Origin of the sequence: Caballeronia humi (genome assembly GCF_001544475.1) — a bacterium.
Lineage (GTDB): Bacteria > Pseudomonadota > Gammaproteobacteria > Burkholderiales > Burkholderiaceae > Caballeronia > Caballeronia humi.
In genome coordinates, this window is record NZ_FCNW02000036.1 from 1 (window position 1) to 57671 (window position 57671).

Genomic DNA, 57671 nt, shown 5'->3' on the forward strand with positions numbered 1-57671 from the left:
ACGTCGGAGCGAAGCGAGGACGGAGCCAAACGGAGTGCATACCACTCCGAGGAAGTGCGCGTTGTCACAGTGGGTCCGCGAGCCAAGCCCGGTTCCATCGTGAGGGCGACACTTACTCTCCAGCGCCAATCCCAATCAAATGCTAGTGGTGGATTGTTAGTTTTGGCGGTGGGAAGCTGCTTTCTTTGCTTACTTTCTTTGCAGCAGCAAAGAAAGTGAGTCCCGCCCCGGACAGGGGCAGAGCCAATAGACCGAAAAGAAAGCAAGTTCCACAGAAGCCCAGGCGCATCAAACGGTTGAAACAAGCACCCACCCCGAGCGCCAGCGAAACACCAACGTCGCTGCGAGTCAACTCGCGGTCGCAACCGGTCGCCTGCGCGCCTTTATGCGGCGGTACTTTTATGCACGGGCGGTTGGAACGCCCGCCCCACGGAAACCGGAACAGGACGCCATGAGACCACTTTTGAAAAACCTGCTTGCCTGCGTGTGCGCAGCGTCTGCGCTGGCATCGGCAAGCGTCGCGAACGCGCAAGCGAAGGAAGACGATTCGTGCCGCACCGTGCGCTTCGTCGATATCGGCTGGACCGACATCACGTCGACGACCGCGCTCGCCTCCGTGGTCTTCGAAGGCCTCGGCTATGCACCGAAGACAACCGTCGCCTCGGTGCCGATCTCGCTCGCGGGCCTGAAGAGCAAGCAGATCGATGTCTCGCTCGGCTACTGGTGGCCGGTGCAGCAGAAGGCCGTCGAGCCGTTTCTCGAAGCGAAGTCGATCCAGAAGCTCGAACCGCCAAATCTCTCGGGCGCAAAGGCGACGCTTGCCGTGCCGAGCTACGAATACGAGGCGGGTCTCAAGACCTTCACCGATATCGCGAAGCATCGCGACCAACTCGACGGCAAGATCTACGGCATCGAACCGGGCAGCAGCGCGAACGCGAAGATCCAGAAGATGATCGACACGAACCAGTTCGGACTCGGCGGATTCAAGCTCGTGCAGTCGAGCGAGGCGGGCATGCTCGTGACGGTCGAACGCGCGATCCGCGACAAGAAATGGGTCGTCTTTTTAGGCTGGGAGCCGCATCCGATGAACATCCAGATGAAGATCGACTATCTCTCGGGCGGCGACGAGGTGTTCGGTCCGAACTACGGCGAAGCGCGCGTCTACACGCTGACCAATACCGACTTCCTCACGCGCTGCCCGAACGCGGGCAAGTTCGTCACGAACCTGCGCTTCACGACGCAGCTCGAAAACCAGCTGATGCAGCCGGTGATGAACAAGGAGCGCCCCGCCGATGCCGCGAAGGCGTATCTCAAGAAGAATCCGCAACTGCTCGACGGCTGGCTCGCGGGCGTGAAGACGGTCGATGGCAAGGACGGCTTGCCGGCAGTGAAGCAGTACCTCGGTCTGTGAACATCAAGCAAAGGACAGCGCGAACATGAACTACGAAGTGATCGTGACCTGTGCCGTAACGGGCGCAGGCGATACGACGAACAAGCACCCGGCCATCCCCGTGACGCCGAAACAGATCGCCGATGCCGCGATCGAAGCCGCGCGCGCGGGCGCGACCGTCGCGCATTGCCACGTGCGCGATCCGCGAACGGGGCGAGGCAGCCGCGACCCCGCGCTTTATCGCGAAGTGGTGGATCGCATCCGCTCATCGGACACGGACGTCATCATCAATCTCACTGCGGGCATGGGCGGCGACCTCGAAATTGGCGCAGGCGAATCGCCGATGCAGTTCGGCGCGGGGACGGACCTCGTCGGCGGCTTGACGCGGCTCGCGCACATCGAGGAACTGCTGCCGGAAATCTGCACGCTCGATTGCGGCACGCTCAACTTCGGCGACGGCGACACCATCTACGTATCGACGCCCGCGCAACTGCGCACTGGTGCGAAGCGCATCCAGGAACTCGGTGTGAAGCCCGAACTGGAAATCTTCGACACGGGGCATCTGTGGTTCGCGAAGCAGTTGCTGAAGGAAGGCCTGCTCGACGATCCGCCCCTGTTCCAGCTCTGCATGGGCATTCCGTGGGGTGCGCCGCCCGACACCGGCACGATGAAGTCGATGGTCGACAACATGCCGCCGGGCGCGCACTGGGCCGGCTTCGGCATCGGCCGCATGCAGATGCCGATAGTCGCGCAGGCGATGCTGCTCGGCGGCCATGTGCGTGTCGGATTGGAGGACAACCTCTACCTCGATCGCGGCGTGCATGCGACCAACGGCTCGCTCGTGCAGCGCGCGGTCGAGATCATCGAGCGGCTCGGTGGGCGCGCGCTGACGCCTGCGGAAGGGCGCAGGAAGCTCGGTTTGCCCGCACGCGGCGAGCGTCTGCTCGATCGTCGCGCGCTGAAGGAATTCGCCTGACTCTCCACTGGAACAAAGCACATGCAAGTGAAAACATTCGCCGCGCTGGGCGCGGGCGTCATCGGTAGCGGCTGGGTGGCGCGCGCGCTCGCGCATGGACTCGACGTGATCGCGTGGGACCCGGCGCCGGGCGCCGAGCAGCAACTGAGAGCGAACGTGGCGAACGCGTGGCCCGCGCTCGAACGCGTCGGGCTCGCGAAGGACGCGTCGCAGGCGCGCCTGCGATTCGTTGCGACCGTCGAGGAATGCGTCGCCGAAGCCGACTTCATTCAGGAGAGTGCGCCGGAGCGCGAGGACCTCAAGCTCGCGCTGCACGAACGCGTGAGCCGCGCGGCGAAGCGCGAGGCGATCATCGCATCGTCGACGTCGGGTTTGCTGCCCACTGATTTTTATGCGAGCGCGATTCATCCCGAGCGCTGCATCGTCGGGCATCCCTTCAACCCGGTGTATCTGCTGCCCCTCGTCGAAGTGCTCGGCGGCGAGCGCACGTCGGCCGAGACGATCGATGCCGCGATGAGTTTCTACGCGTCCATCGGCATGCGGCCGCTGAAGGTGCGCAAGGAAGTGCCGGGCTTTGTCGCGGACCGGTTGCTCGAAGCGCTTTGGCGCGAGGCGCTGCATCTGGTGAACGAAGGCGTCGCGACGACCGGTGAAATCGACGATGCCATTCGCTTCGGCGCGGGCATCCGCTGGTCGTTCATGGGCACGTTCCTGACCTACACGCTGGCGGGCGGCGAGTCCGGCATGCGACACTTCATGCAGCAGTTCGGTCCCGCGCTCGAATTGCCGTGGACGAAACTCGTCGCCCCGAAGCTGACCGGCGAACTGATCGATCGCGTGGTGGAAGGCACGTCGCGGCAGACGGGCGGCCGCAGCATCAAGGAGCTGGAGCGCTACCGCGATGACTGCATCACGAGCGTGATCGATGCGATTGCCGCCGCCAAGGCGCGGCATGGAATCGAAGACTAGGAGACAAGGGATGGCCGCTGCATTCACGATTTACCGCGACACGGTGAAGCCCGAATGGGTCGATTACAACGGCCATCTGCGCGATGCGTTCTACATGCTGATCTACAGCCTCGCGACCGATGGGTTCATGGACCGCATCGGTCTCGACGATGCAACGCGCCGCGCGCGCCATCGCACGATCTACACGCTCGAAGCGCACGTGAACTTTCTGCGCGAAATCAAGGAAGGCGCGCAGGTTCGCATCGAGGCGCTTGTGCTGGCGCACGATACAAAGCGCGTGCATCTGTATATGGAAATGTTCGAAGGCGAGTCGCGGGAACCCGTGTCGGCGAGCGAGCAGATGCTGCTGCATATCGATACGAGTAGCGAACCGAAAGCCGCCGCGTTCGATGAAGATATCGCCGGACGCATCGCCGCATGTTGCACGAGCGACGTGACCGCAGCACGTTACGCAGGCCGCGTGATCGGCTTGCCCAAACGCTCATCCGTCGCGACCGATCCCGCCTGAGCACGCCACGTCCTGAGCAGCAGCGCATTCGTCACGACGCTCACGCTGGAGAACGCCATCGCGGCGCCCGCGAACATCGGATCGAGCAGGCCGAACGCGGCGAGCGGAATCCCGATCAGGTTGTAGACGAACGCCCAGAAGAGGTTTTGCTGGATCTTGCGATACGTGCGCCGCGAAATATCGATTGCATCTGCAACTAACACCGGATCGCCGCGCATCAGCGTGATGCCGGCCGCTTCGATCGCGACGTCGGTGCCGCTCGCCATCGCGATGCCGATATCGGCGGCGGCGAGGGCCGGGGCGTCGTTGATGCCGTCGCCGGCCATTGCGACCACGCCATCCGTCGATGCCTTCAGTTGCGTGATGACGCGCGCCTTGTCGTCGGGAAGGACTTGCGCGTGCACGTCCTGCGGCGCGATGCCGAGCGCCTTCGCGACGCTCGCCGCGCTCCCCGCGTTGTCGCCGGTGACGAGCACGCTCTGCACGCCCATCGACGCCAGCCGCTCGATCGCGGCGCGGGCCGTCGGCTTGACGGTATCGCCGAATGCGATCAGCGCGAGTACGCGCGCGTGATCCATGTCGATCAGCCACGAAACCGTGTTGCCTTGCGCTTCGAGTTCGAGCGCTCGCGCGGCGAGATCATGCGGCGCCTGCGCGTTCAATTCGTCGAGCCAGCGGCCGCTGCCGATTGCGAGGCGCTGCGATGCGACGTGTGCTTCCACGCCCCGTCCCGCGACCGCGCTTGCCGCGCTCGCCTCGAAGCGTGGCGCGTCCGCTTCATCGGCCGCTGCGACCACTGCGCGTGCGAGCGGATGGTCGCTCATGCGCTGCACGGCTGCAGCGAGCCCCAACGCCTCATGCCGATGGACCTCCGGCGCAACCTCGAGCGCTGTTACCGCGGGCCGCCCGACGGTCAGCGTTCCGGTCTTGTCGAAAGCGACAACCTTGATCCGATGCGCGAGTTCGAGCGCTTCTGCGTCCTTGATCAGCACGCCGTGGCGCGCCGCGACGCCCGTCCCCGCCATGATCGCGGCGGGCGTCGCCAGGCCGAGGGCGCACGGGCACGCGATCACGAGCACCGCGACCGCATTGAGCAGCGCCGTTTCAACACTCGCGCCATGCACGAGCCAGCCAGCCAGCGTGACGAGCGCGATCGCGAGGATCGCCGGCACGAACACCGCCGACACGCGATCGACGAGCCGCTGGATCGGCGCTTTCTCCGCCTGCGCCGATTCCACGAGCCGGATGATCCGTGCGAGCGTGGTTTCGGCGCCGATTGCCGTCGTTTCGATCGCGATCACGCCTTCGCCGTTGATCGAACCGGCCGTCGCGCGCGCGCCCGGCTCCTTCGCGACGGGCAGGCTCTCGCCGGTGATGAGCGACTCGTCGATGTGCGTACGGCCTTCGCGCACGATGCCATCAACCGGCACGCGCTCGCCCGGCCGCACGATCGCCGTATCGCCGACGCGCACGTCAGCGAGCGCGATCTCGCGCTCGCCCGACGCGTCGCGGATGCGCGCCTTGTCCGGACGCAGCGCGTTCAGCGCGCGGATCGCGTCGGTGGTCTGGCGCTTGGCGCGTGCTTCGAGCCACTTCCCGAAGCGCACGAGCGTGATGACGACCGCCGACGCCTCGAAGTACAGATGCATCGAATCGCCGGGATGCGCGGCCATCTGATAGACGCTCAGCCCCCATGCCGCCGACGTTCCAAGCGCGACGAGCAGGTCCATGTTGCCGGCTTTCGCCCGCACCGCGTGCCACGCGCCGACGTAAAACCGCGCGCCGAGCACGAACTGCACGACGCTCGCGAGCCAGAGTTGCACCCACATATCGGGCATGAACGCGGGGCCGAACATCGGCAGGACGAGCGGCAGCGTGAAAAGCGCCGAAACGATCACGGCGATGAGTTCGCCCTGACGCGAGCTGGATGAAGTGGCGGCGAGCGGCGCTTCCGGCACGATCGGCGTGGCTTCGTAGCCCGCCTTGGTGATCGCGGCGACGAGCTGGTCGTCGGTGACCGAGGGCGCGGCGTGGACTGTCGCCTTTTCTGTCGCAAGGTTGACGGACACGCGTTCGACGCCCGGCACGCGCGTCAGCACCTTCTCGACGCGCGCGACGCACGACGCGCACGTCATTCCCCCGACGGCGAATTCGGCAGTTTTGGAAACATCTGACATGAAGAGCACTCCGGTCTGGCTGGGGCGAGTACAGCATGAAAACGTCAAACTCGTCCCGATAGACCCAGTATTGACCTTCCAATGCTTGGAAGGTCAAGCATGCCCTTATTTGATCAGCGGCGGCGCGGCGAGCATCGCGTCGGCAAGCGCGCTTTCGCGGCCGTCGCGGCGGAGGCCCTCGACGGCGCCGAACCGGTCCGCGTCGGCTTTGTTCTGCGAGAGTTTCGCCTTGCCGACGAACCGCGTCACCTCGATCTCGATCCCGACGATTGCCGAGAGCATCTGGTCGATGAAATCGCGTGGCGCATCGCCCATCTTCCACGGCACGGGCTCCCCGGCCTCCATCTTGCGCGTGAGCCGCGCGACGAGGCCGCGCACGAAGGCTTCGTCGTCGCGCACGGTGATCCGGCCGTGCGCATGCACCACCAGATAGTTATAAGTCGGCACCTGCTTGTGCGCCTCGTGCTTGCTCGGGTACCAGTTCGGCGAGATGTAGCCGGTCGCGCCCTGGAAAATCACGAGCACCTCCTGCTGCGGCTGAACCTCGCGCCACACCGGATTCGCCCGCGCGACGTGGGCGCGCAGGATGCCGTGCTCGCCTTGGGTGGCATCGAGTTCGAAAGGGACGTGATTAGCGTCGAGACCGGCCGGTCCGTGGGTCACGAGCGCACCAAGCGGGTGCGCGGCGATCAGCGCGTGAAGCGCTTCGGGACGGGTTTCTTCGAAATGGGTGGGGAGATACATCGACGTCATTCTTTTTGGGATATACACATAGCAATGGTAAGCGATGCGGCGGGGCGCCGGAAGGGCGCATGCGAGTGCGGTCGAGGGCCCGTCCCGCCGGCTTTTCACGCGATTCAACGCACTCCTTGCCTATCCGTGATAGATAAGATAAAACCCCGATTCCAAGATGGAAAAATTGTGCGGCGCAAGGGGTGCGGGCGAATGGCAGGAGCCGCGGGAAAGCCACGGTGCGTCGCGGGATGGTCACAAAGTAGAAGAACCGGATTCGAACTCGAATGAAAACCAATCGACGCTGGGCGTTCACGTTTCAGCCGGTCCGTTCGGCCGTCTGTATGGCCGCTTTTGCCGGCGCGGCGGCGCTGCTCGCGGGCTGCGCCTCACATGCGCCGCAGCCGAAGACGAGCGGCGGCTGGCTGAAAGACCAGGTCGCCGACGCCTATACGTTCGGCTTTCCGCTCGTGGCGTCGGATGTGGCGCGCGAGCGTGCGGCAGGTGGCGACGGCACGCGCCCCGGTCAGGCGCCGCTCAACACGCTGCGTCACGCGAGCGCGCTGCCGCCCGTCGGCGTGACGGGTGCGCCGAGCGTCGATACGCTCGAATCTACCGCGTGGCTCGATGTCGCGAAGGAGCCGGTGCTCGTGTCGCTGCCGGCAGCGCCGCGCGGCCGTTACTACGACGCCCGCGCGTTCGACGCGTGGACCAACGTTCTCTATTCGAGCGCTGAACGCGCGCCCTACCCGAAGGCGCAGACGATCGCGTTCGTCCCGGCCGGGTGGAAGGGCACGCTGCCGTCGGGCGTACTGCGCATCGAGGCGCCGACACGTTACGTCTGGCTTTCGATCCGCGTGCGCGTGAACGGCCCGCGCGACGTGCGCGAGGCGCGCAAGCTCCAGACGGCGATGCAAGTCGATACGCTGTCCGGCGCGCCGCGTGCCGCGCCCGATCCTGCAGCCGCCACGAGCGGCGCGTGGTCGAACGCCGCCGCGGACCATCTGGCGACGCCCGCGACCGCGTCGTCGCCGGCGGAACAGGCGGAGACGTTCGACGCCAACACGTTCTTCGCGCGCCTGGCTCACGCGCTCGACGACAACCCGCCCTCTGCCGAAGACGCCCACGAGATGAGCCAGCTCGCCGAACTGGGCGTCGTGCCGGGCGAGCAGGTGCAGTTCCGCAAGCGCGACGCGGCGCTCCTCGCCACAGGTCTCGCCGACGGCCGCGAGCGTCTCGCGACCGTGCCGTCGAACGCGATCTCGAAGAACGGCTGGACGTGGTTCGGCGACAGCGTCGGCAAGTACGGCGCCGATTACACACTGCGCGCGTACCTTGCCCGGCGCGACCCGGGAACCGCGACTAAAGAAAGCGAAGTGAAGCCTGTCGCGCGCGTCGACAGCGACGATCATCCGCTTAACGGCGCAAACACCTACGTGCTGCATTTCGCGCCGAACCAGTTGCCGCCAGTGCGCGGCTTCTGGACGCTCACCGCGTACACGAAGGACGGCGCGCTCGTCGAGGGCAAGGTGCCGCGCCTGTCGCTTTCCGATCGCGACAAACTAAAGAAGAACCGCGACGGTTCGATCGACGTGGTCGTGTCCGAGGCAACGCCGGCCAAGGGGCTGGCGTCGAACTGGCTGCCGGTGCCCGGCGGCGACTTCCAGCTCGTGATGCGTCTTTACGCGCCCAAACCGCAGGCCGCCGACGGTACCTGGGCGCCGCCGGTCGTCCAGAGGCAATAAACGCAGTGGGCGCTTTTTCATGCGTTTTTGTGCAACGTTTGCGTGAAACCTCGTCGTATACTTGGGAATCACAATAACGGATCAGCGTGGCGGCCGGCGTTCATCCGGCTGCGCTGAACGAGAAACGCATGGCAAGCGTCACCAAGTCTTCGCTGGCATCGGCCGGACAAACCCTGCGCGGCGTGGCGAACGCGCGCCGCACGCGGCGGATCATCATCGGCCTGTTGATCGCGCTGGCGGTCATCGGTCTCCTCGGGTTCTTCGCCGCGCCGCCGCTCATCCGGCACGTCGCCGAGCAGCAACTCGGCGCGCAACTCGACCGCCCGGTCACCATCGGGCGTATTGCGCTCAATCCCTACACGCTTGCCTTCGAAGCCGATCGCGTGCATATCGGCGAGGCGGCGGCCAATCTGGCGAATGCGCCGGACAAGGCCGCGAGCTTCATCGATATCGAGCGGCTGGTCGTGCAGCCGTCGTGGTCGTCGCTGTTTCGCGCGGCGCCGATCATCGACGAAGTCAAAATCGACTCGCCGCGTTTCCACCTCGTGCGCTATGACGCCGAGCGTTTCAATTTCTCCGATCTCATCGCGAAGTTCTCGAAGCCGTCGCCGACGCCTTCGAGCAGCCCCGCGCGGTTCTCGGTGTCGAATATCCGGCTGGAGAACGGCCGCATCGAATTCGACGACCGGTTGCTCAAGTCCCAACATGTGATCGACCGCTGGGCGATCGGCATTCCTTTCATCGCGACGCTGCCTTCGGCCACCGACATCTACGTCACGCCTTCGCTGCAGGCGCGCATCGACGGCTCGCCGCTCTCGATCACCGGGCGCACCAAGCCCTTCTCGCAGTCGCGCGACTCTGAAATCGCGGTGACGCTCGACGGGCTGGACGTGCCGCGGATCGCGTCGTATGCGCCGGCGTCGGTGCCGGTGATCGTGAAGGGCGGGCGGCTTTCGACCGACCTCAACGTGCGCTTTTCGATCGAAGCCGAAGCGCCGGCGATCCACATCAACGGCACCGCTGATCTCGCCGATCTCTCCATCACCGACAAGCAGAACGCGCCGCTCGTGGCGTCGCGCGCGCTGCACGTGGCGATCCGTAACGCCGAGCCGCTGCGCAACATCTATCAACTCGACGACCTGCGCCTCTCCCAGCCGGACGTCAAGCTCGCGCGCGACGCCTCGGGCGTGCTGAACGTCGCGAAACTGGCGCCGGCACCATCCGCGCCGGCTCCGGAGTCAGCAGAAAAAGCGCCCCCGCTCGACTTGTCGATCAAGCATCTCGCCATCGACGGCGCCACGATCGCCTTCGACGACAGCCTGATGGCACAGCGAACGCACTTCGCGCTGTCGAACCTCGGCGTGACGGTCGACGATTTCTCGACGCTCGCCAAAACGCCCGCGCGCTACACGCTGAAGACGGCGCTCGACAAGAGCGGTTCGTTAAGCGCGTCAGGCGGCTTCACGCTTGCCGCCAAGACCGCCGACGTGAAGCTGGCGCTCGATGCGCTCGCGCTGCCGCCGTTGCAGCCGTACATCGCGAAATCGGTGGCCGCGCGCGTCGCCGACGGCACGCTCGGCGCGAATCTCCCGCTGACGCTCGACTGGTCGAAGCCCGAGCCCGTGATCCTGGTCGGCGCGGGCGACGTGACGCTCAAGTCGCTCAAACTCGTGCCGCAGGCGAACACGGCGCCGGTCGCGCTGGCGTCGGCGGTCGCGAAGATTCAGAAAATCGATGTCGGCGCGCGCACGGCCGCGCTCGACAGCGTTCGCCTGAGCGGCCTTTCCCTCGATGCCACGCGCAAGAAGGACGGCTCTATCGACCTCGCCGCCCTCGCCGGGCCGCACGAAGCGGCGCCCGAGCCGAGCGCCGCGCACAAGATTCAGAAGGCGCAGGCGGCGGGTCCGGCGTGGCGCTATCAGATCGGCGAGATCGCACTGGCCGATTCGGCCGCCAATTTCACCGACGAAACGACGCCCACGCCCGTCACGCTGCGCGTCGCTTCGCTGAACGCGAACGTGCGCCAGTTCAGCGACGACCTGACGAAGCCGCTCGCCGTCGACGGCAAACTCGCGCTGAACGGGAAAGGCGCGCTCGGCGTCGGCGGGACGGTGACGGTGAGTCCGCTGAAAGTGGCGCTGCACGTCGACGGCAGCCAGATCGATGCCGCCGCCTTCGAGCCGTATTTCGGCAGCAAGCTCAACGTCGCGATCGCGAGCGCGCTCCTGAACGCGAACGGCGACGTCGCGATGGCGGGCAGCGGGCCGGCGCTCAAGGCGTCGTACAAGGGCGACGTGTCGCTCACTGACGTGCGCATGATGGACAAGGCAAGCGCCGACCCGTTCGCCGGCTGGAAGCTGCTCGGCCTGACGAACGTCAAGGTGAATTACAGCGAGCGCGGCACGGATGTCGATGCCGCGCGCGTCGTGTTCGCCAATTTCTACGGGCGCGTGCTGCTCAACGCGCAGGGCAAGCTGAACCTGCGTGACGTGGTTGCGAGTCAGAGTGGGCCGGCGCAGTCGGTCACGCGGGAGAACAGCGCGGCGGCCTCGGCGCCGCTCGTGGCGAGCGCGCCGCAAAACGTCACGGCGGCGACGGGGCCGAGCAGCCCGGTCAACCTGCACTTCGGCCAGCTCGTGCTGCAGGGCGGCCGCGTCACGTACAGCGACAACTTCATCAAGCCGAATTTCACGGCGAATCTGGTCGCGATCACGGGCACGATCGGCGCGTTCGGCACGCATTCGACGACACCCGCGCCCGTCGATGTCGCCGCCAAGCTGGCCGCAAACGGACCGGTATCGATCAAGGGGCAGGTGAATCCGCTGATCAAGAAGCCGTCGCTCGATCTGACCGCGAGCGCGCACGACGTCGAGCTGACGAATCTCACACCGTATTCGTCGAAATATGCGGGCTATCCCATCACGAAGGGCAAGCTCAACGTCGATCTGCATTACATGCTCGCGAACGATCAGCTCACGGCGAACAATCACCTGTTCATCGACCAGCTCACGTTCGGCGATCACGTCGACAACCCGAGCGCGACGAAGCTGCCGGTGCGGCTCGCGGTGTCGCTGTTGAAGAACTCGCGCGGCGAGATTGACGTGAACATTCCGATTTCGGGGTCGCTGTCGAATCCTGAGTTTTCGATTGGCGGGCTCGTCTGGCAGGCGATCGTCAATCTCGTGCAGAAGGCCGTCACCGCGCCGTTCACGCTGCTCGCGCGGGCGTTTGGCGGGAATGGCGAGGAACTGGGTTACGTGGAGTTCGATCCGGGTTCGTCGGATTTGAACGATGCAGCGCAGAAGAAGCTCGATACGATTGCGAAAGCGCTGACCGACAAGCCTTCGATCAAGCTCGATTTGTCGGCGCGCGTCGATCCGGCGGTTGATATTCCTGGGTTGCGCGCGGCTTATGTGGATCGGCAGGTGCGGATCGCCAAGCTGCGCGACGCGAGGAAGGGCGGCGAGAGCATCGATCCTTCAGCGATCAAGGTTTCCCCCGATGAGTACAGCGGGTATCTGGAAAAGGCTTACAAGGCGGCGGATTTCAAGAAGCCGCGCAATATGATCGGCCTGACGAAGACGCTGCCGGACGAGGAGATGAAGAAGGCGCTCGCCGAAAACGCCCCGGTCGATGATGCGGCGCTGCGCTCACTGGCGCAGGCCAGGGCGGCGAGCGTGCAGGAGTTCTTCGACGGGAAAATCGACAGCAGCCGGATTTTCGTCGTCGCCGCGAAGATGAACGCGGAAGGGATCAAGGATAAGGGAGCGGGGACGCGGGTCGATTTCGGGTTGAAGTAGGCGGCACTTTATCCCGATGACCTTGGCGAGCATCAAGTACAAGCTAAAACATCCGGGCATCCGCGGCTAGTATGGCGGTGCTCGGCTTTTCCTGCGGTCGAGCTTCACGATATGTGAAGGACCTCAGTGGAAGGAGCATCGCGTGTACCTTTCTGCCGCCCAGTCCCGTGCGCTCGCCAAGGTCATGGCCGCGCTGGTCGAGCCTTTTGATGAAGCCGATGTACGCGCCCGGGTCGGCGATTCGATGCTGGAACTACTCGGCGCGCAGTACTACGCCAGCTACGTCTGGGACGCCGCGGAGAACTGCTTCGAAAAGCGTGTGCAGATCAACATGGACCCAGGCGATCTGGCGCGCTACGAGAGTCACTATCAGTATCACGATCCAATTACGCCTAAGCTGCAGCGCTACCGCCGCGCCGTGCACGTCAACGAGGTCATGCCGCAGGAAGCGCTCGTTCGCACCGAGTTTTACAACGACTTCCTGGCAAAAAGCGGCCTGTACCGGGGCATCAACCTTTACGTCTGGGAGCGTAATCGCAACATCGGAGACATGCGGATCTGGCGCGACCGGCGGCGTCCGGATTTTTCGCGGGACGACCTGGCCCTGCTCGAACTTATCCGGCCGGCGCTCTGTGCGTCGCTCGGGCGGTCACAACCCGTCGACGGGGTCCAGAGGCAGGTCGAAAAGCCTCTCCAGCGCGCGGACGCGGCTCTCAGCGAGCGCGAGCGGCAGATTGCCTGCCTCATCGTTCGCGACATGTCGGATAAAGAGATTGCGCGGCACCTGAATATCGCGCCGACGACCGTGCGGACCCATATCATGCATGCCTTCCGGAAGCTCAACGTGAATAGTCGGCTCAAGCTGGCGCAATGCGTTGAGCCTTTAACGGGACCCATCCTCCATTGCGAGGATATTCAGAGATAGCGGCCATTCCTATAGTGCCTTTATCGGCTGTGGACGAAAGTCCCGGACGGTACGAGGAGGGAGGACGGAATGGACGGCCGGGCGCCTGTTGGTAACGCAGGCGAGGCGCCGGTTCGGACGCGAGTCATTGCGGTCCTGGTGCGAAGCGCCCCTTGCTGTTCATCCTGCCCCCATGGCATACCAACAGGAAGGAAAGAAAGCATGCTGCGCATCAATCGCAAGAAGAGTGCTGGCCGCGCTCAAATCGTGTCGCCTACTGTCAATAATTTCAAGAGCCTGCCAGTCTTTTATCCGGATCATCCGTCCGTGCGCTGGCAAAACGTCGCGCTCGGTCAGATGCTATCGGCGACGACCCTGAGCGGAACGCTGGATGTCTGTGTCGTCGGCCGGGGCGCGAGCGCGTTGGCCGCGATGACGGAACTCAATGAGATCGCCGTAAAGAACCCCGGTCTCATCATCAACGTCAGGAATATCTACTACGACGCAGAAGTCGAGCAGGCCGCTGACAGCGAGATAAATTACGGAAGCAAATGGGGCCGGATATTTTCGGTAAAACCAGGAGACAACTATCAGGAAATCGGCTGCATGCGGTTCCCGTCGATCGCCCTGTTGACGTGGAACTACATCAACAAGGCTTACCCGACTTCGGGCGATGTGCCGCTCACGCGGTTTCCCAATCCGGGCCGTGTGCCGACGCAGTTTCTGTATCGCGACATGAACGTCGTCTTCGAGAACGGCGTGGCCCTCACCGACATGAACGACGCTGACCAGATCGCCAATTTCGCCACGATGGAGGCGGTCAAGAATGGCGTCATCAATTACCTGCTGACGCAGGTCAACGCGTCCAACGGGCGCAACGCCGGCTATTTCACGCAGGTTCTGGTGGGCAATCCAGGCGAAGACCCGACGATCCTCGGCATGAGCGATGCGCAGGTCCGGCAGGTCTGGCTGGAATGGAACACGTTCATCGCCGAGTTCGACACCCCGCTGATCGACAAGGTGCAGGACGCCATCGACGCGCTGATCCTCAGCGGCACGATTCAAACAACCGCCCTGCGCGATCGGGACTACTTCGTCGAACTCTTCGGCCGCTATGGATTCGGCACGGGCGGATTCCGGGCGCTCAACAACGTCACATTCAATGAAATTGCGCGGCTGCTCATATGGAACTACAGCGACGAGTATCTGTTCCCCGGAAACGCCGGAGATAGCGCGACGACCAACACGGACTTCGCAGCCCGGTTGCTGAGCGGACTGACCGACATTCAGTTGACGCAGGTGGTCCAGAAGGCGCTTTTCATCGGACGGCGCGTATCGGATTCGCGGCTGACGGTGGTCGGATATGACACTGTCTCGGGCGGAATCGTGGAGTCCAGCCATGACTATGTCATCCTTGCCACGTCGCACCATGCGGCGCAGCGCGTGGTCGAGCCATTCGCGGGAATGCAGGCGAGCGAGGCGATCGCGGTGGAAACGCCTCTGTATTTCGAAGTGAACGGCGCGCTGCACACCTACGTGACCTCGGAGGGCTTCCAGCATCCGTTCGACCTTCAGCGGGGCGGCAGCGGAAGCTTGTATGGGGCGCTCAAGAACCTGCACATGATGCGTTCGACCAAGTACTTCACCGATGTTCCCACCGCCCAGTTCAATGCCTATGCGCCGTCCAATGGCGACCAGACAAAGCGGGTGAAAATGGTGATATCGGACACGGATCTCGCGGCGTCCTATTGTCTCGACGGACAGAACGGTACGACGAACCTCCTCGTTTCCTACACCTGGGGCGACGAAGCGACGAACGAAGCACCGCGTCTGCGAGGCCTGACCGCCTATGCGGGCTCCGCCTCGGACGCCGCCCTCCGGTACAGCCATGCCCAGGCGTCAAACCGCTTCGCGCAAGCGAGCGGGAGCAATCAGGTGGCGGGGTTCTGGATGGCGTCGTTGCTGAGCGAGGTTGCGCCAGGGACCGGGTATATGTACGACTGGTCGTCGGACCAGGATTCACGCGGTGGCTTCAAGCTTGACTGGGCGAGCGAAACGCCCTTTTCGACGGCGCTTTACGACCACTATCGCAACAGTGTGCTCGGCGCGGAAGCGACTCAGCAGCCGCAACAGAGGATGTTCGTCGCCGGCGACAGTTTCAGTCACTACGGTGGATGGCTCGAAGGTGCGTTCATGACCGGCATCACCGCGGTAGCGGGAATCATGCGATCCGCTTATACGGACGCTGTTTTCAGTGACGAGGGCAAGCGGCTCTTCATGACTCCCACGAGCGCGTAGTACAGAAGCCGGAGCGGAGGGAGCGGGCGATCGCCCGCTTTCGAAACCGTAGCGTGCGAACGGATGAGGCACGTTCTCAATGCGCGCCAGCCGATGCCCCTCCGCCCCCGCCTTTAGCCCGCTTGGTGATCCAGATAAGCGGAATGATCGCGAGAAAAATGACGGCGGATATAAAAAAGATGTCGTTGAGCCCCATCATCGCCGCCTGGGTGCTCAGGGTGAAATTGAACAACCCGCGCGCCTGCGCATCGTTCACGTTGAGCACGCCCTGCGAAAGTCCGATCGACTGCACGAACGCCGGGTTGTACACATTCGCGAGCTCGGTCAGCCGCTCGTGATGCAGCGCAATCCGGTTGTCCCAGGCGTTCCCGAAAAGCGACGTCCCGACCGCCCCGCAAAACACGCGCGCGAAATTCGATAACCCGGCCGCCGCCGGAATCTTCGAAGGCGGTAGCCCCGACAGCACGATCGACGTCAGCGGCACGAAGAACAGCGCCATCGGAATGCCTTGCAGGAGCGTCGGCAAGACGAGATGCCACGTATCGATTTCGATTACGTATTTTGAGCGCATATAGAACACGATCGCGAAGCCGACGAACGCCATCGTGGCGATGACGCGCGCGTCGCTGCGCGGCAGCACCTTGCCCATCACCGGCGCGAGAATCACCGCGAAGATGCCGAGCGGCGCGGTCACGAGCCCGGCATCGACGGATCGGTAGTTCAGATACTGCTGCATCCACTGCGGCAGCAACACGAGGTTGCCGAAGAACACGCCATACGCCACGGAAATCGCCACCGTCCCGCCGAAGAAGTTACGCCCCGCGAAAAGCCGCAAATCGACGACCGGGTTCTCGTCGGTCAGCTCCCACACGACGAAAAACGCGAACGCAATCGCCGCGACAATCCCCAGCACGACGATTACCGGCGACGAAAACCAGTCGAGATCGCGTCCCTTGTCGAGCATGATCTGGAGCGACGCCACCCACGCGACGAGCAACGCGAGCCCGACGGAGTCGATCGGCGCCTTGCGCGTCGGCGATTCGCGCTTGCGGTAGATGATCCACGTGACCGCCGCCGCGAACAGCCCGACCGGGATGTTGATGTAGAAGATCCACGACCACGAATAGCTGTCGGTGATCCAGCCGCCGAGCGCCGGACCCGCGATCGGGCCGACGGTCGCGGTCATCGCCCAGAGCGAGAGCGCCATCGACGACTTCTCTTTCGGATACGACCCGAGCAGGATCGCCTGCGACAGCGGAATCAGCGGCCCCGCGACGGCGCCCTGCAACACGCGCGCGACGAGCAGCACCGGCAGGTTCGGCGCGAGCCCGCACAGCCACGACGAAATCACGAACAGCAGGATCGCGCCGACGAACAGCTTGATCTGGCCGATGCGCTGCGTGAGCCAGCCGGTCAGCGGAATGGAGACAGCGTTCGCGGCCGCGAAGACGGTGATGACCCACGTACCTTCGTTGACGGAGACGCCGAGATTGCCGGAGATCGTCGGAATCGCGACGTTCGCGATCGACGAATCCAGCACGTTCATGAAGGTAGCGAGCGCGACGGCGAACGTCGCGAGAACGAGCTGGCCGCCTTTCAATGGCGGCTGTGCAGCGGGCGCGGCGGCGGTCGGTGGCGGCGTGCTCATGTCGGGTCCGATGAGATCAAGCCGCCAGTGTGCCAGCGCCGATAAAGTGCTGCACGGCCGGCGCCGCGCAGCGAACAGCCTTACTTCGAGCTTACTTCGCCGAAATATCGATATCGCCGAGATATTTTTTCGCGTACTTGTCGATGGTGCCGTCGGCCTTGACCTTGTCGATCGCGGCGTTGAGCTTCGCTTTCAGCGCATCGTCGCCCTTGCGCACGCCGTACGCGATGCCGCTGCCGAGGATCTTGTCGTCGCGCACAGGCGCGCCCGCGAAGCTGTAGCCCTTGCCGTCCGGCTTCGACAGGAAGCCGGTCTGTCCGGCGGGAGCGAGCACGAGCGTGCCGTCGAGCCGCCCGGCGACGAGGTCGGCGTACGCCTGGTTTTGATCCTGGTACGCGACGACGTTCACGCCGCTATTCGCCCAGTGCGCCTTGGCGAAAGTTTCCTGAATCGATCCTTGCAGCACGCCGACGCTCTTGTCCTTCAGCGATTCCGGTGTCGGCTGCAAGCCGCTGCCGGTCTTGGCGATCAGTTGTGTCGGCACGCGATACACGACGGTCGTGAAATCGATCGCCTGGCGGCGCGCGTCGGTGGCGTTCATCGCGGAGTTGATCGCGTCGAACTTGCGGCCTTGCAGCGCGGGAATCAGGCCGTCGAACGAGGTCTCGACCCATTTGCACGTCATCTTCGCCGCGACGCAGACGGCATTGCCGACGTCGATATCGAGCCCTTGCAGTTCGCCCGTCGACGACTTCGATTCGAACGGCGGATATTGCGCTTCCAGACCGAAACGCAGGGTGTCGGCGGCGAAAACCGCGCTGCTGCCGAACGAGCAGGCGAGCACGAGGGCGGCTGCCAGTTTGTGATTCAGTTTGATCATCGTTGGTCTCTTCTCTTTAGGCGTCGAACGTTAAATCGAGCAAAGCCGGCGCGCGCCTTCGAGCAGCGTGTCGTCGTCCTTCGCGAAGGAGAGGCGGATCACGCGATTGTCCGTGCCGTCCGTATAAAACGCTGACAGCGGGATCGTCGCGACCCGCGCCTCGCGGATCAGACGCAGCACGAAGTCGCTGTCGCTCTCTTCGGAAAACGCGCCGAAGCGTGCCAGCATGAAGAAACTGCCCGCGCTAGGCAAGAGTTCAAAACGCGATCCGGCCAGCGCTTTCGCGAGCAGGTCGCGTTTACGCTGATAGAACGGGCCGAGGCCGAGGTAGCTCGATTCGTCGCCGAGGGCTTCGGCGAACGCGATCTGCATCGGCGTGTCGGCGGAGAAGGTCATGAACTGGTGGACCTTGCGGATTTCGGCGGTCAACTCGGCGGGCGCGAGGCAGAAGCCGACACGCCATCCCGTCACGTGGTAAGACTTGCCGAACGACGACACGATCACGCTGCGCTCCGCCAGTTGCGGATGACGCGCCATGCTGTGATGCAGCGCGCCATCGAAGACCACGTGTTCGTACACTTCGTCCGACAGCACGATGATCTGCGTGTCACGTGTAAGCGCCGTGAGGCGCTCGATGTCGTGCGCGGTGAACGCGCTGCCGCTCGGGTTGTGCGGCGTGTTGATCAGGATCATGCGCGTCTTCGGCGTGATCTTCGCGGCGACTTCGTCCCAGTCGATCTGGAACGTCTCGGACGACAGCTTGATCGCGACCGGCGTCGCGCCTTGCAGTTGCACGATCGGCGCGTAGCTGTCGAACGACGGCTCGAAGTAAATCACCTCATCGCCGGGATGCACGAGGGCGCTGATCGACGCGTACAGCCCTTCGCTCGCGCTCGCAACGACCGTCACTTCCGTGCCCGGGTCGTACTTCGCGCCGTACAGTTTCTCGGTCTTGATAGCGAGCGCCTCGCGCAGGGCGACCACGCCCGACATCGGCGAGTACTGGTTATGACCTGCCCGCATGGCTCGCGACGCGGCCTCGACGAGTTTCGGATCGCACGCGAAATTCGGCGCGCCTTGCGACAGGTTCAGCGCGTGATGTTCTTCGGCAAGCTGCCCGATCACGGTAAAAATGGTGGTGCCGACGTTCGGCAGTTTCGATTGGGGAATCCATGCACTTTTCACGACGGCGGCTCCAGAAGCGGTTTCGATGATTCAACCGCGGCAATAATGCGCGGACAATCGAAAGTTTGTCATACTAGCCATGCTTGCCGATCATGACTAGGGACACCTCCGATGAAACCGCTTCCCTCTCTCGACGTGCTGAAAACCTTTCTCGTCGTGGCGCAGAAGCTCAACTTCACGCGCGCCGCTGATGTACTCAATCTGACGCAGGGCGCGGTCAGCCGGCAGATTTCGGGGCTGGAGTCGCATCTTGGATATGGGCTTTTTGTCAGGCAGGCGCGGGGCCTCGCGCTCACGCCGAACGGCGCGATGCTGCTCGCGCCGTTGCAGCAGGCATTCGCGCAGATCACCGAGGCGCTGGAGAAGAGCGGCGCGCAGTCCGGCACGCTGCGCGTGAAGTGCCCGACCTGCGCGATGCGCTGGATTTTGCCGCGCGTCATCCGGCTGCAGAACGAGCGGCCGGAACTGGTGGTGGAAGTGACGGCGGCGGTATCGCACGGGGTGGAGTTCAACGCCGAGCAGTTCGACGCGGCGATCGTCTTCGGCCAGCCGACCGTCAAGGGCGTGACGATCCATCATCTCTTCGACGAAGTTCTGACGCCGGTGTGCGCGCCCGGGCTCTGGAAGGGGAAGAAAGGCCGCGCGGCAACACCCGACGACCTCGCCGACAAAACGCTGCTGCATCCCACGCGCGATCGCCGCGACTGGCTGCGCTGGCTCGAAGCGTATGGCTATCGCGGCTTGCCGTCGACGAAAGCGCAGCACTTCGATACGCTCGATCTTGCGATTTCGTCGGCGATGCAGGGACTTGGTGTCACGATCGGCGATCTTTCGCTGATCGAAGAGGACGTGCGCGCGAGACGCGTGATCACGCCGTTCTCGCTGTGCGTGCCGAGCGGCGCCGCGTACTACCTGATTTATCCAGAGCGGCCGGCGCCTTCAGCCGCGTTGCAGCAGTTTGCGCAGTGGCTCGAAACCGAGGCTGCGCAAACCCGGGCGAATCTCTCCGGCTACCTGCAGGCGGCTTGAAGAAGCTCCGCGTTACATTCCCTGCTTCGTCACGACCGGGACCCACGCGCCGTTCTTCACCTGATACAGCGTCGACGACGCGTTTTTCAGCGCGCCCTTGTCGTCGAAGGCGATCGGGCCGGTGATGCCGTCGAACGACACCTTCTTCAGTTCCGCGCGATAGACCTTCGGATCGCTCGAATTCGCTTTCTGCATCGCGTGGATCGCGGCCCACGCGGCGTCATAGCCGAACGGCGCGTACGACAGAATCGCGACGCCGAAGCGCTTCTTGAACTTCTCGTCGAACGCCTTGCCGTGCGGCAGCTTCTCCAGCGGGCTGCCGTATTCCCAAGCCTGCGCGCCTTCGGCCGGATCGCCCGCGAGTTTCAGGAAATCCGCGTCCATCACACCGCCGCCGCCCACGAATTGCGCGTTCATGCCGAGCTGCTTCATCCGCTTCACGACCGCCGCCGCCTGCCGGTCGAGGCCGCCGAAGAAAATCAGGTCGGCGTTCTCGGCCTTGATGCGCGTGAGTTGCGCGGAGAAATCGACTGTCTGGTTGTCGCTGAACTCGCGCGCGACGATCGTGCCGCCCTTCGACTTCACCGCCTTCTCGAACTCGTCGGCCTCGCCCTGGCCGAAGGCCGTGCGGTCGTCGATGATCGCGATGCGCTTCGCCTTGGTCGTCGTCACTGCGTAGAGGCCGGCGTTGCCCGCGTTCTGCGCGTCGCTCGAAATCACGGTGAAAACGTTGGCGAAACCTTGCGTGGTGATCGTCGGATTTGTTGCGGCCGGGTCGATCATCGGGATGCCGGCGTTCTCGTACACGCGCGATGCCGGCAGCGTCGTGCCGGAGTTGAAGTGCCCGACGACGACGGACACGTTGTCGTCCACGAGCTTCTGCGCCGCCTGCACGCCGACGCGCGGGTCGGCCTGATCGTCCTGCGCGGCGATCTCGAAGCGCGCGGTCTTGCCGCCAATCTTGATGTTCTTCGCGTTGGCCTCGTCGAGCGCGAGCTGCACGCCGTTTTGCAGATCCTTGCCGTAGCCCGCGTTCGCGCCGGTGAGCGGCGCGGCAAAGCCGACCTTCACGGCGAGGTCTTCCGCGGATGCCGCGAGCGGCATCACGGCGAGCGCGCCGGCGGCACAGGCCAGCATCCAGGCAAGCGGTTTCAAGCTCGTACGAACACGCATGGTTTCCTCTCCTTTTATTTGGCAGACGACTGGAACACGAGCGGCATGAGCGGCGCAAGAAGGGATTGCCCCAAGCGCGGCGGGCGTCGCCGGTGAATCCTGATCCCGTTGGAACACCCGCAATTTAGGAAGCCAATATCCGCGCGTCTTGGTTTTTCGTCGCACGGCGGATGCGGATTTCGGCACAGACTTCGTGACGCCGAAGTCGTTCTATAAAGTGCTTCAATACGCAACTTGACAAAGTGCATATGCACAACTATCCTTGTTTCATGACTTCCGCATCAACCACACCCTCCACCTACCTCGACTGCAACTGCTTCGCCATCCGGCAGGCGGCGCGCTATGTATCGCAATTGTATGAACGCCACTTGTCCGAAGCCGGCCTGACGTCGGCGCAGTTCACGCTCGTCGCGGCGATCGGGCGCAGGCCTGGTGTGCAAATGGCCGATCTCGCAGACGCGATGGTCATGGACCGCACCACGCTCGTGCGTGCATTGAAGCCGTTGCAGCGGGACGGCATCGTCGAGGCTGCGCCGGAATCGTCGGCGTCGCGGGCGGTCGGCTTGCGGCTCTCCGCGTCGGGCAAGGAAACGCTCGCGCAGGCGGTGCTTCGCTGGCAGGCTGCGCAGGCTGAATTCGAGGAAAAATTCGGACAAGACCGCGCGCGGGAATTACGCAAATCCCTGTTTGCATTGACATCGGCGGGTTGAGGCGGAATCGCATCAGACGGACCCTTCAACGAGGGGTCCTTTTTTTCGATCCTAAAAGTGTATATGCACTTACATGATCGAACGAATGAGGAAATCGGAGAAACACCATGCAGATCAAAGGCAAAGTTGTACTCGTTACTGGCGCAAACCGAGGACTCGGCAAGCAATTCGCAAAGTCGCTCGTCGAAGCGGGCGCGGCGAAAGTCTATGCGGCCGCGCGCGATCCGGGCAGCGTGAAGATCGAAGGCGTCGAAGCGATTCCGCTCGACGTCACCAATCACGACGACATCGCCGCCGCCGCCGAGCGCTACACCGACGTGCAAGTGCTGATCAACAACGCAGGCGCCACGACGCGCGGCCTGCTGACCGATCCGGCATCGACGCAAGGCGTGCGCGAACTCTTCGAAGTCAACGTGATCGGCCCGCTCGCGCTGACGCAGGCCTTCGCGCCGATCCTCAAGCGCAACGGCGGCGGTGCGGTGGTGAACGTGCTGTCGGTGCTGAGCTGGGTGGCGTTGCCGTCGGGCGGGGCTTACAGCGTGTCGAAGTCGGCGGCGTGGGCCTTGACCAACGTCCAGCGCGAGGAGTTGCGCGAGCAGGGCACGCTGGTGGTCGCCGTGCATCCGGGCTACATCGATACCGATATGACCGCCGGCGTGACCGCCCCGAAGACGACGCCCGAGCACGTCGTGGGCGAGGTGCTGGCCGCGGTCGAGCGGGATCAGGAAGAAGTGCTGGTCGATGACACCGGTCGCGCGGTGAAGGAATCGCTTTCTACTGCAAAGCCGCTGTATCTCACTGGCATCCCGCGCTGATCTTCGAGGAAGCACACCATGAATACGCATGAAATCGTGTTGTGTCACCCGGTCCGGACCGCGATCGGCGCGTTCAACGGATCGCTGAAGAACGTCCCCGCGACCGATCTCGGCGCGGCCGCCGTGCGCGAGACGTTGCGGCGCGCGGGCGGCATCGATGTGTCATCGATCGATTCAGTCGTGCTCGGCAACGTCATCCAGGCGGGCAACCGCATGAATCCGGCGCGGCAGGCGGCGGTCGGTGGCGGCGTGCCGGTGTCGGTGCCGGCGCTGACGGTGAACCGCGTCTGCGGCTCCGGCGCGCAGGCAATCGCGTCCATCGCGACCGAGATCGCGGCGGGCATCGCGCAGATCGGGATCGCGGGCGGCATGGAAAACATGGACCGCGCGCCGTATCTGCTCGACGGCGGCCGCCACGGCTACCGGATGGGCAACGCGCAGATCCACGACAGCATGTTGCGCGACGGCCTCGTCGATGCCTTCTCCGGCGAGCATTCCGGCTGGCACACGGAAGACCTCGTCACGCAACTCGACATCACGCGCGAGGCGCAGGACCGCTGGGCCGAGCGCTCGCAGCAATGCTTCGCGGCGGCGCAGGAAAAGGGATTGTTCGACGCCGAGATCGTTGGCATCGACGTGAAGGCGGGCAAGCAGACCGTCGCCTTCGCCCGCGATGAACAGCCGCGCCCCGAGACGACCCTCGCGACGCTCGGCAAGTTGCGCCCCGCGTTCCGGCCCGACGGCACGATCACGGCAGGCAATGCGCCGGGGTTGAACAGCGGCGCGTCGGCGATGCTGGTCGCCGACCGGCGCGTGGCCGATGCGCGCGGCATCGAGCCGTTCGTGCGGCTCGTCGCGTTCGGGATCGCGGCGGTCGAGCCGGGGATGTTCGGTCTGGGTCCGGTGCCGGCCGTGCAACAGGCGCTGCAGCGCGCGGGCTGGTCGCTCGCGGACGTGGAGCGCTTCGAGATCAACGAGGCGTTCGCGGCGGTGCCGATCGCCGTGGCGCGCACGCTCGGGTTGCCGGACGACATCGTGAACGTGGACGGCGGCGCGATCGCGCACGGTCATGCGATCGGCGCGACGGGCGCGGTGCTGACGACGCGCCTGGCCCACGCGATGCGCCGCGACGGCGTGCGCCGCGCGATGGTGACGCTGTGTATCGGCGGCGGGCAGGGGATTGCGCTGGCGCTGGAAGCGTTGAACTAAGCGACGAAGCGTGCAGCGAGGCAGAAGTCTACTCTTTGCCCCGTTGCATGTCCTCGAACCCGGCGGCGGCCTTCTGCACGTCCTCCGGAAAATCCGACATCTCGTGGACCTGTCTCACCTCGATCACTTCATTGTCCGACCCCGGACAGCGCTTCGCCCACTCGATCGCCTCTTCGCGCGACTTCACCTGAATCATCCAGTACCCGCCGACCACTTCCTTCGCTTCGGCGAACGGCCCGTCGGTCACGCGCGGCTTGCCGCCTTCGAACGACACGCGCGCACCCGACGACGGCGGATGCAGGCCGTCGAGCGCGAGCAGCACGCCGGCCTTCTGCAATTCCTCGTTGTACTTCATCATGGCGGCGACGGCTTCCGCGCTCGGAACGGTGTCGGGCGCGGCGGTTTCGTAGCCGTGCGGGATCATCAGCATCATGAATCTCATTGAAAGCTCCTTTGGTTAGTCTATGACGGGCGAAAGATCGCGCTCTCGACAATACGACGACGCGCGCCCGATGAAATCGACATGAACCGTCAAATTGCTTCTCCGCGTTTGTCCCTATGCGATTGCTGTTGCGAACGCAGCGCAGCAAATCCAATAATGTAATCCATTACATTTTGCGGGCGACACATTGCGATGATCGTCTCCGAGACAGCCCGTGCGAGCGAAGAAGTGTCGATTGCCGATGTCGCCGAACGGGCGGGCGTGTCGGTCGCGACGGTGTCGCGCGTGCTCAACGGCCACACCAACGTGCGCCAGCCGACGCGCGAAAAAGTGCTCGCCGCCGTGGCCGAGAGCGGCTACAGGATCAATGAACTCGCGCGCAACCTGCGCACGGCCGAGAGCCGCCTGCTCCTCACGATGGTGCCCGACTTCGGCAACCCGTTCTACGCGGCGATTGTGCGCGGCATCGACAGCGTCGCGCGTCAGAACGGCTACTTCATGCTGCTCTGCGACACCGGCGCCGACCCGTTGCGCGAGCGCAGCTACTTCGACCTCTTGCGCGGCCGCCGTGCCGATGGCGCCATCTGCCTCGACCCCGCCGCTGTGCAGAAGGCGCTGGCCGAAGAGGCGTCGGCGCTGCCCTGGGTCGCGTGCTGCGAGTTCGATCCGGCGGCGGGCGTGCCGTTCGTCGGCATCGACAACCATGCGGCCGCTGGCGATGTCGTGCGCTATTTGACGGGGCGCGGGCATCGCAAGATCGCGCTGATCAACTCGGGCCACGGCTATCTTTACGGGCGGCAGCGCCTGGAAGGCTATCGCGATGCGCTGCGCGACGCGGGCATCGATCCGCATCCGGCGTGGCAGATCGAACTCGACAGCCTCGATTACGCGGCGGGCGAGGACGCGGCGCGCCAGCTCGCATCGCTGGATGACGACCGGCCGACAGCGGTCTTCGCCGTCTCGGATACGCTCGCAATCGGCGTGATCAACGGCCTGCGCGGCGTCGGCCTGAAGGTGCCGGACGACGTGGCGGTCGTCGGTTTCGACGATATCGCGGTCGCCGCGCACATCGATCCGCCGCTCACGACTGTCGCGCAACCGATGCAGGAACTCGGCGAAACGGCCGCGCACTTGCTGCTCAGACGCCTGCGCGAGCCGAAGGTGCACGTTCCGGGCGTGCTGCTGCCGCATCGGCTGATCCTGCGAAGGAGCGCGTGACATGAGCCTTTCCGTCAGCTTCGACGCGATCGAAAAGCAGTTCGGCCCCGTGCGCGTGCTGCACGGCGTGAGCTTCGATCTCGCGCCCGGACGCATCTACGGATTGCTCGGCGAGAACGGCGCGGGCAAGTCGACGCTGATGAAGATCCTGGCCGGCTACGAGCGCGCGACGGCCGGCACGCTTTCCGTGGGCGGCGCGCCGGTCGCGTTCGACAGTTCGCGCGACGCGGAAGCCGCTGGCATCGTGCTGATTCACCAGGAGCTGAATCTCGCGGACCACCTGAGCATCGTGCAGAACATGTTCCTCGGGCATGAGAAGCGGCGCGGTTTCCTGCTCGACGAACCCGCGATGCGCGAAGCGGCGCGCGTGCGGCTGAACGATGTCGGCTTGCACAAAAATCCGGACACGAAGGTGCGCGATCTGATCGTCGCGGAGAAGCAGTTGGTCGAGATCGCGAAGGCGATGCTGCGTGAGGCGCGCCTGCTCATCATGGACGAACCGACCGCGACGCTCACGCCCGCCGAAACGCAGCGTCTGTTCGCGCTGATGGCGCGGCTGAAGGAAGACGGCGTGACGATCGTCTACATCTCGCACAAGCTCGACGAGGTGGAGCGCGTGACCGACGAGATCATCGTGATGCGCGACGGCCGCTTCGTCACGCGCGCGCCGACCGCCGAGGTCACGCGGCACCAGATGGCGAACCTGATGGTCGGGCGCGAAGTGTCGGACATGTTCCCGGCCAAGCCGCCGCTCGCCGCCGATGCGCCCGTCGCGTTGAAGGTGGATGGCGTCGCCGTGCCAGGCTGGGCGCGCAACGTGAGCTTCGCGGTGCGCGCGGGCGAGGTGTTCGGCTTCGCGGGCCTGGTTGGCGCGGGGCGCACGGAGCTCTTCGAAGGGCTGATCGGCGTGCGCGCGCGCACGGCGGGCAGCATTGCGCTCGATGGCAGGACGGTGAATCCGCGCAATCCGCGTGACGCGATGAAGCGCGGCCTCACGTATCTGAGCGAGGACCGCAAGGGGCGTGGCCTGCACGTCGACATGGCGCTGAAGGACAACCTCACGCTGATGACGCTCGAACGCTACGCGCATCCGTTCCTCGATAGCGGCGCCGAGCGCGAAGCGCTGCGCCAGGCCGTCAGCGATTTCGGTATCCGTACGGGCAATCTTGCGAGCCGCGCGCGCATGCTCTCGGGCGGCAATCAGCAAAAGCTCGCGCTCGCCAAGTTCCTGCATCCCGATCCGCGCGTGATCGTGCTCGACGAACCGACGCGCGGCGTCGACGTCGGCGCGAAACGCGACATCTATTTCCTGATTCATAGGCTCGCCGCCGAAGGACGCGCGGTGATCGTGATTTCCTCCGAACTGATCGAGCTGATCGGCTTGTGCCATCGCGTCGCGGTGATGCGCGCGGGCGAACTGGTCGCGACGCTCGGCATCGAACAACTGACCGAAGAGAGGTTGATCGCGCATGCGACCGGCACACACTGAAGGCGCCGAACGAAGCGGCGGCATCGGCCGCTTTGTGCGGCGGCTGCACGGCATCGGACCGTTGCTCGGGCTCGTCGCGCTGTGCGTCGGCGGCACGCTGCTCAACGGCGACTTCGCCACGCTCGATAACGCGATGAACGTGCTCACACGAACGTCGTTCATCGGCATCATCGCGGTCGGCATGACGTTCGTGATCATCTCGGGTGGCATCGATTTGTCGGTCGGATCGATGGCGGCGCTCATCGCCGGCAGCATGATCTGGTTGATGAACGGACTGAGGGACGGCGTCGGCGGACACACGTTCGCGCCGTTGACGATCGTGGTGCTCGGCATCGTTTTAGCGCTTGTTTTAGGGGGTCTTTTCGGTCTCGCGCACGGCTTGCTCGTGACGAAGGGACGCATCGAGCCGTTCATCGTGACGCTCGGCACGCTCGGCATGTTCCGCGCGCTTCTGACATGGCTTGCGGATGGCGGCGCGCTCACGCTCGACAACTCCCTCGCCGATCTCTACGGTCCGGTCTACTACGCGAGCCTCTTCGGCGTGCCGGTGCCGATCTGGGTGTTCCTGATCGTCGCGGCGGGCGGGGCGCTCGTGTTGAACCGCACGGTGTTCGGCCGGCACGTCCAGGCGATCGGCTCGAACGAGCAGGTGGCGCGCTACGCGGCGATTCGCGTCGATGCCGTGAAGATCGCGACGTACGTGCTGCTCGGGTTGTGCGTGGGCGTCGCGACGGTGCTGTACGTGCCGCGTCTCGGCTCGGCCACACCGACGACCGGCCTCCTTTGGGAGCTGGAGGCGATCGCGGCGGTGGTCGTCGGCGGGACGGCGTTGAAGGGTGGCGAAGGGCGCGTGATCGGCACGGTGATCGGTGCGATCTTGCTTTCTGTCATCGGCAACATCCTGAACCTGACGAGCATCATCAGCGTGTATCTGAATGCGGCGGTGCAAGGCGCCGTGATCATCTTTGTTGCGTTCCTGCAGCGTAGTCGGCGTTGAGAATCTTCGAAGTGAATTCATAACCGGGCGCGCATCGCGTGCTGAAAAACTGGAGACATCACCATGAAAAAACTGCTTCGCGCAATCGGCGCCGTGACCCTCGCGGCGGGCGCATTCGCCGCAACATCGACCGCACAGGCCGCCGACAAGGTCGTGCTCGGCGTCGCAATTCCCACGGCGACACACGGCTTCACGGGCGGCATCGTCTGGTGGGCGAACGAGGCGAAGAAGGAGCTCGAAAAAGCGCATCCGGACCTCAAGATCATCGTGAAGACGGCGGGCGGCGCGCCTGAACAGGCGAACCAGTTGCAAGACCTCGTGACGGTCAACAAGATCAATGCGCTCGTGATTTTTCCGTTCGAATCGGCGTCGTTGACGCAGCCGGTCGCGCAGGTGAAGAAGAAGGGCGTCTACGTGACCGTGGTCGATCGCGGCCTGACGGATACGAGCGCACAGGACGCGTATGTCGCGGGCGACAACACCGCGTTCGGCAAGCTGCCCGCCGAGTATCTCGCGAAGACGCTCGGCGGCAAGGGCGATATCGTCGCGCTGCGCGGCATTCCGACGACGCTCGACAACGAACGCTGGACCGCGTTCGAATCCGTGATCAAACAGCATCCTGACATGAAGATTCTTGACGCGAAGTACGCAAACTGGAATCGCGACGATGCGTTCAAGGTCATGCAGGATTACCTCACGCGCTTCAAGCATATCGATGCCGTCTGGGCCGCCGACGACGACATGATGGTCGGCGTGCTGAAGGCGATCGACCAGGCGAAGCGCACCGACATCAAGGAAGTGTTCGGCGGCGCGGGGTCGAAGGAAGCGGTGAAACGCATCATCGACGGTGATCCGCGCGTAAAGGCCGATGTGTCGTACTCGCCGAAGTTCATCTACGACGCGATCAAGATGACGGCCGAAGCGCGCCTGAAGGGCGAAAAGCTGCCGCCGACGACGATCATCCCGTCCGTCCTCATCACGAAGGACAACGCAAAGCAGTTCTACTATCCGAACTCGCCGTTCTGAGTTCGCTTAAGGACGTGTTCATGGAGCGAATGACATGAAAACGATCAAAGGCCCGGCGATATTCCTCGCGCAGTTTCTCGGCGACGAGTTGCCGTTCGACAACCTGGCGCATCTCGCCGCGTGGGCGAAGGGCTTGGGCTATGAAGGCATCCAGGTGCCCGCCGATCCGCGCCTGATCGACCTGGAAAAAGCCGCGACAAGCGATGCGTATTGCGATGAGTTGCGGCGGACCGTGAGCGATGCGGGCGTGTGCATCACCGAGTTGTCGACGCATTTGCAGGGGCAACTAGTCGCGGTGCATCCCGCGTACGACGCGCTCTTCGACGGATTCGCCGCGCCCCACGTGCGCGGCAATCCGGCAGCGCGTACCGAGTGGGCGATCGCGCAGATGAAGTACGCGGCGGCGGCGTCGCGGAGGCTCGGGTTGTCGGCGCACGTGTCGTTTTCCGGGGCGCTCGCGTGGCCGTATTTTTATCCGTGGCCGCAGCGTCCGGCGGGACTCGTGGAGGAGGCGTTCGCGGAACTCGCGGCGCGCTGGCGGCCGATTCTCGATGCGTTCGATGAAGCCGGCGTCGATGTCTGCTACGAGTTGCATCCGGGCGAGGATTTGCACGACGGCGTGACGTTCGAGCGTTTTCTGAAAGCGGTCGGCAATCATCCGCGCGCGAATATCCTGTTCGATCCGAGCCATTACGTGCTGCAGCAGCTCGATTACCTTGCGTTCATCGACATCTATCACGAGCGCATCAAGGCGTTTCATGTGAAGGATGCGGAGTTCCGGCCGAGCGGCCGGCAGGGCGTCTATGGCGGCTATTCCGGATGGGTCGAGCGCGCGGGTCGCTTTCGCTCGCTCGGCGACGGCCAGATCGACTTCAAGGCAATCTTCTCGAAGATGGCGCAGTACGATTTCCCCGGCTGGGCCGTGCTCGAATGGGAATGCGCGCTGAAACATCCCGAGGACGGCGCGCGCGAAGGCGCGGTGTTCATCCGCGATCACATCATCCGCGTGGCCGAGCGCGCGTTCGACGACTTCGCGGGCAGCGGCGCGAATCGCGAGCAGTTGCGCGGCGTGCTCGGCATCGGAGAGAAATCATGAGGCCGCGTCTGCGGCTGGGGATGGTCGGGGGCGGCGAGGGCGCGTTCATCGGCGCGGTGCATCGGATCGCGGCGCGTATCGATGATCGTTTCGAGCTTGTGGCGGGCGCGCTGTCGTCCGATCCTGAGCGCGCGATGGCGAGTGCGGCGAGCATCGGCCTGGCGCGCAGTTATGCAGACTTCCGCGAGATGGCTTCAATGGAAGCGGCGCGCGAGGACGGCATCGATGCCGTGGCCATCGTCACGCCGAATCATCTGCATGCACGCGTTGCGACGGCGTTTCTCGATGCAGGCATCCATGTGATCTGCGACAAGCCGCTCGCGGCGTCGCTTGATGAAGGCGAGGCGCTGGCGCGGCTCGCGCGCGAGAAGGGGCTGGTATTCGCGGTCACGTACACGTACACGGGCTATCCGCTCGTGCGTCACGCGCGGTCGCTGGTTCAACAGGGCGCGCTGGGCGAGGTGCGGCTCGTGAACGTCGAGTATGCACAGGACTGGCTGTCGCTGCCGATCGAGCGCGAGTCGAACCGGCAGGCCGCGTGGCGCACCGATCCGGCGCTGGCCGGGCCGGCCGGCTGTCTCGGCGATATCGGCACGCACGCGTATCAGCTCGCGGAGTTCGTGACGGGGATGCGGCCGGCGGAGGTATCGGCGGAAGTATCGACGTTCGTGGAAAACCGGCCGATCGACGATCACGTCCAGGCGATGCTGCGCTATGCAAACGGCGCGCGCGGCTTGCTGTGGGCGAGCCAGGTCGCGGCGGGCGAGGAGAACGCGCTGCGCCTGCGCGTGTACGGGACGAAGGCGGGGTTGAGCTTCGATCAGCAGAATCCGAACGAGCTTTGGGTGACACCGCTTGGGGGTGCTGCCGAGCGAATCACGCGCGGGCGGGTGCAGGGCGCGGAGGCGCTGCACGCGACGCGGGTGCCGGCGGGGCATCCTGAGGGGTATCTGGAAGCGTTCGCGCAGCTTTATGCGGATGCGGCAGCGCAGATTGACGCGGCGATCAATGCGGATGAGGCGCCGGCGGAAAGTGGGTTGCTCACCAATGTCGAGGATGGCGTCGCGGGGTTGCGGTTCATCGACGCGGTGTTGAGGAGTAGCCGGGGGAATGGGGGGTGGGTGGCGTTATAAGCCCCCGCGGCCGGGCGCTGGGATCAGCATGAAACTAGTGACGTCGATCAGGGTGCGAGGTTGCCGGCCGGGACGCAAGCGGCCGGCGATCCGCACGAACGCGCGGTCGTTGACGTGGGCCTCGACGGCGCTTGCATAGTCGTCCGATCCCAGTGTCAGGCGCGCTTTCAGCGTCTCGCCTTCGCGCAGCAGCAGCGCAACGATGACTTCCCCCGCGCGTCGCCCTTCCACATCGAATTCGCCGTTCAGCTGCTCGACCGTTCCGACAAATACATCGTCGCGGTCGCGTTCAACGGAGCGAAGCTCGCGCCGCACTTCATCGATCCGATCGAAGTAGACGCTCGGGATACGCAGTACTTCATCGGAAGGCACGTTGTTCGGAAGCGGCAGGCGTACCGCCCATCTGAACGACAGATCGATGTTGTTGCGGATGTCTTCGTCGTGAAGCCGCGACAGCGCTTCGCACAGATTCGATGACACGACCGGAGCAGGCGCGTTCTTGAGGGCACCGACGAAAGAATCGAGCGCGTCCGCTTCGATCGCGCGGACGATTTCGCGCACGCCTGTGCGCGCCACGAGCATCGTCTCGCGAACGAATGACGTGTTCTCGCCGACGTGCGGAAACGACGCGGGCATCGGCATGGCATCGACGGGGCACGACACGCGGACCACGAAACTGCCGCGCTGCGTCTGGCCGAGCTGCGCATAGCCGAGCAGTTGCGTCGCTTCGCTCCGATGCAGTCGAAGATGGTGGATTTGGGGACGCAAGACCGTACACGCGGACGACAGCAGCATTTGCTCAGCGCCGCGCAGCAATTCAGACGCGAAGGAAAGCGGCAGGCCGTCGTCGTTCGCGCGGGCGCTCGTGATGCGCAACTGCATCGAGTCTTCACGCACTGTCCGCGCGCGCGACACGGCATCGGCGAGGCTCAGCTTGTGGATGTCAGCAAGCTTTTCCATCGCACGCAGGCTCGCTTCGGCGTAGTCCGGGGCATCCGCATCGATAGGGATGACGACCTGTCGTCGTGGAAACGCAGGATGGGCGAGCACGTAGAGGCGCTCGACGATCCCGTCCGGCAGGATCTGCCAGCCGAGCGATCGGGCGAAGTCGCGGAGGTCGGTCGGCGTAACGTCACTGGCGTTCATCGTGGCCCCGGTACATGGGAAATTCGCGACGCGACACGGCGGCCATCAGTTGCATCAGACCGTCGCCATCGAAGACCTGCGATTTCGGAAAGCGGACCGTGACGCCCGACCGGTTCGCGGTCGCAGGCGCGCCGCGCAAGCTTGCCCAATAGGCGCAGCGCTTGAGCACGAGACTTTCTTCGGAGTGCGTGAGCCAGTCGTCGGCATCCGGGGGAAGAAACAGCACAATCAATATTCGCGGCGGAGCATAGGTTTCGCCGCGCAAGTTGTCGTACTGGCGCACGTCAGACAGGAAATACGACAGGTGCGTGCCATCGTCGTACGGCTGGCGGATCGTTGCCTTGAGCTGGATCTTGATGTCGACTTCGGTCAGCCATCCGCCGTTCGTGAACGGCGCCCATCCGGTCAGGACGGCATCGATGCCGGCATGGTCTTCATGGCGGTTGGTAATCTTGCAGTTGACGCCCGCATGCGATGCAATCGCATGAAGATACGCGTAGCTCAACTCAGACTCTCGGTTGATCAAGGATAACGCTGACGGCATCGACTCCCTCGCATGTCGAATTCTTGTTTCTGCATGCTACTTGCGCGTGTGCCCCGGTGTTTCGCCAGCGACCTTTTATTACGTCCCCAAAAGCATTGCGCCGGGACTGAAGCCCGGCGCAATGTACTTCAAATGCTAAACCCGATCACGCCCAATCCGCGTGAAAACTGCCCTTCTTATCCACCCGCTCAAACGTATGCGCGCCGAAGAAGTCTCTTTGCGCCTGCACCAGATTCGCCGGCAGCCTCTCCGACCGATAGCTGTCGAAATAAGCCACCGCCGACGAAAACGCCGGCACCGGCACGCCCGCCTTCACCGCCGCGACGACGACATCGCGCAGCGCGTCCTGATACTTCGCCGCGATATCGCTGAAATACGGATCGAGCAGCAGGTTCGCGAGCGCCTCGTCCTTCGCATACGCATCGGTGATCTTCTGCAGAAAGCGCGCGCGGATGATGCACCCCGCCCGGAAGATCTTCGCAATCTCGCCGTAATGCAGGTCCCACTTGTACTCGTCCGATGCCGCGCGCAACTGCGCAAACCCCTGCGCATACGACACGATCTTGCTCAGATAAAGCGCCCGTCGCACGGACTCGATGAACGCCGCGCGATCGCCGTCGAACTTCGGCGACGGCCCGCTCAGCTGCTTGCTCGCCTTCACGCGCTGATCCTTCAGCGACGACAGCACGCGCGCAAACACCGCTTCCGTGATGAGCGGCAGCGGCGCGCCGAGATCGAGCGCGTTCTGGCTCGTCCACTTGCCCGTGCCCTTCTGCGCGGCGCGATCGAGGATCACATCGACGAGGTGTTGACCCGTCTCCTCGTCCTTCTTCGTGAAGATTTTCGTCGTGATTTCGATCAGGTAGCTGTCGAGCTCGCCCTTGTTCCACTCGGAATACACCTCGTGAAGCTCTTCATTCGACAGCCCCGCCACACGCTTAAGCACGTCGTAGCTTTCGGCGATCAGCTGCATGTCGCCATATTCGATGCCGTTGTGCACCATCTTGACGAAGTGCCCCGCGCCGTCCGGCCCCATGTACGCAACGCACGGCTCGCCGTCCGGCGCCTTCGCGGCGATCTCGGTGAGGATCGGCGCGACGAGGTCGTAGGCTTCGCGCTGTCCGCCCGGCATGATCGACGGACCCTTCAGCGCGCCTTCCTCGCCGCCCGACACGCCCGTGCCGATGAAATGCAGCCCCGACTTCGCGAGGTCCTGGTTGCGGCGGATCGTATCGGTGAAATGCGTATTGCCGCCGTCGATCAGGATGTCGCCCTTTTGCAGGAGCGGGCGCAGCGCGTCGATGGTGGCGTCAGTGCCTTCACCGGCTTTGACCATCAGGAGAATGCGGCGCGGCGTTTCCAGCGACTCGACGAATTCCTCCAGCGTGAAGGCGGGCACGAGCTTCTTGTCCGGATGCTCGGCGATCAGTTCGTCGGTTTTTTCGCGGCTGCGGTTGTAGACCGACACGGCGTGTCCGCGGCTTTCGATGTTCAGCGCCAGGTTGCGGCCCATGACGGCGAGGCCCACCACGCCGATTGCTTGCTTGCTCATGCTTTCTCTCCGGATGACCGTCGCGCCGGCGGCGCCTGGCGGGCGGCGCGACGAATGAATCGTGTCGATTGGCGCAGCGCCCGGCGGCGTGCGGCTTCGGGCGAGAGGCTTGCCTGCGAAGCCACGCGCCGCGCGCGGGCGCAGACGGACCCGAGATTACCACTTCGACACACATCTGGCAGGCACGGCCTCCGCCGTTCGAGCGCACGCGCCGCCGCCGATCTAGAATGAACCCCCGCAACCCGTGCCGGCACGAGCCGCATCAGCGCATGGCGCTTCGTCGCAAGCCGCGTCATCATCATTACTGTGTGTACGTGGTCGAACTGTCCGACGCCGTCTGGAACGAAGCGCGCTTCCGGCGCGCGAATCCGGACTACGTTCTCGGCATGCCGTTCGTCTACGTCGGCATGACGGGCGTCGATCCGGACGTGCGCTTCGACAAGCACAAGGCCGGCATCCAGTCGAACCGCTACGTGCGCGATTTCGGGCTGCGGCTCTTGCCGCGTCTCTACGACGTCTACAACCCGATGCCCTACGACGGCGCGCGCGAGATGGAAGTCGAACTGGCGATCGGGCTGCGGGAAGCGGGCTACGGCGTCTGGCAGGCGTAAAAACATAGGAGCAGGACATGCGGATTCTGGTGGTGGGCGCGGGGGCGATCGGCGGGTATTTCGGCGGGCGGCTGCTCGACGCAGGCAGGGACGTGACCTTCCTCGTGCGCGAGCGGCGCGCCGAACGGCTCGCGCAGTGCGGGCTGAAACTGAGGAGCGCGCTTGGCGACCTGGTGCTCGAATGCCCGCCGACGATTCTTTCGAAGGACATCGCCGAGCCGTTCGACATCATCCTGTTGAGCTGCAAGGCGTACGACCTCGAAGGCGCGATCGAATCGGTGAAAAACGCGGTCGGGCCGGACACGGTGGTCGTGCCGCTCCTGAACGGCATGCGCCATCTCGACGTGCTCGACGCGCATTTCGGCGCCGACAAGGTGCTCGGCGGCCAGTGCGTGATCGCCGCGACGCTCGACGCGGAGGGCGAGATCGTCCACCTGAACAAGCTGCATTCGATGACCATCGGTGAGCGCTCGGGCGAACGCACGTCGCGCATCGAAGCGATCGCCGCCCAGTTCGACGGCGCCGGTTTCGAATTCCAGGTGAGCGCGGACATTCTGCAATCGATGTGGGAAAAGTGGGTGTTCCTCGCGACGCTCGCCTCGGGCACGTGCCTGATGCGCGCGCCGATCGGCGACATTCTCGCGGCGCCGGGCGGCGAGGCGCTGCTGCTCGGCCTCTTTGACGAGTGCAGCGCGGTCGCGGCGGATAACGGGCACGCGCCGGGCGAACGGAGCGCGGCGGGCGCCCGCACGACCTTCACGGAAAAGGGGTCGCTCCTGACGGCATCGATGCTGCGCGACCTCGAAAACAACGCGGCGATCGAGGCGGATCACATCGTCGGCGATCTTTTGGCGCGGCGTAAGACGGAGCGCGAAGGGGCGTCGCTGCTGGCAGCCGCTTGCACACATCTGAAGGCTTACGAGGCGCGGCGCGCGCGCACGGGGCAGAAGGCGGACTAGCACCCCCGACGCCGTTTGGAAAGCGCAAGGATTCCGCGTTACGCTGGCGGCTTTTCCGACCCAGTACCGCCCAAGCCATGCAGCCTGACGCCGCCCTTCCGCACCCGCACGCGCCCGTTCCCACCGTCGCCGAAATTTTCACCGGCTTCCTGATGCTCGGCCTCACGGCCTTCGGCGGCGCGCTGCCGCTCGCGCGCCGGGAGATCGTCGAGCGCCGCAAGTGGCTGGATGCCGACGAATTCACCGAACTCCTCGGCCTTTGCCAGTTCCTGCCGGGCGGCAACGTGATCAATCTGTCGGTTGCGATCGGCATGCGCTTTCGCGGCGTGCCCGGCGCGCTCGCGGGGCTGCTCGGACTGATCGTCGGGCCGTCGCTGATCGTGATCGCGCTTGGTGTGCTGTATCAGCGCACGCACCAAGACCCGCGCGTCGCGCATCTGTTCGCCGGGCTTGCGGCGGCGGCGGCCGGGCTGCTGGTCGCGATGGCGGTGAAGATCGCGTGGCCGCTGCGCAAGAAGCCGGAGATGGCGCTGATCGCCGTGCTCGCGTTCGTCGCAATCGCGCTGCTGCGCTTTCCGCTGCTGCCGACGATGCTCGCCCTCACGCCCATTTCCGTGCTGCTCGCGTGGAAGGTGCGCCGATGAACCACGTCCTCGTTTCGCTCGCCGCGATCTTCAGCCAGCTTTCGCTGCTCGCGTTCGGCGGCGGCAACACGATCCTGCCGGAGATGCAGCGGCAAGTCGTGGAAGTGCATCAGTGGATGTCGAAGGCGGATTTTTCCGCGCTCTTCGCGCTCGCGCAGGCGGCTCCGGGGCCAAACATGATGGTCGTCACGCTGATCGGCTGGCACGTGGCGGGATGGCCGGGCGTGATCGTGACGTCGATTGCGAAGTTCGGTCCGTCGTCGCTCGTGACGATCGCCGCGATGCACGCTTGGGAGCGCTTCAAGGACCATCCGTGGCGGCGCTTCATCCAGTCGGGCCTCGTGCCGATGACGGCCGGCCTCGTCGCGGCGAGCGCAGCGCTGATCGCGGAGGCGTCGGACAGGACGTGGCTGCTCGGCGCGATCACGGCGGGCGTCGCGCTGCTGTCGTACCGGACGAAGCTGCATCCGCTGTGGCTGCTGGCAGCGGGGAGTCTCATCGGACTGACGGGGTTCGGGCAGTAGGTCCAAGGCGGGCAGGTTTCCTGCTGACGCATGCCTCAAGGACTGGAACAAAGGAATAAATCATGGCAATGACTCCCTCTTACGCGACCTCCCAGCCGCCGCGCGCGGATATCGATGACCTCGCCGGCGCGACCGTCGTCGAATTCGGCACGGATTGGTGCGGTTTTTGCCGCGCGGCGCAGCCGATGATCGCGCAGGCGTTCCAGGGGCATTCCGGCGTTCGTCATCTCAAAATCGAGGACGGCAGCGGCCGGCTGCTCGGACGATCGTTTCGCGTGAAGCTCTGGCCGACGCTCGTGTTCATGCTCGACGGCAGGGAACTCGCACGACTCGTGCGGCCGGGCAATGCTTCGGAAATCCGCGATGCGCTCGCCTTGATCGACGCGCCGCTGGTGCGCTGAGCTTACCTTTAAGGGTTATCTCCAATACGTCGCCCACACTCAAAATTTGTATGATGACCCGATCACCTAACAAACGGCGACACGATTCATGTTCGAGAAAATCCCGGCGCGGGCGTTGAGCGACACGGTCGCCCAGCAACTGCAAAAGCAGATCGAAAAAGGCAGCTTCGCCAAAAGCGGCAAGTTGCCGACCGAAGCCGTGCTCGCGCAGGAATTCGGCGTGAGCCGCACCGTGATCCGCGAAGCCATCTCCCGCCTGAAGAACGAAGGCATGGTCGAGCCGCGTCAGGGCAGCGGCGTGTTCGTCGTCGAGCGCGCGGGCATCCGGCCGCTGCGCATCGATTACGCGCAGGCCGTCGAGCCGGGCTCGGTCGTGCATATCCTCGCGTTGCGGCGCGCGATCGAGGCGGAGGTGGCATCGGAAGCCGCGATGCGCCGCACCGACGCGCATATGGCCGCCATCGACGCCGCGCTCGCGAAAATCGAAGCCGCCGTCGCCGATGGCGAGGACGGTGTCGCCGAAGACGTGGCGTTCCATCGCGCGATCGCGAACGCGACGGGCAATCCGTACTTCCTGAAAACGCTCACCTTCCTGAATCAGTACCTCGAAGCCGGCACGATCGTCACGCGCAGGAACGAGGCGCTGCGCGAGGACTTTTCGCGACAGGTCCGCGAGGAACACGCGGCGATCGCCGCCGCCATCCGCGCGGGCGATCCGATGGCCGCGCGCAACGCCGCTCAGACGCATCTCTACAATGCCGCCCGCCGCCTCGCGGAAGCCGGCATCCGCTAACGCTTCAATCAGAAGAGAAAAGACATGTCCAGAAATGTGGGAGTCATCGGCCTGGGCGCAATGGGCCTCGGCGTCGCGCGCTCGTTGCTGCGCGCGGGCTTTGCGGTCCATGCGTGCGACGTCCGCGCGCAAGTGCTCGAATCGTTCGCGGCCGAAGGCGGCATCGCGTGCGCGACGCCCGCCGCGTTGGGCGGCAAGTGCGACGTGGTCGTGACGGTCGTCGTCAATGCGGCGCAGACGGAAACCGTGCTCTTCGGCGCCGACGGCAAGTCCGGCGCGGTATCGGCGATGAAGCCGGGCGGCGTCGTGCTCGCCTGCGCGACGGTCTCGCCGGCGTTCGCAATCGACCTCGGCAAGCGGATCGAAGCCGCCGGCCTGCAACTGCTCGACGCACCGCTTTCCGGCGGCGCGGCGCGCGCGGCATCGGGTGAAATGACGATGATGACCTCCGGCCCCGCCGCCGCCTATGCCGCTTGCGAGGACGTGCTCGAAGCGATCGCGGGCAAGGTCTACCGCCTAGGCGACTCGCACGGCGCGGGATCGAAAGTCAAGATCATCAACCAGTTGCTCGCGGGCGTGCACATCGCCGCCGCCGCCGAGGCAATGGCGCTCGGCCTGCGCGAAGGCGTCGATCCTGATGCGCTCTACGACGTCATCACGCACAGCGCGGGCAATTCGTGGATGTTCGAGAACCGCGTGCCGCACATCTTGGCGGGCGACTACACGCCGCTGTCGGCGGTCGATATCTTCGTGAAGGACCTCGGCCTCGTGCTCGATACGGCGCGCACGTCGAAATTCCCGCTGCCCTTGTCCGCGGCGGCGCACCAGATGTTCATGATGGCGTCGACCGCCGGCCACGGCGGAGAGGACGATTCCGCCGTCATCAAGATTTTCCCCGGCATCGATGTCCCGAAGGGAGACAAAAAATGACAAAGGCGCTCATAGGCTGTATCGCCGACGATTTCACCGGCGCCACCGATCTCGCCAACATGCTCGTGCGCGGCGGCATGCGCACGGTGCAGACGATCGGCGTGCCCGCCGCCGGCACGGAGATCGAAGCGGACGCGCTCGTCGTCGCGCTGAAATCGCGCACGATTCCCGCGGCGGAAGCGGTCGCGCAATCGCTCGAAGCGCTCGAATGGCTGCGCGCGCAGGGCTGCAAGCAATTCCTCTTCAAATATTGCTCGACCTTCGATTCCACCGACGAAGGCAACATCGGCCCCGTCGCCGATGCGCTGCTCGACGCGCTGAAGGACGATTTCACGATCGCGTGCCCGGCGTTTCCCGAGAACGGCCGCACGATCTTTCGCGGCAACCTGTTCGTCGGCGACGTGCTGCTGAACGAATCGGGCATGGAAAACCATCCGCTCACGCCGATGACCGATCCGAACCTCGTGCGGGTCTTGCAGCGTCAGACGAAATCGAAAGTCGGGCTGATCCGCTATGACACGATCATGAAGGGCGCGGATGCGGTGCGCGCGCGCATCGCGGAACTTAGGAAGGAAGGCGTGCGCCTCGCGATCGCGGACGCCGTCTCCGACGCCGATCTCTACGTCCTCGGCGATGCCTGCGCTGACCTGAAGCTCATCACCGGCGGTTCGGGCATCGCGCTCGGCCTGCCGAAGAACTTTGGCCAGCTTGCCGACGCCGCCCACGCCGCCGATTTGCCGAAGATCGAAGGGAAATCGGTCGTGCTGGCGGGCAGCGCCTCGAAGGCGACGAATGCGCAGGTTGCGGAATGGCGCGAGTCGAAGCCGAGCTTTCGCGTCGAGCCGATGGCGCTTTCGCGCGGCGAGCCGGTCGTCGAGAAGGCGATCGCGTTCGCGCAGCAGCACGCAGACCAGCCCGTGCTGATCTACGCGACCTCCACGCCGGACGAAGTGAAGACGGTGCAAAAGGAACTGGGCGTCGAGAAGGCGGGGCATCTGGTGGAACAGGCGCTGGCGTCAATTGCGCGCGGCCTGCGCGATCTCGGCGTGCGCAAGTTCGTGGTTGCGGGCGGCGAAACGTCGGGCGCGGTCGTGCAGGCACTCGACGTCGCGACGCTGCGCATCGGGCCGCAGATCGATCCGGGCGTGCCGGCAACGCAATCCATCGGTGACGAACCGCTCGCGCTCGCGCTGAAATCGGGCAATTTCGGGACGACGGATTTCTTCGCGAAGGCATTGAAAACCCTCGACGGAGCCGTCTGACATGAGCATGGCGCACGAGGAAAACCGCATCCGCGAGGAAATCTGCGTGACGGGCGCGAGCCTGTATCAGCGCGGCTACACGGTCGGCAGCGCGGGCAACATCAGCGCGCGCCTCGACGACGGCTGGCTCATCACGCCGACCGACGTCTGCCTCGGCCGACTCGATCCGGCGGAAATCGCAAAAGTCGATACGGCGGGCAATCACGTTTCTGGCGGAAGGCCGTCGAAGACGCTCGCGCTGCATCGGCGGATCTATGAGAACAACGCGGAGGCGCGGGGCGTCGTCCACACGCATTCGACACATCTCGTCGCGCTGACGCTCGCGGGTGTCTGGCGCGACACCGATGTGCTGCCGCCGATCACCCCGTACTACGTGATGAAAGTCGGCCACGTGCCGCTGATTCGCTACCGGCGCCCGGGCGATCCGGCAGTCGCGGAAGAAGTGGCGGCGCTCGCCTCCAAGGTGCGCGGCGTTTTGCTGGAACGGCTCGGGCCGGTCGTCTGGGAGCGATCGGTGTCGCAAGCGTCTTACGCGCTCGAAGAGCTGGAAGAAACCGCGCGGCTGTGGCTTCTGACCACGCCCCGCCCCGAGCCGCTCGAAGAAGCGGCCATCGAAGACCTGCGCGTTACTTTCAACGCGCGCTGGTAACACCGAACTGCACGAATTCCTTTCCTGGAGACACGTAATGAGCCTTGAACAAGCGGTGCCGGGCGGCACCCGGGTACCTGTTGCCGCGCCGTCCGCGGACGAAACCAAACGCACTTACGCCAAGGTGTTCTGGCGCATCGTGCCGTTTTTGATGCTGTGCTACGTGGTCGCCTATCTCGACCGCGTGAACGTCGGCTTTGCGAAGCTGCAGATGTCGCAGGACCTCGCATTCAGCGAAACCGTGTTCGGCCTCGGCGCCGGCATCTTCTTCCTCGGCTACTTTCTGTTCGAATTGCCGAGCAACATGCTGATGCACAAGATCGGTGCGCGCATCTGGATCGCGCGGATCATGATTACGTGGGGGCTGCTCTCGGCGGCGTTCGTCTTCGTCAAGACGCCGACGCAGTTCTACGTCCTGCGCTTTCTGCTCGGGCTCGCCGAAGCGGGGTTCTATCCGGGCGTGATTCTGTACCTCACGTACTGGTTCCCGTCGCACCGGCGCGCGAAGATCGTCGCCGTGTTCATGTCGGCGATTCCGGTGTCGGGCATCTTCGGCAATCCGCTCTCGGGCTGGATCATGCAGAGCTTCGCGGGCCACAAGGGCTTCGCCGGCTGGCAGTGGATGTTCCTGATCGAAGCGGTTCCGGCAGTGCTGGTCGGCATCGCGACGATCCTCTATCTCGATAACAACATCCGCAGCGCGAAATGGCTTACCGAGCGCGAAAAGCGCCTGCTGGAAGACGAAATCGCCGCACAGCCGCAACACGCCGGCGACGGCAAGAAGCATTCGCTGCGCGCCGTTTTCGCTGACAAGCGCATGTGGTGGATGTCGCTGATCTACTTCTCGTTCGTGACCGGCCAGTACGGCCTGACGTTCTGGATGCCGACCTTCATCAAGTCGACGGGTGTGACCGGTGCATTCAACATCGGCCTTCTGAGCGCGATTCCGTTCCTCGTCGCGATCGTCGTGATGAATATTCTCGGCCACAGCGCGGACAAGCATCGCGAACGCCGCTGGCACCTGATCGTGCCGGCGCTGGCGGCGGCGGTCGGATTTTCGATCGCGGCGTCGTTCGCGGGCAATACGGTGGTGTCGATCATCGCGCTGTCGCTCGCGGCGGCGGGCGTGCTGACCTGCGCGCCGCTCTTCTGGTCACTGCCGACGGCGTTCATGTCGGGTGCGGCGGCGGCGGCCGGGATCGCGATCATCAATTCGATCGGCAATCTCGCCGGGTTTGCCAGCCCGTATATGATCGGCTATCTGAAGGACCTGACGCACAGCACGGCGACGGGTATGTACGTACTGGCCGCGATGCTCGTGATCGGTGCGCTCGCGGTGTTTCTGACGCCTGCGAAGCTGGTGAATCGCTGAAGCTCTAAGCTGAACCTACTCGCAACTTTCTTGCATGAGACCGGAGCGGCGCGTCCACTCCGGTCAACAATGGAGACAATGCAATGCCTCGCTTTGCCGCCAATCTCTCGATGATGTACAACGAGCACGCGTTCCTCGACCGCTTCGCCGCTGCCGCGAAAGACGGCTTCAAGGCCGTGGAATTCCTGTTCCCGTACGAGTTCGCCGCCGCCGACATCAAGTCGCGCCTGCAGGAAAACGGCCTCACGCAAGCGCTCTTCAACGCGCCACCGGGCGACTGGGCCGCGGGCGAACGCGGAATCGCGTCGCTGCCGGGCCGCGAGGACGAATTCCGCCGTGCGCTCGACAAAGCGCTCGAATACACCGCCGCGCTCGGTAACGACCGACTGCACGTGATGGCCGGCCTGATCGCGCCGGATCAGCCGCGCGAGAAACACCGCGAGGTGTATCTGAAGAATCTGGAAATCGCGGCGAGCGCGGCGAAACCGGCGGGCGTGACGATCGTCATCGAGCCGATCAACACGCGCGACATCCCCGGTTTCTTCCTGAACCGCCAGGACGACGCGCAGGCGATCTGCGACGAAGTCGGCGCGACGAACCTGCAAGTCCAGTTCGACTGCTATCACTGCCAGATCGTCGAAGGCGATCTCGCGGTGAAACTCAAGCGCGATATGAAGCGCCCGAACGCCGGCATCGGCCATATCCAGATCGCGGGCGTACCGGAGCGCCATGAGCCGGACATCGGCGAGTTGAATTACCCGTATCTCTTCGACCTGATCGATTCGCTTGGCTACACCGGCTGGATCGGCTGCGAATATCGTCCGCGCGCGGCGACCTCCGACGGCCTCGGCTGGCTCAAGCCCTACCTGCAAACTGCCTGAACGACACCATGAAAATCCTGATTACCGGCGGCGCCGGATTTCTCGGACAGCGCCTCGCGCGCCGTCTCCTCGATCGCGGCGAACTGAACGGCCAGCCGATCACCGAAATGGTGCTGCTCGACGTGGTCGCCGGCAACGATTTCGGCGACAAGCGCGTGCGCGTCGAAACTGGCGACATCGCCGATCGCAGCGTGCTCGAACGCGCGATCGATACGAAAACCGAAGCAATCTTCCACCTCGCCGCGATCGTGAGCGGCCAGGCGGAAGCCGATTTCGACCTCGGCATGCGCATCAACCTGGACGCGTCGCGTCTGCTGCTCGAAGTGTGCCGCGCGCTCGGCCACGCGCCGCGCGTGCTGTTCACGAGTTCGGTCGCGGTCTACGGCGGCGCGCTGCCCGACGTCGTGCAGGACGACACCGCGCTCAATCCGCAATCGTCGTACGGGACGCAGAAGGCGATCGCCGAACTGCTGCTCTCCGACTACTCGCGACGCGGTTTTGTCGACGGCCGCGTGCTGCGCCTGCCGACCATCAGCGTGCGGCCGGGCAAGCCGAACGCGGCGGCGTCGTCGTTTGCGAGCGGGATCATCCGCGAGCCGCTGAACGGCGAGCGCGCGATTTGCCCCGTCGATGGCGAGACGCGTCTCTGGCTGTTGTCGCCGAAAAGCGCGATCGAGGCGCTGATCGCGGGCCTTGAAATCGATCGCGAAAAGCTCGGCAACCGGCCGGTCGTCAATCTGCCGGGGCTCTCGGTGAGCGTGAACGAGATGATCGAAGCGCTGCGCGAAGTGGCGGGCGAGGAAGCGGTTGCGCGCATCGACCGTCAACGCGACGAGCGCATCGAGAAGATCGTCGGAAGCTGGCCGGGCGCGTGGAATCCCGAACGCGCGGAGCAGCTCGGCCTGCAAGGCGACAAGACGTTCGCCGACGTGATCCGCGCCTACATCGCCGATCAGAAAGCCTGACATTCGTTAAGCCTTCACTCCATACGGCGCCGCAGCCCTTGCGGCGCCTGACTCGCGCCGTGGTCCCGCGACCATTGCTGTAATCCGCGCTACACTCATCTCTTTAATGTGACGAAGCTGGCTCAAGCCCAGCACGCATCGGCGCGTGCAGCCCATCCGCGCTTTCGCGCGCATCGCAAAAACATCTTCGTCGCCCTCTTCGGACGCCACCTCGTGTGCGGGAGAATTCCATGTTGCTCCACGACCTCGTCGATCGGTTCGGCCCGGCGATCGTCTTCGTCAACGTAATGGGCGCGGCGCTCGGGCTGCCCGTGCCCGCCATGCCTACGCTGATCGTCGTCGGCGCATCGGTCGAGGTGATGGCGCTGCGCGGCTCGGGCACGCTGCTCTGGCCGATCCTCGGCATGCTGGCGCTCGCGGTGGCGGGCGGCGTGCTCGGCGACCTCGTCTGGTTTCAGGGCGGCCGACGCTACGGCGACCGCACGCTCAAGACGATCTGCAAGCTCTCGCTCTCGCGCGATACGTGCGTCAAGAAAACCGAGCGCTTTTTCGGCCGCTGGGGCGTGCGCGTGCTGCTCGTCGCGAAATTCATCCCAGGGCTTTCGCTCGTGTCGGTGCCGCTTGCAGGCGCGATGGGCGTGCGCCTGCGCAGCTTCATCGCGCACGACGGCGCGGGCGTCGCGCTGTGGGCGGCGGTCGGGCTCGGGCTCGGCGTCGCGTTCGCGGCGGAGCTGGAGATGCTCTTCGCGATGCTCTCGCGCCTCGGACGGCAGGCGGGCATGGTCGTCGCCGTGCTGCTCGCGGCGTATATCGCATACCGCTGGTGGCGCCGCCGGGCGCTGATGGAGACGCTGGAAAAGGCGCGCGTCACCGTCGACGAGCTCTACGCGATGATGGAAAACAAGCCGCTGCCGACGATTTTCGATATCCGTTCGCGTGAAAAGCGCGTGCTCGATCCGTTCGTGATCCCCGGCGCGGTGTTCGCGGACGAACGCGAGTTGCAAAAGATCATGCTGGAATACGACCCGGCGCAGAAGATCATCATTTATTGCTCGTGCCCGAATGAAGTATCGGCGGCGTGGATGGCGAAGACGCTGCGCAACGCGGGCTTCAAGGACGTCGTGCCGCTGACAGGCGGGCTCGACGCGTGGCGGCTCGCGGGCTTCGAAGTCGCGCCGCTCACCGAACTGGGCGACGACCCGGTGATGACCGACGAAGTCGGCGAAATGGCTGCAATGTGCCCGTGGCCGGTGAAGTCGGCGGCGGGTTCGGGATCCCTGCAAGAAGCTGGTTTTCCACATGGAGATCGCGCATGAGTACAAGTATGGGCGGCGAGCCGTCGAACGACTTTTTTCCGGCCGGGATCGCCTGGGCCCCGCGCGACACGCCGCACGAAGATCCGAACATCATGCCGACGGCGGTCGGCGCCCCCTCCGTGAGCGGAGGCGAAGAGGCGCCGTTCTCGCCGCTCCAGACGCGCGCGCACCAGATGTTTCCGCTGCTCACCGAGAGCGAAGTCGAGCGCATGCGCCGCTTCGGCACGATCGAGCGCTGGAAGGCCGGCGAGGCGATGTTCACGATGGGCGACGTCGGGAAGGGCATGGTGGTCGTGCTGAAGGGTCTCGTGCGGATCAACCGGCGTGACGCGCTCGGGCACGTGCATCTGATCATCGACCAGCCGCCAGGGCAGTTCCTCGCGGAAATCGCGCAGTTGTCGGGCAAGCCCTGTCTCGTCGATGGCTACGCGCTAGAGGACGTGGAAGGCATCGTGATTCCGCCAGAGCAATTGCGGGCGCTGATCATCGCCGAGGCGGAACTCGGCGAGCGCATCATGCGCGCGCTGATCCTGCGGCGCGTCGGGCTGATCGAAAAGGGCAGCGGGCCGGTGCTGCTCGGCAAGTCCACCGACGGCAAGCTGATCGCGCTGCAAGGGTTCCTGCGCCGTAACGGCTACCCGCACACCGTGATCGACGCCTGCGCCGATCCGGACGCGATCGCTTTGCTGGAACGCATATCGGCGTCGAAGGCCGATTTTCCGCTCGTGATCTGTCCGGATGGCACCGTGCTGCGCGCACCCGACGAGAACCAGGTCGCGACGCAACTCGGCTGGCTGCCGGAATTCGACAGCGCGCATATCTACGATGTCGCGGTCGTCGGCGCGGGGCCGGCCGGGCTCGCGACGGCGGTGTATGCGGCGTCCGAAGGGTTGTCGGTGGCCGTGTTCGATTGCCGCGCGCCGGGCGGACAAGCGGGAGCGAGCTCGCGCATCGAGAACTATCTCGGCTTTCCGACCGGCATCTCCGGACAGGCGCTCGCGGGCCGCGCGTTCGTGCAGGCGCAGAAATTCGGCGCGCATATCGCGATCCCGAGCGAGATCAAATCGCTCCACTGCGACCGTTCGCCGATTCAGGTCGAACTCGCGAACGGCACGCTCGTTTCGACGCGCACGGTCGTGATCGCGAGCGGCGCGGCTTACCGGCGCCCGGCGATCGAAGGACTGGAGCGCTTCGAAGGGCGCGGGACGTATTACTGGGCGTCGCCCGTCGAGGCGAAGCTCTGCAAGGATTCGGAAGTGGTGCTCGTCGGCGGCGGCAATTCGGCGGGGCAGGCTGCGGTCTATCTCGCGTCGCACTGCGTGCACGTCCATCTGCTCATTCGCGGTTCGGGGCTGGCGGCGAGCATGTCGCGCTATCTCGTCGACCGCATCGCTTCGCTGCCGAACGTCACGCTGCACACGCATACGCAGATCAGCTCGCTCGATGGCGACGATCGCGGGCTCACGGCGGTGAACTGCAAGTCGGCGGACGGGCCGTTGTCGTTCCCCGTGCGGCATCTGTTCCTCTTCACCGGCGCCGATCCGAATACGTCGTGGCTCTCGGGGTGCAACGTGAGCGTCGATAGCAAGGGCTTCGTGTTGACTGGGCCGGAAGCGCATGAGGGACAGGAACCGGGCGCCCCGGCACTGGAAACGAGCGTGCCGGGCGTGTTCGCGATTGGCGACGTGCGCTCGGCATCGACGAAACGCGTGGCGGCGGCGGTTGGTGAAGGCGCGGCGGTCGTCGCGCAGATCCACGGGCTGCTCGCGCTGCGTCAGGAGCTCGACGTCGATGCGCCTTGCGCCGCGCGTGTTTGAGCCGATGATGCTGCGTTCGCGAAGCGCAGCGTGAATTCGATCCACCCGTCGCGCGTGCACGCGGCCGATGCATGGCCGCCGTGCAGGCGCATGATCGCCTGCACGATCGCAAGCCCCAGTCCGCTCGATTCCGTGAACTCGCTGCGGGCCGCATCGCCGCGATAGAAGCGGTCGAAGAGACGAGTCAGTTCTTCCTCACTGATCGCTTTCCCCTGATTGCCGATCACGATGCTTGCGCCTTCTTCGTCCGCGCGTCCCGACAGGCGTACGACGGTGCCCGGCGTCGCATATCGCACCGCATTCACGACGACGTTACCGATCGCGCGCCGGCACATGATTGCATGCGCAACCATTTCGCCTTCGGCTTGAACATCGAAGGTGATCTGCCGCTCGTCGGCGATGCCTTCGAAGTAAGTGCTGATTGTTTCGAGCTCTTCGCGGATCGACAAATGCGTGCGTTCGATCTGCTGCTCTTCATGATCGGCCTGCGCGAGAAACAGAATGTTCTGCGCGATCCTTCCCAGGCGTTCCAGCTCCTCCAGATTCGATTCGAGCACGCTGCGATATTCGCCGGTGCTGCGCGTATGCGCGAGCGTGACCTGCGTCTGGCCGATCAATACGCCGATCGGCGTGCGCACCTCGTGCGCGAGGTCCGCCGAGAATTGCAGCAGACGTTCATAGCCCGTTGCGAGGCGGTCGAGCATCGCGTTGAACGACTCCGCGAGGCCCTGCAATTCTGCCGGTGCGTTCGCGACATCGAGCCGCGCCGACATCCGGTTCGGCGTGATCTCGGCGGCCTTCGCGGCCATCTTCGTGAGCGGCTGCAGGCCGCGGCTCGATACCCAGTATGCGAGCAGCACGGTCACGACCACGGCGCCGATCACGTTGATCCACACGCGCACGAGGTACGCGGAGAGCACTCGTGCTTCCTGCGTCATCGTGTGGGCGGCGATGATCTCGACCGTCTCGCCGCTCTCGCCGATCTGCGCCTGCGCCGCGACCCAGCGCATGCGCACGCCGTCGGCGCTCTTGCCTTCGTAGAGCGCATCGAGCGTGACGGGTTGCGTCACGGGCACGGGCGTGAGCGGCGGCAGCGGCCTCTGTTCAGGATTCACGTTGATGAACGGCGCGACGCCCGCGCGGCGAAAGATGATGACGTCCTGCCTGTCGCCGAGCATCGTTTCGAAAAGGCGCGGACGTGATTCGATCTGCGTGATCGTGTACATGTCGTGCAGCAACGACCGAAAGTGCTCGACACGCCCAATCAGTTGATAGTCCGCGCGTGTGGAGAGCGCGGAATTCGTCGCCTGATACAGCGACGCGCCGACCATGCCGACTACCACGCATACGATCAGTGCAAAGAGGCAGGTGATGCGAACAGCGAGCGAATGCGTCGGCCACTTCGCGTTCAAGGATTCTCTCCGAACGAATAGCCGATGCTGCGCACCGTGTGAATCAGCTTGATGTCGAACGGCTGGTCGAGCTTCGCGCGCAATCGCTTGATGGCGACGTCGACCACGTTGGTATCGCTGTCGAAATTCATGTCCCACACTTCCGATGCGATCAGCGTGCGCGAGAGGGCTTCGCCTTGCCGCCTGCAAAAGAGATGCAGCAGCGCGAACTCCTTGTTGGTCAGTGCGATGTCGATGCCCTGACGCGTGACTTTGCGGCGCAGGACATCGACGTGCAAGTCGGCGATCTGGAACACATCGGCTTCACGCACCACGCCGCGCCGCAGCAGCGTGCGGATGCGCAGCACGAGTTCGGTGAAGGAAAAGGGCTTGACGAGATAGTCGTCGGCGCCGAGTTCGAGGCCGTGGATACGATCGGTGACGTGATCGCGCGCCGTCAGAAAAATGACAGGCAGGTCACGTTTCGCGCGCAACGCCGACATGATCTGCCATCCGTCGATGCCGGGCAGCATGACGTCGAGCACGATCAGTTCGTACGGATGCGCGAGCGCCTGATGGAGCCCGTCGGTGCCGTTACGAACGAGATCAACCTGATAGCCGGACTCGGTGAGCCCCTTCTTCAGATAGTCGCCCGTCTTGCGGTCGTCTTCGATAACGAGAATGGTCATGCGCGTTGCGATGAATGGTGTGAGCACATTCTAGCGAGCATGCGGACGTGGCTCGCGAAAATGACAAAAAAGTCATTGAGCAGTCATGCGTGCATCAGAGCCGCGCCGCTACGATTTCACCTCATGATTCACCACTCCCGCCGAGGCCCAATGACACAGCAGCTACAGCAAACCGTTCAGCCGGGCTGGGTTCGCATCACGCACTGGATCAACGCGCTCGCGGTCGTTGCGATGGTGACGAGCGGCTGGCAAATCTACGATGCCTCGCCGATCTTCAAGTCGATCACGTTTCCTGCGAGCATCACGCTCGGCGGATGGCTCGGCGGCGCGCTCCTGTGGCACTTCGCGGCGATGTGGCTGCTGGTCATCAACTTTGCCGTGTATCTCGTGCTGAACGTGGCGAGCGGGCGCTTTCGACGCAAGCTGTGGCCGGTGAGCGTGAAGAGCGTGATCGCCGATGCATTCGCGGCGTTCCGCGGCAAGCTCAAGCACGACGATCTCACGCACTACAACGCGGTGCAGAAGTTCGCGTATCTCGCGGTGATCGTGGATATCGTGATCGTCATCGTGTCGGGGCTTGCCGTGTGGAAGTCGGTGCAGTTTCCGATGCTTCGCGCGCTGATGGGCGGATATGATTCGGCGCGCGTCGTGCACTTCTTTGCGATGAGTTTTCTGGTGGCGTTCTTCGTGCTGCATGTCGTGATGGTCGCGCTCGTGCCGCGCTCGCTGCTCTTGATGATCCGGGGACGCTGATTCATGTCGATTCGAAAAATTTTCACGGGCGCTTTGGGTCTGGACGCCGAGTCGATCGTCAAGGATGCGCAGAAGGAATTGAAGGCGCCCGCGCGGCGGCTCTTCGGCAAGCGCATTCTCACGCTCGGCGGTCTCGCGATGCTCTCAGGCTGTGACCTCACCAACGATAAATCGGTCAACGCGATGCTGCGCAAGATGTCCTCGTTCAACGACGACGCTCAGGCCTTGCTTTTCGATCCGAACAAGCTCGCGCCGACCTATCCCGAATCGATGATCACGCGACCGTTTCCATTCAACGCGTTCTATGACATCGATGAGGTGCCCGAGGTCGATGCTTCGACGTATCGCTTGCAGGTCGGCGGTTTAGCCAAAGGCCAGCGCGTCTGGACGCTCGAAGAGCTGCGCGCGTTACCGCAGGAAAGCCAGGTGACGCGGCATATCTGTATCGAAGGATGGAGCGCGATCGGCAAGTGGGGTGGCGTGCGCTTTGCCGATTTCCTCAAGCGCTCCGGCGCCGACACGACGGCCAAGTACGTCGCGTTCCATTGCGCGGATAACTACTCGACGAGCATCGACATGCCGACCGCGCTGCACGCGCAGACGCTGCTCACGCTCACTTACGACGGCCAGGTCCTGCCGCCGAAATACGGCTTTCCGATGAAGCTGCGCATGCCGACCAAGCTCGGCTACAAAAATCCGAAGCACATCGTCTCGATCACCGTGACGAACGACTACCCCGGCGGCTACTGGGAGAACCAGGGCTACAACTGGTTCGGCGGGTCCTGAGTCTGCCGCTCGCTTTTTTGCTGTTCCCTCCAAGGAGACTTCATGAAACTGCAATTGAAACTCGGCGCTGCTGTTGCCACGTTTGTCATCGCTTCGGCTGCGTTCGCGCAGACGCCTGCTGCGAAGCCCACGCGCATTCGCGGCGAAATCGTCTCGCTGACTGGCGACACGCTGACGGTCCATCGACGCAGCGGCGACACCGTGACGATCGACGTGAAGTCGAGCGTTCCGGTCACGGCTGTGAAGAACATCAAGCTGGAGGACATCAAGCCCGGCTCGTTCGTCGGCACGGCTGCGACGACCGGCACCGACGGCAAGCTGACCGCCACCGAAGTGCTAGTGTTCCCCGAGGCCGCACGCGGCACGGGCGAAGGTCACTACGCATGGGATTTGGGTCCGAACAGTTCGATGACGAACGCGAACGTGGACAGCGTCGTGCAAGCCACGAGCGGTCGCGACCTCAAGCTGTCATACAAGGGCGGCAACAATTCGGTGACGGTGCCCGAGAACGTACCGGTCGTGACATTCGCTCCGGCCGCTCGCACCGATCTGATCGCGGGCAAGAAAGTATTCATCGTCGCGAGCCCGGTGAACGGTACTCAGTTCGCGGCGCAGCGGATCGTTGTTGAGAAGGATGGCGTCGTGCCGCCGATGTAATTCGCGGACACGAAAAGCGCCCGCCGAACGGCGGGCGCTTTTGCATCTAATGATGGTAGCGATATTCCTGCGTATATCCACCATACCCATACGACGCCGCTTTCACGTCCTGCACGTAGATATAGCTTTCTTCATGCAGGTTGCCGAGAATCCGTTCGAAGCCCGCGAAGGCTTCCTTGATATAGCGCGCCTTCTCGTCTTTCGTGTTCGTTTCGTCGGTGATCTTTATGTCGAAGTAGAAGCTGTTCCTGTTCTGCTCGCTCAGCAATTCCCCGCCTACGACCCAACTGTCGCGATCGACGAAATCGATCGCAATGGCTGTCACTTCACGCTTCTTTCCAAGGATGCGCGTGGTGAGATCCAGCAGTAATTCCGAGATGTCCCGCGTCAGTTCGGGCGATTTTTTGGCACTGACTTTCACGTTGAGAATCGGCATGACGTTTCTCCATCGATGTGTAGTTAGCAATGCAACTATAAGGTCAAAAAAAATCAGTCGAGCAGCGCGCGAATGCCTTTCATCTTCAATACCGAATCGTCGAAGTGCGCGGCGCCCAGCTTTTTCTTCAAGCGCTTCGTCACTTCCGCGCTTGCCGCGTTGAGGTCGGCTTTCATCGATTTACCGCGCTCCGTTGCGTGAACGGCGGACTCGCGGCCATCACGATCCGTGGACCAGCGCTCGATCAGCGCCATTTTCTGCAACCCGTCGAGCGAGCGCGTGGCGGTGGGACGCGAGATGGCGAGCCCGGCGGCAAGCTCGCTTTGCAGCAAGCCCGGCTTGTCGAGAATCGCCCGCAGCATGAAAGCCTGCGACGGCGTCAGCCCGAATGGCTTGAACGCCTTCGTCCACTCGCGTTCAAGAACGCGAGCCAGCGCGGTGGTGTTGAAGTAGAGGCATTGATCGAACATGAGGGCAGTGTAGGAGATACAAGTTCGCTATGCAACTAGTTTTTTGGGACGCGCTCTCCCATCGCTTCGAAGAACCGCACGGCGCGCGCGTCGCCCGTATGCGCCGAGTTGATCCGCACATACGCGCAATCGTCGCCGCTCGGCCGATAGTAGTTGCCCGGCGCGAGCGTCACGCCGTACTTCAGCGCTTCATCGACGAGCACTGTCGAATCGTCAATGCCCGGCACCCTGGCCCACACGAAATTGCCACCGCTCGGTTCATCGAAGACGTCCCAACCGCATGCTTCGAGTTGTTGAACCGCTCCGGAAAGTGCATCGCGCACACGCCGGCGCAGCCGCTCGAGATACTTACGATACGTGCCGCGCTCCAGCAGATTCGCCGCGACGGCTTCGCTGAAACGCGTGCCGCCGAGGCTCGTCAGCACTTTGACGTCGACGAGATTCTTGACGAGTTCCGCATTCGCCGCGATGTACCCGATCCTGAGCGACGACGAAAGCGTCTTCGACAACCCTCCCACGTAAATCACGCGATCGAGTTGATCGAGCGAAGCCAGGCGCTGCGTCGGCACGGCCTGGAAGTCGGCGTAAATGTCATCCTCGACGAGCGAAAAGCCATATTGCTGCGCGAGTTGCAGCAACTTGAACGCGACTTGCGGCGCGACATTGGTCGCGGTCGGATTCTGGAAAACGGTGTTGATGAAGAACAGTTTTGGCTGATGAATCTTGAGCAGTTCCTCGGCGGCATCGACGTCGGGGCCGGTCGCGAGACGCGGCACGCCGACGAGCTTCACACCCTGCAGCTTCAGCAAGCCGAAGAGGTTGTAATAGCCGGGATCTTCGACGAACACCGTATCGCCCGGCTTCAGCATGAAACGCACGACGAGATCGAGTGCCTGACTCGCGCCGCACGTGATCATCAGATTTTTCAGATCGGCGTCGATGCCGAGCAGGTGCAGTCGCATCTGCACCTGGTGGCGCAGGCTCGCATCGCCGTAGGGCATCGCGTAGTCGATCACGCTGCTCACGTCCATGCGCGACGCGTGACGTATCGCCTGCGTGAGCCCGTCGACGTCGCGCCACGACTCTGGGATGAACCCGCTCGAAAGCTTCAGCGTCTCGCCAGGGTAGTTGAACTGCTGCAGGATCTGGTTCGATTCCTCTTCGGCGAGACGCGGATTGCAGCGGCCGTTGCCGCGCTCGGCGTCATCGATGTGGCCCGCGACATAGAACCCCGAACCGTGCTTCGGCTGGATCAATCCGAGCGATGCGAGCCGGTCGTAAGCTTCGATCACAGGAAAGCGGCTGATCTTCTGGTCGGCGGCGAGCTGGCGGATCGACGGCAACTTCGCGCCTGCCAGGACGCGGCGTCCGCGAATCAGCGATTCGATCTGATCGACGAGCTGGTCGGTCAGCGGCACGCCGGTTTTTGAATCGATTTCAAGTCGCATGAGGCCTCGCCCCGCAGGTGTTCGCCCGAAATTTGTGAACAGTTTGGGCCAACTGTTCTGTACTGTGCATCCCGATATTCGACCTTATCTCAATACTGGCGTCAATCGGTTTGAGCGAGCAGGGCGGGTTTGCGATTGCTTCAGTCGTGGTCGTCCTATGCGCGCGGCGAACGGCGCGAGACCGGGCGCGGCCACCATGAAGAAACGCGGCGTGAGCAACGCGGAGAGGGCTCAGTGCATAAGGTCGGGCGCAAGTCGCGAGCGGCACGCCGCTACGCTGTGCCGCTCGCGGATCACTCGAACTATTTAATCGTCGGACGAGACCGCAGCCTCATTGGGCCGTGGTGGAGAATGGAGGTGCGGGCATCGACTCGCCGTCGATGAAGGCTGTTGCGCATCGGACGGCGAACTGGAACGCGCCGTCCCGGTTGGCGAATTGCCCCAGATTCCCGAGCGAAGTGGCTTCGCCGTCTTCTTCCAGGATCGATGCGCGCGCGATGAACGTGTTGCCGACGCGAATCACGGAAGGCTGAATGGCTGCTCCATGATGGTAGAAAACGATCACGTGTCTCCTCCAGAATTGTCAACGAATTAGCTTAACGTCTTATTTTTGTTCGCGGGAAAAGTTACTTTTTGTCGTTAAACGCTTAACGCGCCTAAGACGCGAGCCTCCTGAGAGACTCGCTCGAGGCACTGCAAAAGTCACGCGCCGGCAGCAGCGTTAGTGGTAGCCGTTTCCTTCGCGAACAGACTTCGGGACGTCGCGACGTGAGTCGCAAGCACTGGCCGCAGAATCAGGATCGCGAGAAAAGCTGCGGTCAGATCCATCGCGGCGACGGTGTACAGAACCGTTGACCACGTTCCGGTGGCCTCCATCATCAGGTTGCCGATCGGGACGAAGAGCGCTCCGATTCCCTTGGCCGTATAAAGCACCCCATAAATCTTGCCGATGTGCTTTGTTCCGAAAGCATCGCCGGCTAGCGCCGAAAACAGCGAATAAACCTCGCCCCACGCCAGAAAGACGACACCCGACAGGATCAGGAACGCATACGGATTGCTGCCGAAATATCCGAGAGCAATGATGCCGATCCCTTCCAGCGTGAAGGCGATGACCATCGTCTTTTCGCGACCGATGTTGTCCGAAATCCAGCCGAACAGTGGACGCGAGATGCCGTTCATGATGCGATCGAGCATCAGCGCGAGCGGGAGGGCAGCCATCACGAAGAAGTGCAAATCGACCTGGAATTCCTTCACGCCCAGATCCTTTGCGATCACACCGAGCTGCGCCACGGCCATCATGCCGCCGGTGACGACCAGGATGAACATCACGAACATCAGCCAGAACAACCTGGTGCTCATCGCTTCCTTGAGCGTGTAGTCGCGCCTTGCCTGCACGAGCTTCTGCGATGCCTTGACCTCGCTGGACTTCGGCGAGCGCAGGAACCATGCAGCGACGAAAGCGAGCGACCCTTGCAGGATGCCGAAGAACAGGAACGTCCCCTGAAAGCCCGTCGACTCGATCATCGCCGCGATGGGCAGGATCGTGGCAGCCGAGCCAGCGCCATACCCGCCGGCGGTCAGGCCGACAGCAAGGCCGCGCCGATCCGGGAACCACTTGAGCGCGTTGTTGATGCATGTCGCGTAGATCGATCCCACGCCAATCCCGCCAACCGCCGCCCCGACATAGAAGCCCGTCAGGCTGGTCGCTTGCGAATTGATGCACCACGCCGCCCCGATGAAAAGGGCGCCGAACGCGACCATCAGGCGAGGGCCGAACTTGTCGATGAAGTAGCCTTCGATCGGTGCGAGCCAGGTCTGAACGAGTACGAAGATCGTAAAGGCAATCTGGATCTTGGCGCGCGGCCAGCCGTAGGTTTCCTGTATCTCGGGAACGAACAAAGTCCACGCGTACTGGATATTCGCAGTCGCGATCATGCAGATTACGCCGACCGCAAGCTGGATCCAGCGGGTTTTGTCGGAGGCGGGATGGTTGGGGCGAAGCGCCGCTGTCGATGCGTTATTCATTGGGCGCTCCTTGAATGGCTTGGTTTGCTGCAGGCGAGAGGGCGGACATGCGCCTCGGATTCGATATGGCGTCGAGCATGTTTGGTTTTCCTGGAAGATGGGTTGCGATGTCGCTATCGACATCCGCTCACAAAGTTGAAAGCCCTGCGCTTGCCCCTTGCTCAATCGAGCAGGGCCAGCGCAGCGAGCGTTGCCCAACTAACCTGGTCGCGACGCACCTGCGTGGGGATTCCTTTCCATCACTGTCTCCTTGGCGTTGGCTGCCTTGTAATGGGACGTCGACCGACGTCTCCGTCGTCACCGATCACGTAGCAATCAGCGATTGGATACACAATATGTGATATATCAAGTAAGTCAAGTGAAAGGTACGGGAGGGTTTTCACCAGCGCGGGTAACTACGGAAGCTCCAGACAAAAAAAGGCCCGCAGGCAAGCCTGGCGGGCCGAGGCATGATGCGTGACAGGCAGTCCGCAACACGTACACGCAGTTATAGATGAAAGTTAATCGTAATGTAAAGACGTTTCATCATTTATTTCAGTAAGTGGCCGACGCGGCAATCACGAAAAGCTGAGGCTCGCGGTCGAAGATTCGTCACTCGGATTCGAGCGCGCCGTCACTATCGCGATCACGACGAAATGCACGCTTGAACGCGTCAGTTCGCTGCCCGATACTATGACGACCCCTTCAGCCGCTTCAATGCGAGGTCACCGTGAATATCCTCTTGCCGGTGGACGGTAGCGAATTCACGCAGCGCACACTCGATTACATTGCGAGCCACGGCGCACTATTCGGACCGGGACACACCTACACGGCATTTACGGCGGTCGCTCCGATTCCCGCGCATGCTGCGCGTTATTTGAGTCATGCCGTCGTCGATGAGTATTACCGTGATGAGGCCGAGAAAATACTGTCGCCTTTGCGCGAGTCGGCGAAACGCCATTCGCTTTCCATTGCGACTAAATACGCGGTGGGTCACGCTGCGGAAGCCATCGCCATATTCGCCAGGGCCGAACAGCAAGACCTAGTTGTGATGGGTTCACACGGCCACTCGTGGATTGCGAACGTCCTGCTTGGATCGGTGGCGACCGGTGTGCTGGCACG

General features: G+C 63.9%; 53 protein-coding genes (1 of these 53 running past the window's edge). 36 read left to right on the forward strand and 17 right to left on the reverse strand.

Annotated features, from left to right (window positions below):
* The first annotated feature begins 451 nt into the window (after window positions 1-451).
* The 4 genes from AWB65_RS24870 to AWB65_RS24885 are packed head-to-tail and all read left to right on the forward strand — an operon-like array spanning window position 452 to window position 3843.
* On the forward strand, window positions 452-1411 hold the full coding sequence (locus AWB65_RS24870; RefSeq protein ID WP_125474193.1) for a choline ABC transporter substrate-binding protein: 960 nt from the start codon (window positions 452-454) through the stop codon (window positions 1409-1411).
* Between the two features lie 25 nt (window positions 1412-1436).
* Entirely contained in the window at window positions 1437-2366 is a 930-nt protein-coding gene (gene cdhC, locus AWB65_RS24875) for a 3-dehydrocarnitine:acetyl-CoA trimethylamine transferase CdhC (protein WP_087669684.1), read from the forward strand.
* A gap of 21 nt (window positions 2367-2387) precedes the next feature.
* On the forward strand, window positions 2388-3335 hold the full coding sequence (locus tag AWB65_RS24880) for an L-carnitine dehydrogenase (RefSeq protein ID WP_087669685.1): 948 nt from the start codon (window positions 2388-2390) through the stop codon (window positions 3333-3335).
* A 10-nt stretch (window positions 3336-3345) separates the two neighbouring features.
* On the forward strand, window positions 3346-3843 hold the full coding sequence (locus AWB65_RS24885) for a thioesterase family protein (protein ID WP_087669686.1): 498 nt from the start codon (window positions 3346-3348) through the stop codon (window positions 3841-3843).
* Here AWB65_RS24885 and AWB65_RS24890 read toward each other — a convergent pair.
* Complete coding sequence (locus AWB65_RS24890; protein WP_235007755.1) at window positions 3783-6020, reverse strand: heavy metal translocating P-type ATPase; 2238 nt, start codon at window positions 6018-6020, stop codon at window positions 3783-3785. The two genes, AWB65_RS24885 and AWB65_RS24890, sit on opposite strands and share 61 nt — an antisense overlap.
* Window positions 6021-6125: 105 nt before the next feature.
* Complete coding sequence (locus AWB65_RS24895) at window positions 6126-6764, reverse strand: FMN-binding negative transcriptional regulator (RefSeq protein ID WP_087669733.1); 639 nt, start codon at window positions 6762-6764, stop codon at window positions 6126-6128.
* 275 nt (window positions 6765-7039) lie between these two features.
* On the opposite strand from AWB65_RS24895, the gene AWB65_RS24900 reads away from it, so the two are divergent.
* From AWB65_RS24900 to AWB65_RS24915, 4 genes are all read left to right on the forward strand, one after another.
* Window positions 7040-8497: a DUF1254 domain-containing protein gene (locus tag AWB65_RS24900; protein WP_087669687.1), complete on the forward strand. Its 1458-nt coding sequence runs from the start codon at window positions 7040-7042 to the stop codon at window positions 8495-8497.
* 128 nt (window positions 8498-8625) lie between these two features.
* The gene (locus AWB65_RS24905; RefSeq protein WP_087669688.1) at window positions 8626-12297 is read left to right on the forward strand and encodes a DUF748 domain-containing protein; all 3672 of its coding nucleotides are present in this window, start codon (window positions 8626-8628) and stop codon (window positions 12295-12297) included.
* Between the two features lie 142 nt (window positions 12298-12439).
* Window positions 12440-13222, forward strand: a complete 783-nt coding sequence (locus tag AWB65_RS24910) for a helix-turn-helix transcriptional regulator (RefSeq protein ID WP_087669689.1) — start codon at window positions 12440-12442, stop codon at window positions 13220-13222.
* Window positions 13223-13291: 69 nt separating this feature from the next.
* Window positions 13292-15499 carry a flavin monoamine oxidase family protein gene (locus AWB65_RS24915; RefSeq protein WP_125474194.1) on the forward strand — a complete coding sequence of 736 codons (2208 nt, stop codon included), beginning with the start codon at window positions 13292-13294 and terminating at the stop codon, window positions 15497-15499.
* Between the two features lie 76 nt (window positions 15500-15575).
* Here AWB65_RS24915 and AWB65_RS24920 read toward each other — a convergent pair whose 3' ends face one another.
* The 3 genes from AWB65_RS24920 to AWB65_RS24930 all read right to left on the reverse strand — a co-directional run bounded on the left by AWB65_RS24920 (window position 15576) and on the right by AWB65_RS24930 (window position 19212).
* A complete protein-coding gene (locus AWB65_RS24920) occupies window positions 15576-17147 on the reverse strand; it encodes a DHA2 family efflux MFS transporter permease subunit (protein WP_087669691.1) in 1572 nt (523 codons plus the stop codon).
* A 91-nt stretch (window positions 17148-17238) separates the two neighbouring features.
* A complete protein-coding gene (locus AWB65_RS24925) occupies window positions 17239-18027 on the reverse strand; it encodes an ABC transporter substrate-binding protein (RefSeq protein ID WP_200821793.1) in 789 nt (262 codons plus the stop codon).
* A 30-nt stretch (window positions 18028-18057) separates the two neighbouring features.
* The gene (locus AWB65_RS24930; protein WP_087669692.1) at window positions 18058-19212 is read right to left on the reverse strand and encodes a methionine aminotransferase; all 1155 of its coding nucleotides are present in this window, start codon (window positions 19210-19212) and stop codon (window positions 18058-18060) included.
* 111 nt (window positions 19213-19323) lie between these two features.
* Between AWB65_RS24930 and AWB65_RS24935 the strand changes: the two genes are divergently transcribed.
* Window positions 19324-20241, forward strand: a complete 918-nt coding sequence (locus tag AWB65_RS24935) for a LysR substrate-binding domain-containing protein (protein WP_087669693.1) — start codon at window positions 19324-19326, stop codon at window positions 20239-20241.
* Window positions 20242-20253: 12 nt separating this feature from the next.
* Here AWB65_RS24935 and AWB65_RS24940 read toward each other — a convergent pair whose 3' ends face one another.
* Window positions 20254-21414, reverse strand: a complete 1161-nt coding sequence (locus AWB65_RS24940) for a branched-chain amino acid ABC transporter substrate-binding protein (RefSeq protein WP_087669694.1) — start codon at window positions 21412-21414, stop codon at window positions 20254-20256.
* A gap of 269 nt (window positions 21415-21683) precedes the next feature.
* Here AWB65_RS24940 and AWB65_RS24945 point away from each other — a divergent pair, with 269 nt between their 5' ends.
* The 3 genes from AWB65_RS24945 (at window position 21684) to AWB65_RS24955 (ending at window position 24148) form a co-directional block, all read left to right on the forward strand.
* On the forward strand, window positions 21684-22124 hold the full coding sequence (locus AWB65_RS24945; RefSeq protein ID WP_087669735.1) for a MarR family winged helix-turn-helix transcriptional regulator: 441 nt from the start codon (window positions 21684-21686) through the stop codon (window positions 22122-22124).
* Between the two features lie 107 nt (window positions 22125-22231).
* Window positions 22232-22939 carry an SDR family oxidoreductase gene (locus AWB65_RS24950; protein WP_087669695.1) on the forward strand — a complete coding sequence of 236 codons (708 nt, stop codon included), beginning with the start codon at window positions 22232-22234 and terminating at the stop codon, window positions 22937-22939.
* Between the two features lie 18 nt (window positions 22940-22957).
* Window positions 22958-24148, forward strand: a complete 1191-nt coding sequence (locus AWB65_RS24955; RefSeq protein ID WP_087669696.1) for a thiolase family protein — start codon at window positions 22958-22960, stop codon at window positions 24146-24148.
* A gap of 28 nt (window positions 24149-24176) precedes the next feature.
* On the opposite strand, the gene AWB65_RS24960 is transcribed toward AWB65_RS24955, so the two are convergent.
* Complete coding sequence (locus tag AWB65_RS24960) at window positions 24177-24590, reverse strand: YciI family protein (protein WP_087669697.1); 414 nt, start codon at window positions 24588-24590, stop codon at window positions 24177-24179.
* 192 nt (window positions 24591-24782) lie between these two features.
* Here AWB65_RS24960 and AWB65_RS24965 point away from each other — a divergent pair, with 192 nt between their 5' ends.
* From AWB65_RS24965 to AWB65_RS24990, 6 genes are all read left to right on the forward strand, one after another.
* The gene (locus AWB65_RS24965; RefSeq protein ID WP_087669698.1) at window positions 24783-25808 is read left to right on the forward strand and encodes a LacI family DNA-binding transcriptional regulator; all 1026 of its coding nucleotides are present in this window, start codon (window positions 24783-24785) and stop codon (window positions 25806-25808) included.
* A gap of 1 nt (window position 25809) precedes the next feature.
* Complete coding sequence (locus AWB65_RS24970; RefSeq protein WP_087669699.1) at window positions 25810-27297, forward strand: sugar ABC transporter ATP-binding protein; 1488 nt, start codon at window positions 25810-25812, stop codon at window positions 27295-27297.
* Entirely contained in the window at window positions 27278-28294 is a 1017-nt protein-coding gene (locus tag AWB65_RS24975) for an ABC transporter permease (RefSeq protein ID WP_087669700.1), read from the forward strand. The genes AWB65_RS24970 and AWB65_RS24975 overlap by 20 nt, the downstream gene beginning before the upstream one ends.
* A 63-nt stretch (window positions 28295-28357) precedes the next feature.
* Window positions 28358-29320, forward strand: coding sequence for a substrate-binding domain-containing protein (locus AWB65_RS24980; protein WP_087669701.1), 963 nt, complete (start codon window positions 28358-28360; stop codon window positions 29318-29320).
* 34 nt (window positions 29321-29354) lie between these two features.
* Entirely contained in the window at window positions 29355-30416 is a 1062-nt protein-coding gene (locus AWB65_RS24985; protein ID WP_087669702.1) for a sugar phosphate isomerase/epimerase family protein, read from the forward strand.
* Window positions 30413-31549: a Gfo/Idh/MocA family protein gene (locus AWB65_RS24990; RefSeq protein WP_374729764.1), complete on the forward strand. Its 1137-nt coding sequence runs from the start codon at window positions 30413-30415 to the stop codon at window positions 31547-31549. Before AWB65_RS24985 ends, AWB65_RS24990 begins: the two co-directional genes overlap by 4 nt.
* Here AWB65_RS24990 and AWB65_RS24995 read toward each other — a convergent pair.
* The 3 genes from AWB65_RS24995 to gnd form a co-directional block, all read right to left on the reverse strand.
* Window positions 31544-32695, reverse strand: coding sequence for a hypothetical protein (locus AWB65_RS24995; protein WP_087669703.1), 1152 nt, complete (start codon window positions 32693-32695; stop codon window positions 31544-31546). The genes AWB65_RS24990 and AWB65_RS24995 overlap by 6 nt on opposite strands.
* Window positions 32682-33200: a DUF4365 domain-containing protein gene (locus AWB65_RS25000; RefSeq protein WP_159907760.1), complete on the reverse strand. Its 519-nt coding sequence runs from the start codon at window positions 33198-33200 to the stop codon at window positions 32682-32684. Before AWB65_RS25000 ends, AWB65_RS24995 begins: the two co-directional genes overlap by 14 nt.
* 184 nt (window positions 33201-33384) lie before the next feature.
* On the reverse strand, window positions 33385-34791 hold the full coding sequence (gene gnd, locus AWB65_RS25005) for an NADP-dependent phosphogluconate dehydrogenase (protein ID WP_087669705.1): 1407 nt from the start codon (window positions 34789-34791) through the stop codon (window positions 33385-33387).
* A 269-nt stretch (window positions 34792-35060) separates the two neighbouring features.
* Here gnd and AWB65_RS25010 point away from each other — a divergent pair, with 269 nt between their 5' ends.
* The 14 genes from AWB65_RS25010 (at window position 35061) to AWB65_RS25075 (ending at window position 47915) form a co-directional block, all read left to right on the forward strand.
* Complete coding sequence (locus AWB65_RS25010; RefSeq protein WP_087658763.1) at window positions 35061-35402, forward strand: hypothetical protein; 342 nt, start codon at window positions 35061-35063, stop codon at window positions 35400-35402.
* 17 nt (window positions 35403-35419) lie between these two features.
* On the forward strand, window positions 35420-36361 hold the full coding sequence (gene panE, locus AWB65_RS25015; RefSeq protein ID WP_087669706.1) for a 2-dehydropantoate 2-reductase: 942 nt from the start codon (window positions 35420-35422) through the stop codon (window positions 36359-36361).
* Window positions 36362-36438: 77 nt separating this feature from the next.
* A complete protein-coding gene (locus AWB65_RS25020) occupies window positions 36439-37005 on the forward strand; it encodes a chromate transporter (protein ID WP_087669707.1) in 567 nt (188 codons plus the stop codon).
* The gene (locus tag AWB65_RS25025; RefSeq protein WP_087669708.1) at window positions 37002-37529 is read left to right on the forward strand and encodes a chromate transporter; all 528 of its coding nucleotides are present in this window, start codon (window positions 37002-37004) and stop codon (window positions 37527-37529) included. Before AWB65_RS25020 ends, AWB65_RS25025 begins: the two co-directional genes overlap by 4 nt.
* Before the next feature lie 62 nt (window positions 37530-37591).
* Window positions 37592-37930: a thioredoxin family protein gene (locus AWB65_RS25030; protein WP_087669709.1), complete on the forward strand. Its 339-nt coding sequence runs from the start codon at window positions 37592-37594 to the stop codon at window positions 37928-37930.
* Between the two features lie 88 nt (window positions 37931-38018).
* Window positions 38019-38723 (forward strand): FadR/GntR family transcriptional regulator, encoded by a 705-nt coding sequence (locus AWB65_RS25035; RefSeq protein WP_087669710.1) that lies wholly within the window; start codon window positions 38019-38021, stop codon window positions 38721-38723.
* Window positions 38724-38747: 24 nt separating this feature from the next.
* The gene (gene ltnD, locus AWB65_RS25040; protein WP_087669711.1) at window positions 38748-39653 is read left to right on the forward strand and encodes an L-threonate dehydrogenase; all 906 of its coding nucleotides are present in this window, start codon (window positions 38748-38750) and stop codon (window positions 39651-39653) included.
* Window positions 39650-40915: a 3-oxo-tetronate kinase gene (otnK, locus tag AWB65_RS25045; RefSeq protein WP_087669712.1), complete on the forward strand. Its 1266-nt coding sequence runs from the start codon at window positions 39650-39652 to the stop codon at window positions 40913-40915. Before ltnD ends, otnK begins: the two co-directional genes overlap by 4 nt.
* 7 nt (window positions 40916-40922) lie before the next feature.
* Complete coding sequence (gene otnC, locus AWB65_RS25050; protein ID WP_087669737.1) at window positions 40923-41564, forward strand: 3-oxo-tetronate 4-phosphate decarboxylase; 642 nt, start codon at window positions 40923-40925, stop codon at window positions 41562-41564.
* A gap of 37 nt (window positions 41565-41601) precedes the next feature.
* A complete protein-coding gene (locus AWB65_RS25055) occupies window positions 41602-42936 on the forward strand; it encodes an MFS transporter (RefSeq protein ID WP_087669713.1) in 1335 nt (444 codons plus the stop codon).
* 83 nt (window positions 42937-43019) lie between these two features.
* Complete coding sequence (gene otnI, locus AWB65_RS25060) at window positions 43020-43817, forward strand: 2-oxo-tetronate isomerase (RefSeq protein WP_087669714.1); 798 nt, start codon at window positions 43020-43022, stop codon at window positions 43815-43817.
* A gap of 8 nt (window positions 43818-43825) precedes the next feature.
* Complete coding sequence (denD, locus tag AWB65_RS25065) at window positions 43826-44782, forward strand: D-erythronate dehydrogenase (RefSeq protein ID WP_087669715.1); 957 nt, start codon at window positions 43826-43828, stop codon at window positions 44780-44782.
* Window positions 44783-45015: 233 nt separating this feature from the next.
* On the forward strand, window positions 45016-46098 hold the full coding sequence (locus tag AWB65_RS25070; RefSeq protein WP_087669738.1) for a DedA family protein/thiosulfate sulfurtransferase GlpE: 1083 nt from the start codon (window positions 45016-45018) through the stop codon (window positions 46096-46098).
* A complete protein-coding gene (locus AWB65_RS25075) occupies window positions 46095-47915 on the forward strand; it encodes an FAD-dependent oxidoreductase (RefSeq protein ID WP_087669716.1) in 1821 nt (606 codons plus the stop codon). Before AWB65_RS25070 ends, AWB65_RS25075 begins: the two co-directional genes overlap by 4 nt.
* Here AWB65_RS25075 and AWB65_RS25080 read toward each other — a convergent pair.
* A complete protein-coding gene (locus AWB65_RS25080; protein ID WP_087669717.1) occupies window positions 47873-49327 on the reverse strand; it encodes a heavy metal sensor histidine kinase in 1455 nt (484 codons plus the stop codon). The genes AWB65_RS25075 and AWB65_RS25080 overlap by 43 nt on opposite strands.
* Window positions 49324-49995, reverse strand: a complete 672-nt coding sequence (locus AWB65_RS25085) for a heavy metal response regulator transcription factor (protein WP_087669718.1) — start codon at window positions 49993-49995, stop codon at window positions 49324-49326. Before AWB65_RS25085 ends, AWB65_RS25080 begins: the two co-directional genes overlap by 4 nt.
* Window positions 49996-50145: 150 nt before the next feature.
* Between AWB65_RS25085 and AWB65_RS25090 the strand changes: the two genes are divergently transcribed.
* From AWB65_RS25090 to AWB65_RS25100, 3 genes are read left to right on the forward strand one after another with little or no spacing between them, the layout of a single operon-like run.
* Window positions 50146-50748: a cytochrome b/b6 domain-containing protein gene (locus AWB65_RS25090; protein ID WP_087669719.1), complete on the forward strand. Its 603-nt coding sequence runs from the start codon at window positions 50146-50148 to the stop codon at window positions 50746-50748.
* A gap of 3 nt (window positions 50749-50751) precedes the next feature.
* Window positions 50752-51534, forward strand: coding sequence for a molybdopterin-dependent oxidoreductase (locus tag AWB65_RS25095; RefSeq protein WP_087669720.1), 783 nt, complete (start codon window positions 50752-50754; stop codon window positions 51532-51534).
* A gap of 42 nt (window positions 51535-51576) precedes the next feature.
* Window positions 51577-52191, forward strand: coding sequence for a hypothetical protein (locus AWB65_RS25100; RefSeq protein ID WP_087669721.1), 615 nt, complete (start codon window positions 51577-51579; stop codon window positions 52189-52191).
* A gap of 46 nt (window positions 52192-52237) precedes the next feature.
* Here AWB65_RS25100 and AWB65_RS25105 read toward each other — a convergent pair whose 3' ends face one another.
* From AWB65_RS25105 to oxlT, 5 genes are all read right to left on the reverse strand, one after another.
* Window positions 52238-52627: a tautomerase family protein gene (locus AWB65_RS25105; protein WP_087669722.1), complete on the reverse strand. Its 390-nt coding sequence runs from the start codon at window positions 52625-52627 to the stop codon at window positions 52238-52240.
* A gap of 53 nt (window positions 52628-52680) precedes the next feature.
* Complete coding sequence (locus AWB65_RS25110; protein WP_087669723.1) at window positions 52681-53097, reverse strand: MarR family winged helix-turn-helix transcriptional regulator; 417 nt, start codon at window positions 53095-53097, stop codon at window positions 52681-52683.
* A gap of 35 nt (window positions 53098-53132) precedes the next feature.
* The gene (locus AWB65_RS25115) at window positions 53133-54545 is read right to left on the reverse strand and encodes an aminotransferase-like domain-containing protein (protein WP_087669724.1); all 1413 of its coding nucleotides are present in this window, start codon (window positions 54543-54545) and stop codon (window positions 53133-53135) included.
* Between the two features lie 331 nt (window positions 54546-54876).
* Complete coding sequence (locus tag AWB65_RS25120) at window positions 54877-55107, reverse strand: hypothetical protein (protein WP_087669739.1); 231 nt, start codon at window positions 55105-55107, stop codon at window positions 54877-54879.
* Window positions 55108-55247: 140 nt separating this feature from the next.
* Complete coding sequence (gene oxlT / locus AWB65_RS25125; RefSeq protein WP_087669725.1) at window positions 55248-56570, reverse strand: oxalate/formate MFS antiporter; 1323 nt, start codon at window positions 56568-56570, stop codon at window positions 55248-55250.
* A 709-nt stretch (window positions 56571-57279) separates the two neighbouring features.
* Here oxlT and AWB65_RS25130 point away from each other — a divergent pair.
* On the forward strand, window positions 57280-57671 hold the 5' portion of the coding sequence (locus AWB65_RS25130; protein ID WP_087669726.1) for a universal stress protein. Its footprint extends 31 nt past the window's final position; the window shows 392 of its 423 coding nt (coding positions 1-392); its start codon is at window positions 57280-57282; the stop codon falls past the right edge of the window.

Coding starts and splice junctions, on each gene's coding strand:
- AWB65_RS24985 (WP_087669702.1), top strand. CDS start 29,355: ATGAAAACGATCAAAGGCCCGGCGATATTCCTCGCGCAGTTTCTCGGC.
- AWB65_RS24905 (WP_087669688.1), top strand. CDS start 8,626: ATGGCAAGCGTCACCAAGTCTTCGCTGGCATCGGCCGGACAAACCCTG.
- AWB65_RS25095 (WP_087669720.1), top strand. CDS start 50,752: ATGTCGATTCGAAAAATTTTCACGGGCGCTTTGGGTCTGGACGCCGAG.
- AWB65_RS24900 (WP_087669687.1), top strand. CDS start 7,040: ATGAAAACCAATCGACGCTGGGCGTTCACGTTTCAGCCGGTCCGTTCG.
- AWB65_RS25110 (WP_087669723.1), bottom strand. CDS start 53,097: ATGTTCGATCAATGCCTCTACTTCAACACCACCGCGCTGGCTCGCGTT.
- AWB65_RS24945 (WP_087669735.1), top strand. CDS start 21,684: ATGACTTCCGCATCAACCACACCCTCCACCTACCTCGACTGCAACTGC.
- AWB65_RS24920 (WP_087669691.1), bottom strand. CDS start 17,147: ATGAGCACGCCGCCACCGACCGCCGCCGCGCCCGCTGCACAGCCGCCA.
- AWB65_RS25030 (WP_087669709.1), top strand. CDS start 37,592: ATGGCAATGACTCCCTCTTACGCGACCTCCCAGCCGCCGCGCGCGGAT.
- AWB65_RS24965 (WP_087669698.1), top strand. CDS start 24,783: ATGATCGTCTCCGAGACAGCCCGTGCGAGCGAAGAAGTGTCGATTGCC.
- AWB65_RS24940 (WP_087669694.1), bottom strand. CDS start 21,414: ATGCGTGTTCGTACGAGCTTGAAACCGCTTGCCTGGATGCTGGCCTGT.
- AWB65_RS25010 (WP_087658763.1), top strand. CDS start 35,061: ATGGCGCTTCGTCGCAAGCCGCGTCATCATCATTACTGTGTGTACGTG.
- otnC (WP_087669737.1), top strand. CDS start 40,923: ATGGCGCACGAGGAAAACCGCATCCGCGAGGAAATCTGCGTGACGGGC.
- AWB65_RS24970 (WP_087669699.1), top strand. CDS start 25,810: ATGAGCCTTTCCGTCAGCTTCGACGCGATCGAAAAGCAGTTCGGCCCC.
- cdhC (WP_087669684.1), top strand. CDS start 1,437: ATGAACTACGAAGTGATCGTGACCTGTGCCGTAACGGGCGCAGGCGAT.
- otnK (WP_087669712.1), top strand. CDS start 39,650: ATGACAAAGGCGCTCATAGGCTGTATCGCCGACGATTTCACCGGCGCC.
- AWB65_RS24880 (WP_087669685.1), top strand. CDS start 2,388: ATGCAAGTGAAAACATTCGCCGCGCTGGGCGCGGGCGTCATCGGTAGC.
- AWB65_RS25090 (WP_087669719.1), top strand. CDS start 50,146: ATGACACAGCAGCTACAGCAAACCGTTCAGCCGGGCTGGGTTCGCATC.
- gnd (WP_087669705.1), bottom strand. CDS start 34,791: ATGAGCAAGCAAGCAATCGGCGTGGTGGGCCTCGCCGTCATGGGCCGC.
- AWB65_RS24890 (WP_235007755.1), bottom strand. CDS start 6,020: ATGTCAGATGTTTCCAAAACTGCCGAATTCGCCGTCGGGGGAATGACG.
- AWB65_RS25075 (WP_087669716.1), top strand. CDS start 46,095: ATGAGTACAAGTATGGGCGGCGAGCCGTCGAACGACTTTTTTCCGGCC.
- denD (WP_087669715.1), top strand. CDS start 43,826: ATGAAAATCCTGATTACCGGCGGCGCCGGATTTCTCGGACAGCGCCTC.
- AWB65_RS25085 (WP_087669718.1), bottom strand. CDS start 49,995: ATGACCATTCTCGTTATCGAAGACGACCGCAAGACGGGCGACTATCTG.
- AWB65_RS24915 (WP_125474194.1), top strand. CDS start 13,292: ATGGACGGCCGGGCGCCTGTTGGTAACGCAGGCGAGGCGCCGGTTCGG.
- AWB65_RS24980 (WP_087669701.1), top strand. CDS start 28,358: ATGAAAAAACTGCTTCGCGCAATCGGCGCCGTGACCCTCGCGGCGGGC.
- AWB65_RS25115 (WP_087669724.1), bottom strand. CDS start 54,545: ATGCGACTTGAAATCGATTCAAAAACCGGCGTGCCGCTGACCGACCAG.
- AWB65_RS25035 (WP_087669710.1), top strand. CDS start 38,019: ATGTTCGAGAAAATCCCGGCGCGGGCGTTGAGCGACACGGTCGCCCAG.
- AWB65_RS25100 (WP_087669721.1), top strand. CDS start 51,577: ATGAAACTGCAATTGAAACTCGGCGCTGCTGTTGCCACGTTTGTCATC.
- oxlT (WP_087669725.1), bottom strand. CDS start 56,570: ATGAATAACGCATCGACAGCGGCGCTTCGCCCCAACCATCCCGCCTCC.
- panE (WP_087669706.1), top strand. CDS start 35,420: ATGCGGATTCTGGTGGTGGGCGCGGGGGCGATCGGCGGGTATTTCGGC.
- AWB65_RS24895 (WP_087669733.1), bottom strand. CDS start 6,764: ATGTATCTCCCCACCCATTTCGAAGAAACCCGTCCCGAAGCGCTTCAC.
- AWB65_RS24960 (WP_087669697.1), bottom strand. CDS start 24,590: ATGAGATTCATGATGCTGATGATCCCGCACGGCTACGAAACCGCCGCG.
- AWB65_RS24975 (WP_087669700.1), top strand. CDS start 27,278: ATGCGACCGGCACACACTGAAGGCGCCGAACGAAGCGGCGGCATCGGC.
- AWB65_RS24995 (WP_087669703.1), bottom strand. CDS start 32,695: ATGAACGCCAGTGACGTTACGCCGACCGACCTCCGCGACTTCGCCCGA.
- AWB65_RS24950 (WP_087669695.1), top strand. CDS start 22,232: ATGCAGATCAAAGGCAAAGTTGTACTCGTTACTGGCGCAAACCGAGGA.
- AWB65_RS25105 (WP_087669722.1), bottom strand. CDS start 52,627: ATGCCGATTCTCAACGTGAAAGTCAGTGCCAAAAAATCGCCCGAACTG.
- AWB65_RS24955 (WP_087669696.1), top strand. CDS start 22,958: ATGAATACGCATGAAATCGTGTTGTGTCACCCGGTCCGGACCGCGATC.
- AWB65_RS25025 (WP_087669708.1), top strand. CDS start 37,002: ATGAACCACGTCCTCGTTTCGCTCGCCGCGATCTTCAGCCAGCTTTCG.
- AWB65_RS25055 (WP_087669713.1), top strand. CDS start 41,602: ATGAGCCTTGAACAAGCGGTGCCGGGCGGCACCCGGGTACCTGTTGCC.
- AWB65_RS24885 (WP_087669686.1), top strand. CDS start 3,346: ATGGCCGCTGCATTCACGATTTACCGCGACACGGTGAAGCCCGAATGG.
- AWB65_RS24925 (WP_200821793.1), bottom strand. CDS start 18,027: ATGATCAAACTGAATCACAAACTGGCAGCCGCCCTCGTGCTCGCCTGC.
- AWB65_RS25020 (WP_087669707.1), top strand. CDS start 36,439: ATGCAGCCTGACGCCGCCCTTCCGCACCCGCACGCGCCCGTTCCCACC.
- AWB65_RS24990 (WP_374729764.1), top strand. CDS start 30,413: ATGAGGCCGCGTCTGCGGCTGGGGATGGTCGGGGGCGGCGAGGGCGCG.
- otnI (WP_087669714.1), top strand. CDS start 43,020: ATGCCTCGCTTTGCCGCCAATCTCTCGATGATGTACAACGAGCACGCG.
- AWB65_RS24870 (WP_125474193.1), top strand. CDS start 452: ATGAGACCACTTTTGAAAAACCTGCTTGCCTGCGTGTGCGCAGCGTCT.
- ltnD (WP_087669711.1), top strand. CDS start 38,748: ATGTCCAGAAATGTGGGAGTCATCGGCCTGGGCGCAATGGGCCTCGGC.
- AWB65_RS24935 (WP_087669693.1), top strand. CDS start 19,324: ATGAAACCGCTTCCCTCTCTCGACGTGCTGAAAACCTTTCTCGTCGTG.